This is a genomic window from Bacillus sp. AP8 (assembly GCF_000321185.1).
GTDB lineage: Bacteria > Bacillota > Bacilli > Bacillales > DSM-1321 > Bacillus_AD > Bacillus_AD massilioanorexius.
The window spans coordinates 1-49,109 of the sequence record NZ_CAPG01000047.1; the positions used below are offsets into that span (position 1 = coordinate 1).

Genomic DNA, 49,109 nt, shown 5'->3' on the forward strand with positions numbered 1-49,109 from the left:
ATAATGCCTTTTATCTCATTAAAAGGCATTATGCTTTTTTGTACTTTATTATCTAATTTTATCGTTTTTGATTAGCTTTTCAACTTTAGAAGGCTTCCACCCTTCACCATCGACCCATTCAATATATACTCTAAAGGTTGCACTTTTATCCTTTGGTGATACTGTACCAATAGCTTTATTAGGCGCTCCTCCATTTCCAATCCACCATACAGATAAATTGTTTTCATCTATTCCTGCACCGTACGCTAACGCCCTCTCCATTTCTTTCCAATCTGTTGAATTTGAATTATAGTTAGTAGTGTGTTCTCCTGTTTGCTCAGTTCCCACAGGCTTCCAATCCTGATTAGTATAAGTTTGTTCAACATTTGAGTCGCCACTATTTTCAATAACAGTTGGTTCCCCTAAAGACTCATCCTTATCATCTTCTCCATCTTCATTTGGAGTCTCTTCTTCCTCATCCTCAACATCCGTATTATCATTGTGCTCTTCTTGTTTTGATTCATGATTCACAGATTCTTCTTTATTTCCTTTTTCTTTATTTTGCTCGGATGTTTTTGGTTCTGAAGATGCAGAATTATCATCATCTTTACCAAGGAAAATCGATGCGCCCACGATAAGAATGGCCACAATTACAACCGTTAACAAAATGTTATATATGGTATTTGCTTTTCTTTTCTTCCCAATTTTCTCAGAACGTGTCGAAATTCTTGAGGGTTTTTCTTCACTCATATATATCACCCCATTTTTTTAATTCAGCTTCTATTGTAACATGCTCTCATTCTTATTTAATAGCAAATATATCTTTTCCATTAATCCATATCCATCGTTACTACTTTTAACGATATGCATCTAGATATCTTTTCACCCTACTAAAGTACCATTGTTTTAATGCACTGAATTTATTAAAAAACAACAATCTTTCAGAAAACATCCAATACCAATCATTCATTTTCTTTATTTTCCATTTCGTAGACCGTTTCAACTATTTTTTTCATAACAGTTGTTGCACTTTTTTCACTAGTATCAGCATCTAAACGAACAACTGCTACCGCATATTTTGGTTTTTCTGCTGGGAAGTATCCAGCAAACCACATATTCCATTTACCTTCTTCTTTATTCGTTTGGGCAGTTCCAGTTTTTCCAGCAACATGAACAGGGAGTTGCTGAAGCATAGCAGCTGTTCCTTTTGTTTCTTGTACTACACCATTTAGTAATCGTTTCAATTCTTTAGCTGTTGCAGGAGTATGATTGTATCACCCTTAATATCCTGATTTTTAAAAACGGCTGCCGTAGTTCCATTTGCATATTCAATCGATGATACAGCTTTAACCAACTTTTTTTCTCCATTTCTTGCAATAGTAGCCATCATATTCGCTACTGCTAATGGTGTGGCCTGTACATTTTGTTGACCAATAGCTGTTTGTGCGATAAGTCTAGCATCTTTTTTATCCTCACTATCTTTTAACCATATTTGACCGTTTTCTTCTCCAAATAATTGCGTAACTGACGAATGAAAAATGTCGCCACTCCAACCTGATTTACCAACTAACTGCAGTTTTTTTGCATAGGCTTCTAGTAAATCAGGATCTTTATTAGAAAGATTAATGGCCAAATCACTGAACGTTTTATTACAACTTTGAGAAAAGCTATCATAGAAATTCAAATACCCTAATGGTCTATTTGTATTAAGTGTCCCATCAAACTGCCTATTACAGTTATATGACGTATTCGGATTCACCATTTGTTCCTCAATAGCGGCTGCTGATACAATCGTTTTAAAAACAGATCCTAGTGTAGCTTGTGTTAACATTAAGTTTTTAGCTCCCACTCCTTTATTCGGATCTTTTTGATCAATGCTCGGACGTGAAACGGATGCGCGAATTTCACTTGACTCTATATCTATAATTATGAATCCACCTTTTTTAATTCCATACTCTGATGAGTCTACAATGTCTTCAGCTGCCTGCTGTAGTTTTTTGTCAAGCGTAGTGATAACTCGTACAGGATATAGTTCGTTTCCCGGTGATAAATATTTTACATTAATCCCAAATAACGGTCCTCCAATCCCATCCACATGATAGACCAATCTCGATTCGCCCTCAGATAATAAATATGCGTCAAGCTGCTCCTGAAGACCTTTATCCCCTACCATTGTCATTGCCGGCAATTGGCGATCACCATATCGTTTCTTTTTGATATCAGCTGATCTTGTTAAGCCACCAATTAATTGCTCTGCTAAATGTTTTTTTAAGGGTAAAATTCGGTTTGTTGCAAACACACCAGGTATTTTTAATTCGTTAATGTCTTCCATCTGTCGTTCACTCAGAACAATCGCTTTATTATTCCTTTCAAATACAAAAGGTTCCTTTGCGTTAGCAAGAGTAGTTTTAATCTCAGATGAAGATACACCAATAATATCAGCAAGTTTCTCTATGGGCCACTTCATATTATCTAAAAATGGAAATAGGATAAGGGTAGCCACTTGTTCATGATCAATAGGTTCACCAGATTGATCATAAAACTTACCACGCCCATCATCTAGAGCAATACTTTGAACTCGTTGATTTACACTTTCTTCAATTAAATTAATTTGATGATTTGAATAGGATTCTGTGCTCACTAGCTGAATTTGTACTAACCTAGCTAATAGCAAACAAAATATCAATAAAAAACCACTAGCTACGACAATTGCTCGATTTTTTTTCAGCATAAAAAAACACCTCATCTTTCATTCTCGACGAGGTGTTTGCATTTAAAACCTATATTTATTTAACCGAAACGATTTTAACGTTCATTTCACCAGCAGGAGTTTGTACAGTCACTTCTTCTCCAACTACTTTACCCAATAAACTACGCGCAATAGGTGAATCGTTTGAAATTTTTCCTTCAAAAGGATCTGCTTCAGCGCTACCAACAATCGTATAAGTTTCTTCGTCTCCATTTGGAAGTTCTACAAATGTAACCGATTTCCCAAGTGATACTTCGTCAGAATTAACTTCGCTTTCCTCTATGATTTTTGCATTGCGAATCATATTTTCAATTGTAGTAATACGTCCTTCTACGAAAGCTTGTTCTTCTTTTGCTGAATCATATTCAGAGTTCTCTGATAAATCACCAAAACTGCGTGCAATTTTAATACGTTCTACAACTTCTTTACGTTTTACTGATTTTAAATTTTCAAGTTCTTTTTCTAACTTGAGTTTTCCTTCTTTTGTCATTGGATAGACTTTTTCAATTGCCAAGACCCTTCACTCCTTCTACGGATTCCTTTGAGCTATTTGCTCTTTTTCTGTAAATTATGTAAAAATACATAATTGCGCGTCCTTTTGAAAAGGGCGCGCATTTTACTCATGATAAAAATGATAGTAAATACTTTTTAGCAATCACCATTACCAAAATAATCCATTAGTTAATATATACATTATACAAGTCATGTTATTACAAAATTGTCTTTTGTTCAAGGATTGTTTTTATTTTCGTTACCATTAAATCGATTGCGACATAATTATGACCACCTTCAGGTATGATTATGTCAGCGTATCTTTTTGTCGGTTCAATAAATTGATTATGCATCGGACGTACAACAGAAACATATTGATCAATCACTGATTCAATCGTACGACCTCTTTCTTGAATATCTCTTTGTAATCGACGTAAAATGCGAATATCCGCATCCGTATCTACAAACAATTTCATATCCATCAAATCACGGAGTCTTTCATCTTCAAGAATAAGAATACCTTCTAAGATAATAACGTCTTTTGGCTCAACTTCGATCACATCATTAGAACGAGTGTGTAGAGCATAATCATACACAGGTTTTTCAATACTTTCGTAATTCAACAGTTTGTTAATATGCTCAATCAATAAATCATTATCAAACGCTAACGGATGATCATAATTTGTTTTAAGTCTTTCTTCGAAAGGAAGATGACTTTGATCCTTATAATAATAATCTTGCTCTAGCATTAAGATTGAACGTCCTTCAAAGCTTTTGATAATAGATTTAGTTACACTCGTTTTCCCTGAGCCCGAACCTCCTGCAACTCCTATAACGATGGGTTTTTTACTCATTTACTATTTAGAGCTCCTTTCGCATCATATTGAACGGATAAACTGGTTTTGTCATCTTAAATTTCACAATTTGAAGTGGATGACGAGCAGCATCTAGTTCAATTCCTTTTTCATCCCAGATTTTATCAATTATATAAGTGAAGTTCTCAATTTCCGGTCCGAAAAACTCTACCTCATCGCCAGGTTTGAAATAATTTCTTTGTTGAAGAGTAACCATTTCAGTTTCTTTGTCGTAATCTAAAACCATGCCAACAAAGTCAAAAGTTGTCTTTTTGCTATGGTTCCCAAACATTTGCTCCTTATACCCTGGTACGCCTTCAAAGAAAGCTGGAGCAGTATCCCTGTTTGCGCATTTATCTAATTCATCAAGCCATTCTTGTTTTACAACAAAATTCTCTGGATCCGCGCAATATGCATCAATTACTTTACGATACACACTTACTACTGTAGCAACGTAATGAATCGATTTCATTCGTCCTTCGACTTTTAAGCTATCGATACCTAATTCAATCATTTGTGGAATAGACTCAATTAGCTTTAAATCTTTTGGACTCATTGCAAATGGTTCATCTTCTTCAGAAAATAGAGCTTTTTCCCCTTCAGCATTATTTTCATATAAACCATAATCCCAACGGCAAGACTGACAGCAACCTCCACGATTAGAATCGCGAGCTGTCATATGATTTGAAAGAGTACATCTCCCTGAATAGGCGATACACATTGCACCATGCACAAAAGTTTCAATTTCAATATCCACTTTTTCTTTCATTTCTCGAATATCCTCAGCACTAGCCTCACGAGCTAAAACAACTCGATGCATACCTGCTTCTTTCCAGAACTCTACTGCTTTCCAGTTCGAAAGTGATTGCTGTGTGCTTAAATGAACTTCTACATTTGGTGCAACACGTCTACATGTTTCGATGATAAACGGATCAGCAACAATGATTCCCGCTACACCTGCTTCTTGTAATCCTGCAAGATACTCTTCTAATCCATCCATATTTTCATTGTGGGCATAAATATTAGTTGTTACATAGATTTTCGCACCATACTGATTTGCAAATTCTACGCCTTCTTTCATTTCTTCAAAAGTGAAATTCCCAGCGTTGGAACGAAGACCGTATTCTTGTCCACCAATATAAACCGCATCTGCTCCATAACGAACAGCAATCTTTAATTTTTCTAAATTACCTGCTGGAGCTAGTAATTCAGGTTTCTTCACAATTACTCGTTTTCCATCAATAATCTCTGAGATTTTGTTGTTAGTAATAGCTTTCAAGGCTATTCCTCCAATTCATTTATTCTTTAATAAACCGTTTCTTTAAAGAAAAATCCTGTATCTAAAGAACGATTAGCTGGTTGTATTGCTTCTATTTCATTTAATAATTGTTCTTTAACTTCATCATATCGATCGACATCTTCAACACAAAGATCGATTGCCTTACGGTATAACTTTGTAACAGCAACTAAATATTCTTGGCTCTTCAAGATACCATCGATTTTAAAACTATCAACGCCTGTTTCAATCATTTCCTGAAGTTCATCTATGATACATATATCATTCGGGCTCATGATATGAGTGCCGTTAAAGTCTTCAAATATCGGGTATTTATTATTTCTTTCTTCATCATGTAAAAACATATTTCGCTTTTTCTCACTATTTTCGACTTTCAGTGATTTACCTTGATACTCGAAATAATTTCCTATTAATGTACGACGAGATTGAAACATACAAGTCATGCCATGAACTTGTACTTCTAGTTCTACCTTAGCATGCTCTGTCATTTCCACAATTGCATCCATATTAATTTCACGAGCTAAAACAGCTCGCTTAGCACCTTTTGTTCCCCAATAATTACATGTAAACCAATTTGTAGCAGTTGTTTCGGTATTCCAATGTAATTTCATTTCTGGAGCCACTTCTCTAGCGACCATTAATACAGCTGGATCACCAAAAATAATAGCGTCTGCATTCACTTCTTTAAGAAAACGTACATAATCAGGCAATTCATCCACTAAATTATTATGAAAAATAGCATTCATCGCTACATATACCTTTTTACCATGCTGATGAGCAATCTCAATTGCGTTCTTTACCTCATCACGAGAAAATTCCCCTGCAAGACGAAGACCATAACGCTGTTCTCCTACAACGAATGCGTCTGCACCGGCTTCAATCAACGGTAAAATATCTTGAACACTTGTTGGAGTAACGAGTAGTTCTGGTGTTTTCATTTCCTTCACCTCATTTATTTTTCTTTTTAGAAATAGCCATACCATCCCCAATAGGTAAGATTACTGTATGATAATCTGGATGTTCCATTACCCAGCTATTAAAATGTTTAATTTTTCGCACCAGAGCTCTTGCTCTTCTATGACCAATCGATTCTTCCGGTGCTATTACTTTCTCTTTGAATAGCACATTATCTGAAATAATGATACCTTCAGGCGAAAGAAATGGTTCAAACAGCTCGAAAAATTTTATATACTGGCCTTTTGCTGCGTCAATGAAAATGGCATCAAAAGGAGCAAATTTCTTTACTTCATCCGCTAATTCCAAAGCATCTCCTTCTAAAAGAGTTATATGACTCTCTTTTCCTGCCTCTTTTATAAAGGACCTAGCAGCTTTAATTCTTTCTGGGTGGCGTTCTAAAGTAACAATTCTAGCTTCAGGCAAAGCATCAGACATTCTTAAAGATGAATATCCAATTGCACTCCCCACTTCTAATATGGAAGTAGGACGATGAAGTCTTAAAAATTGTAAAAGAGCTTCCATCCCAATAATCTCCATTATCGGAACGTGATTTTCATGAGCATATTCTTCCATCTTGCTGAAAAATTCATTTCTAGAAGGTGTTAAATCGACAAGATACTCATTGATTTTTTGATTCATTCTTACAACTCCTTATAAGAAAAGCGCAAGCGCCTTGTTCAATCCCAAACATCAAAAGGCAAATCCTTTCTAGCAGCCCACTCTTTTGACCTAAGAAGGATGAACTTTTGACCTTGAAGAGGGCTTTCAGGCGCTAGAACTAGACGATAAACCAAGCGCAAAGCTGTTAATGCACAGCCTCTTCACAAGTTGGAAACAACAACACTTAGCTGTCTTATCTCTTTGAAAAACCTCGGCATTATGCCGAGGAAAAAAGTAGTTTTGCCTTATTTTCATACAAACTTTTACTATTGTAACATAATCACACAGTCAAAGTGAAATAGTCTTAACCATTCATTATTTGTTAGTAATATGTTCAGCTACCAATTTATTATGCTCTTCTAATGTTTTAGAGAAGAACGTTTCGCCTTCTTTGTTTGCTACAAAAAATAAATAATCTGTTTCGTCAGGTGATAAAGCGGCTTCTATAGAAGTAATACCTGCATTTGAAATCGGCCCAGGTGTTAAACCTGTATTCATATACGTATTATATGGATCATCAATCTTTAGATCTTTATAGTAGGTCCTTTTTATATGTTCGCCCTTGGCATAAGCAATAGTTGGATCTGTTTGCAATGGCATATTAATTTTCAAGCGATTATAAAATACTGAAGCAATTTGACCACGATCTGTTTTTCCCGTTGCTTCTTCTTCAATTAATGAAGCCATTGTTAACAATTTATGAACCGTGAATTTCTTCTCTTCCATTTGCTCTTTATATGGTTCGAGAACTTTTGATGTTTTGTCTAGCATGTCCTCCACGATTGACTCTAATGTTGGATTTTCTTCATAAAACTCATAAGTAGCAGGATATAAATAACCTTCCAAAGGATATTTAATGTTAGCACCATTAATTTCTGATGTTAATAATTCAGGGTATTTTTCTTGCATACTTGCCACAAATTCTTTACTATTTAACTTTTCAAAAATGACTTTTTCATCTTGAGATGTCTTATCAGCTATAATTTTAGCTATTTCTTTTAATTGCATACCTTCAGGAATAGTCATCTTAAATACTGCTTCCTGCATAAGCTTACCAGTCTGAATGGTCTTAATAATCTCATCTAAAGTCATAGACTGTGACAATTCATATTTACCGGCTTGAAAATTCGACTCATTCCGAAACTTAATATAATATTTAAATACTTTTGCATTTTTTATAATATTATTTTCAGCGAGAATATTTGAAATAGATGTTGTAGAAGAGCCAATAGGAATTTCTACTGTTCGTAGCTCTTTATTATCAGGATCAACAGGTTTTAGAGCAGATTGAACATAGAAGTAAGCTCCAACTCCTGTTAATAAAAATACAACTAAGATTGATATAGCTATAATAAAAACAATTTTCCTTACTGTTTTGGCTTCATTTTGCCTTTCAGCAAGGTTTTTGATCATTTCTTCTTTTTTTGAAGATTTATTTTCCGTCATTAACGTCCCCCCGAATTCTACAAAGACCGCATTTCTAGTTATACGTTATTCTTTTATACTTTTTTGAAAAACGGATTATCCTTCTTTTTACACACTACAAACAACATTATACTAAAAATGACACAAAATTACACAGCATTCCTCATTTTTTTCAAGTAAGATAAACTGTTATCGCTCTTGTCAGGTTATACTAAACCCATCTCTATCTATAAACGAATTCCTTCTATCTATCTCATGTATTAAGATTTTGTCCAAAAGAAAGCATTCGACATTTTCCGTAAAAACATCTGCTATACCGCTGTAGCGATCAGCTATTAATTGAAAAGAATGTTGCCTATGAACAAATAAATAATATAAGCTCAATTACATTCCGCTTCAGGATGCTCGCGCTCGAAATCATCCTTTTTTATCTAATGAACTTTATAAAAAATAACAAACATTTAAAAAATCGCATAAAAAAAGCTTCGCTATCTTTAGCGAAGCTTTTTTCAACATTCTATTCTTCGTCTTCTTGCTCAGAAACGAAAGTATTATACATTTCCTCAATTAAATCCCATTCTTCTTCAGTTTCAATTGGCATTAACTCGCCTTCACTATCATCATCAGCAGGTACATAAGCATATGCGTGTACTAAAACTTCTCCGTTTTCATCTTCTTCCCCTACTGGATAACATAATACATAGTCTTTATTGAATTCATCAGAGTGAAAATTAAACATAATCTCACAAAGCTGTTCATTTCCATTTTCATCTACGATTGTAATATGTTCATTCATCATTCCGGACACCTCATAATTTTTAGTTTTGACTATCTAAATAGCCTTGTAATATCATCACTGCAGCCATCTTATCGATTACTTTCTTACGTTTACCACGGCTTACATCTGCTTCCAGTAATACTCTTTCCGCAGCCATCGTTGTTAAACGCTCGTCCCATAGAACAACAGGTATTTTAAACTTTCTCTCGAAGTTTTTTGCGAATTCTTGGCAAATTTCTCCTCGAGGTCCAATGGTACCATTCATATTCTTAGGTAAACCCACAACTGCCTTTGTAACCTCATATTCATTAATAAGCTCTTTCAATCTTTTATATCCAAAATCTTGAATTTGTTCATTAATCTTAATTGTTTCAATGCCTTGAGCCGTCCAACCCATTGCATCACTAATTGCTACTCCAATTGTTTTGGACCCAACGTCCAAACCTATACAACGCATTTACTTGTCACCACGATTATGTTTTAAATAAGATTTAACTAGTTCTTCAATAATCTCATCTCGTTCAAGCTTTCGGATTATGTTTCTAGCGTCTTGATGTCTAGGAATATAAGCAGGATCACCAGATAATAAGTATCCTACAATTTGATTTATAGGATTATAACCTTTTTCTTGTAATGCATTATAAACAGTCATCAAAACTTCTTGAACATCTCTTTCAAATGGTTCTTCTTGAAAATTAAATTGCATCGTTTTATCGAAGGAACTCATTTGGACACCTCGCTTCTTGAATTCTCCCTTGAAGAACTCATAAGATTATTACATTTATTGTACAACAATAACATACTTATTTAAATTGATTTTACCCATTCATCAACAAAATTAAGCGAAGTATCTACTTCATTTGGATTTTTACCACCAGCTTGAGCCATATCAGGACGGCCTCCGCCGCCTCCACCACAACGTGTAGCTACTTCTTTAATTAATTTACCTGCATGGTATCCTTTTGGAATTAAATCATTTGTTACCGCAGCGATAATATTTACTTTTTCACCTTGAACAGCTGCAAGAACAATTACACCTGATTCCATTTTTTGTTTCAGCTCATCAGCCATTGTACGTAAATTATTCATATCAGAAGCTTGTACTTTAGCAGCTAAAACTTTCACGCCGTTCACTTCTTTAACAGAAGAAATTAAGTTACCTGCTTCAATATTACCTAATTTTGCTTTTAAAGAATCATTTTCACGCTGTAACTCTTTTAATTCGCCTAGTAATGTTTCTACGCGAGCTGGTACATCTTTAAGATTTGTTTTTAATTCTGTAGCTGTTTCTTTTAGTAGATTTAATTGATCGTTTAATTGTTTGTATGCTGCTGCACCCGTTACAGCTTCAATACGTCTTGTTCCTGCGCCAATTCCACTTTCAGAAACGATTTTAAATAGTCCAATTGTAGCTGTATTATCAACATGACATCCACCACACAACTCAATTGAATAATCACCAACAGAAACAACGCGAACTACTTTACCATACTTTTCACCGAATAACGCCATAGCACCCATCGCTTTAGCTTCTTCAATGTTTTTACTATGAATATTAACCGGTATACTAGCCCAGATTTTTTCATTAACAATTTGCTCGATTTGTTCAAGCTCTTCTGGTTTAATTTGACCAAAATGAGAGAAGTCAAAGCGAAGTCGATCTTTTTGAACAAGAGATCCCGCTTGGTTTACATGCTCTCCTAAAGTATCTTTTAATGCACGGTGAAGCAAATGTGTTGCAGTATGATTTTTGGTAATCGCACCACGATTGTTTTTATCTACTACCGCTACAATTTCAGCACCATCTTCTAAAATACCACTTTCAATTTTCACACGGTGAAGATTTTGGCCATTCGGTGCTTTTTGAACATCTAAAACTATAGCTTTCACATTTTCATTAGAAATAATACCTTGGTCAGCGATTTGTCCACCACTTTCAGCATAGAAAGGTGTTTCTGATAAAATGACCTGCACTTCTTCTCCCTCAGACGCTGAGTCGAATTTCTCACCATTTTTTACAATTGCCAATACTTTTCCATTAGCTTCTAATTGAGTATAACCAACAAATGTACTTTCGTCTTTAATTTCCCCTAATACGCCACCTTGAACTTGCATCGAATCAACATCTTGACGAGCAGCACGAGCTCTTTCTCTTTGTTCTTCCATTTCCTTTTCAAAACCGTCATGGTCAACAGTCATGCCTTTTTCTTCTGCATATTCCTCTGTTAATTCCACTGGGAATCCGTATGTGTCATATAATCGGAATACATCTTTACCAGAAATAACTTTACTTCCTTCTGCTAATTCCTTTTTCATGACATCGCCAAGAATTTGAAGACCATCATGTAACGTTTCATGGAATCGTTCTTCTTCATTTTTAACCACTTTAGCGATAAAATCTTTTTTCTCTAAAACTTCTGGATAGAAGTCCTTCATAATTTCCCCAACAACAGGAACAAGCTCATACATAAATGGCTTATGAATACCAATATGTTTAGCATAACGAACTGCACGACGTAAAAGTCTTCTTAGTACATAACCACGACCCTCGTTTGAAGGAAGTGCACCATCACCAACAGCAAATGTTACAGTTCGGATATGGTCAGCGATTACTTTAAAAGCAGTATCCGCTTCTGCATTTTCACGATATTTCGTTCCTGAGATTTCTTCAGTAGCATGAATAATTGGCATAAACAAATCTGTGTCAAAGTTTGTTGGAACATTTTGTACAACCGATGCCATACGCTCAAGCCCCATACCAGTATCAATGTTTTTCTTAGGCAGTGGCGTATATGTACCATCCGGATTATGGTTAAATTGTGAGAATACCAAATTCCATACTTCTAAATGGCGTTCATTTTCTCCACCAGGATATAATTCTGGATCATTAGGGTCATCACCATATTCTGGTCCACGGTCATAGAAAATTTCTGTATTTGGACCACTTGGACCTTCTCCAATATCCCAGAAATTTTCCTCTAGACGAATAATGCGTTCTGATGGAATGCCGATTTTTTTATTCCAGATTTCAAAAGCTTCATCATCTTCAGGGTGAATAGTTACTGCTAATTTTTCTGGATCAAATCCAATCCATTTTTTATCAGTAAGGAATTCCCAAGCCCATGTGATAGCTTCTTCTTTGAAATAGTCACCAATTGAAAAGTTACCAAGCATTTCAAAGAAAGTATGATGTCTAGCTGTTTTTCCTACATTTTCAATGTCATTTGTACGAATAGATTTTTGAGCATTTGTAATACGAGGATTTGCAGGGATAACGCGTCCATCGAAGTACTTTTTCAGTGTAGCTACACCTGAATTAACCCAAAGAAGTGTTGGATCTTCATGTGGAACTAGAGAAGCACTAGGCTCTACATTATGTCCTTTTTCCTTAAAAAAATCTAAATACATTTGGCGAATTTGAGCACCTGTTAAATATTTCATATATAAACCTCCTTAAAATTACGCACAAAAAAACTCTCATCCCTAAAAGGGACGAGAGAAACTCGCGGTACCACCCTAATTATGAACCAAGTACGATTTATATTGGTCTTAATTCATCACTTTAGATGCCTTAACGCGGCAAACGGTAGGGATTAGCTACACTCCAGACTAGCTTTCTGTTATCCTTCACCTAGAATTTCTTTCAGCCTACGGAAATTCCTCTCTTATATCCTTACTTATGGATTCAGATGGTCTATAACATACTCGATCCTTCAACGTTTTAAATTCATACTTCTATAAATGGATTATATGGAGAAGTTATTCATTTGTCAAATATAGAAAAAACTTCACTGGTCCTTTTTGGTCGATTCGTTATGTTTCTATAAATAGCATCATTCAAACGATTTGTCACCAATCAAAAAGAGTCATGCGAGAGCCCATAAGTTTGACAGCTTTAAATAGATTGAGTTTTAGCTATACGCTAACTCACTCTTGCACTCGCTGCTGTTCCTTCTTAAAATGAACTTTCGCATGCATAATAGCAACTTTTAAAATAGCTAATACCGGTACTGCAACAAGCATTCCAAGAATACCACCTATTTCTCCTCCCACAAACAACCCTAATATGATTATAAGAGGATGCATATGCAAGCTCTTTCCAACAATGAGAGGTGAAAGAATGTTTCCCTCTAAAAACTGTAATCCGAATATGATTACAGCAACCCAGATAACTTGCTTAGGGCTCGTTGCCATTGCAATAACAAGAGCTGGAATGGCACCGATAATAGGTCCAAAATACGGAATAACGTTTGTAATACCAATAATTAAACCCAACAATAATGAATACTTCACTTTCAAGAGCCACAATAATAGAGCCGATAAAGCACCGATAATAACGCACACAATAAGTTGCCCTCTTATATAACTACCTAGTGATTTTTCAACATCTCCTAAGAAGACTGTACTTTGATGACGCGCACTTAAAGGTGTAAGATTTTTGGCCGTTTCTTTTATTCGCTCCCAATCCTTCAACAAATAAAAAGCGATAACAGGAATTATCATGAACAATATGGCAAAATCAAATAACTTTATTAAATATCCTGTTATTTTCATTAACAAATCTTCTATTTTTCTTTCAAAAAAAAGAATAGCATCCTGAACTTTATCTTTATACTCAACAGGCCATTTCGATGTTTTACGATCAATTGAATCTAATATTCCTTGATATTTAGCAGTAAAAGTTGGGATTTGCTCCATTAAATCCTCTAATTCATTGATTACGATAGGGATGCCCTTATATAAGGCAAACCCAACACCTCCGAAAAACAGCAAATAAATGAATAATATACTGACACTTCTATATAAACCTTTCTTATAGAGAGTTTCTACGACAGGATGCAATAAATAGCTAATAAATGCAGCAATGACAAACGGTAATAAAGTTGTAAAAATAATATGTATGATAGGAAGCCAAATAGGTTTCATTTTAAAAAAGATAAAAACCACGAAAAAAATTAATAAGAGAAAACCAAGACGATAAAACCATTTCATATTCATTAGTACAAAACTCCACCTCCTTACATTATGTTTTGTAAGAACGTCATTTTCATACAATAAAGTGAAGCTCTTAGTTAATCCTTTTGTTTCTTCTACGTATATAAATTCATGATGTTCAAAATTATTATTTTGATATAATATTAAATATCTAAGTTTAGGAATATGAAAAATATAAAAAGCCAACAACTTTTGTTTTAGAATCATTTTTATAACACAAAATATCATGATGGGTTATTTCCGGTTTCAAAAATTCCTAGCTTTTGTCATGTTCAATCTGACAACCAAAGTTCAACATTGTCAATTCGAACCCAATTTAGTTCATCGAATAATTTGTAGGATTATCCTATCCCTCTATTCAAGATGCACTATATCTACTTTAAAAACATCAAATCTCGAAAGGGGTAATTATTATAATTAACGAAACAATTTCCAACAGACTAAAAAAATGGGTTGAAGAAAACCGTTCTCATATTGCACTAGGTGAGCCTGCACAATATATTCCTGCTCTTGCTGAACAAGACCCTAATCAATTAGGCATTTGTATTATGGACTATAATGGGGAATCCTATTTTGCTGGTGATATCGATTGCCACTTTACCTTACAAAGTATTTCAAAAATATTGAGCTTTATCGCAGTTTGTCATTATCATGGACTAAATCATGTCCTAAGTGTAGTAGATGTAGAGCCTACAGGAGAATCCTTCAACTCCATTATTCCATTTGAAATTCATCGTCCAGGTAAACCCTTCAATCCACTTATTAATGCCGGAGCAATCAAAGTATCATCCATATTGCCAGGAGATACAGTAGATGATAAATACGAGTATCTTATTTCCTTTTTAGCCCAATTTATCGACAAACGTTTAGAAATGGATGAAGTTATCTACCAGTCGGAATGGGAAACGGCCCACCGTAATCGTGCATTAGCTTATTATTTAAAGGAATCAAATCAACTAGATATTGATGTAGAGGAAGCATTAGGGATTTATATTCGCCAATGCTCTATCCAAATCAACTTAGAGGATCTCGCTAAAATTGGTTTAATTATTGCTTATGATGGATATGACCCAATTAAACAAAAACAAATTTTCTCAAAGGAAATAGCTCAAATAGCCAAAGTGTTAATGGTGACATGCGGAATGTATAATTCTTCTGGCAAGTTTGCTGCATTTGTTGGAGTACCAGCAAAAAGTGGTGTATCAGGCGGAATATTAGCAGCTGTACCTCCAAAATGGCATTCGGAGGAGGAAGTATTTAAAAAAGGCTGTGGAATTGCTGTTTTTTCTCCGGCTATAGATATTAGCGGAAATAGTGCAGCTGGAACGATGCTTCTCAAGCAAATATCCAAAGAATTAGATTTCAGCATATTTTAAAGTTTAAAATCATAATAAAAGAAGCTTCCTAATCGTTTTGTTAGGAAGCTTCTTTTTGTAAAGGCTATGTTAAACTCCATTATTGATAACGACTCCAGTCAACCATAAAGAATAACAGAGCCTAGTCAGAAATTAGAAAATGGTTTAGAAAAAAGAATTCATTTTTCTTTTCATTTTCTTCATAGTCTTTTTAGAAAATTTTTTTGAGCCCATTAAACTTGCAGTCATCATTCCTGCACCAAAGCTCATTAAGGAAGAAACTGACATCCTTCTCATCTTGTACACCTCTTCCATCTACCCGTTTTCAGGAAACTTAAAGGGGCAATTTATATTGCCAATACATCTGATTACTCACGTAAACAAATGTAATCGTTCCTTTTAAATCGTATAGCGGCGATCGTCTTCAGAAAACAAGTCATCTAATGAACTTAGACTTCCATCTTCTTCGACTTGATGAGTATGAATAACCCCTTTGCCAATAGACAATTCAATTAAGCAATTCCAACAGTAATATTGATTGACACCAATTTTGCCAATATCTTTACTTCCGCAATTTGGACACTTCATTAGTATTGACACCTCACTGAAAAAGTGTGAAATTTCAGCGGTATCTTTTCCTAATGATAGAGGTTTCAGCTTATTTTTTTCTACTCAATCTAAAGGGGAGAAGAAAACCTCGAAAATTTCATCTGGTATGAGTGTGCCCAAATCAAAGCAGAAATATACTTCATTATTCTGAATCCTTCTCCTTGAACATTGATCTTTATTGGTAATTGCTCGCTGATTTTGAAGAGAATATACCTAAATCATGATTCAAATAAGAATTAGAATAACAAGAATCGCTTAAAAGATGTCTAGACAAAGGGGCTAGCTTCTTGATTGTGTAAAGCAAGAAGCATTAATAAAGTTGGCTATAAGTTGATAGGAAACAATACTAAAAGTATCGAATCATTATCATCTATAACCACTTTAAAACTTGTTCGAAAGGACACCCAACCTATTCGAACATTAATAGTATGGTTTTAAATTCGTTTATCATTAGCTGTAAGATTTTCATAATGAATAAATATTTCCCATTTTATGAATAACTCTCTTCCTATCCAAACACAAATAAATACTTATTTACATTAAATTCACTTTTTATACATTTTTTGTATATAAAATCAACGAAAACAAGTTAATATAGAGGTGTACGATTATACGTTTTATAGGGGGAATTTATTTGAATAAAAAGGTCATCTTTTTTGAAGTACAAGGTGGAAATGACAAGGAAGCTGATGGCTATAGAAAAGATACGATGCCGATGGTAACAGCATTACATAATAGAGGCTGGCAGGCTGAAGTAGTATTTTTCAGTATTGAAAACAGAGAACAAATTTATAAATATGTAAAAGAACACGCAATTGCTTATGTCTCTAGAATTAATCCTGGAAACTTAAAGGAAGAATCAGAGTACTTCGACATGCTTCGTCAACTTTGTAAAGATGGCATTATCGGAATGCCTCATCCTGATGCTATGAAAACCTACGGTGCAAAAGATGCTCTCACTAAATTATCGGGCCTTCCTATAGTTCCGGCAGATACCTATGCTTATTACTCCATAGAGCACTTTAAAGAAAACTTTCCTAAAGCGCTAGTTCATAGCGAAAGAGTGCTCAAACAAAATAGAGGATCTGCAGGGGAAGGAATTTGGCGTGTAGAACTTTTGGATGTACTTTCAGCAAATGTGACCAGTGTCCCAGAAACAGCAAAAATAAAATGTACAGAGGCAAAAGATAATCATGTTGAAATATGGGAATTAGCTGCCTTTATGGATTTCTGTAATCAATATATTATTGGAGAGAACGGAATGCTCATTGATATGCCTTTTTTACCACGAATAAAAGAAGGGGAAATTCGATTATTCATGCTTCGAAATAAACCGATAAATGTAGTTCATAAAAAGCCAAAAGAGGAGAAAGATGCATTTAGTGCTACATTATTCTCAGGTGCACAATATAGATATGATTCCCCTAACGAATGGAAAGAATTGATCGAACAATTTTCAGATCAATTACCAGATATTATTTCTAAACTAGGGAATTTCGATTTACCTTTAATTTGGACAGCTGATTTTATTTTAGATTATGATGAACAAATGAATAACAAATATATTTTAGGTGAGATGAATTGTTCATGTGTTGGTTTTACTTCTCATTTGGAACTTGCTGAAAATATTGCAGATGAAATCATCGACATTATTGACTCGAAATCCTTCGCAAAATAAAAAGATATCCTTTACAGTAAGGATGGATAATTCTTTCGTTATACATCCTTACCCTATATAAAAAAGAGTACATCCCTGTACTCTTTTTAGCATTCTTCATTAGTTGGTTTTTTCATTCATGAAATCATAAGGAGTAATCCCTTCCATGCCAATCATTGGATCCGTACGTTCTAGCTCTAATAGATAAGAGACTACTGGATTGTCATGATTTTCATTATCCGAATCCTCCGTAACACTTACGTCTAAAGAAAAAACTTCTTTCAATTTTTTTACTAGTGTTGTGTTTCTTTCATGATCCTGCGTTCTTTCCACACCTATTCTAAGAGCTTCTTCTTCTCCACATAAAATTAAAAATTGCTTACTTCGAGTTATACCTGTATAAATAAGCTTTCTTCTTAGCATACGATAATAACTTTTAACTACTGGCATAATAACAATGGGAAATTCACTTCCCTGTGATTTATGAATAGAACAACAATAGGCATGTGTAATTTGTGTTAAGTCTTGCTTTGTATATTGAACCTCTATTCCATCAAAAGAAATATAAACAATATCTTGTTTTTCTGTATTTTCTTTAGCGAATGATATAGAAATAATTTCTCCCATATCTCCATTAAACACATTGCTTTCAGGCTGATTTACAAGCTGTAATACCTTATCACCAACCCGATAAATACTATCACCAAATGTAATTTCTCTTCTATTTCCATCGCTGTTCGGATTAAATATCTCTTGCATTAATTTGTTTAAGGCATCAATTCCTGCAGGACCTCGGTACATCGGAGCTAACACTTGAATATCTTTCGCTGTATACCCTTTTTTCTTTGCATTCGTCACTACTTGATCAACCACTTGCATAATTTGAGAAGTTGTACATGGAAAAAATGAACGGTCTTTTTGCTGAGCTGTAATATTAGCGGGTAAGCGCCCTTTTTTTATTTCATGTGCTAATTCAATAATAGAGGAACCATCCGCTTGTCGATATATACTTTCCAGTCTTATCGTTGGTACACATTGAGAATCTAATAAGTCCTTCAATACTTGCCCTGGACCAACAGATGGTAACTGATCTTCATCGCCAACTAATATAACCTGTACATGATCAGGCAACGCCTTTAATAATTGATGACCTAGCCATGTATCAACCATTGACATTTCATCGATAATGACGATTCGCCCTTCAATCGGATTTTCTTCATCATGGCTGAATCCTTCACTTCCATTCCATCCTAACAGCCTATGAATCGTTACAGCAGGTAGGCCAGTAGATTCAGTCATTCTTTTGGCTGCTCGACCTGTTGGAGCCGCCAAGACAAATGGAAATGGGTCCTGATCCTTGTATGCATGAACATCCATTGAGACGCCATGGAGCTCGCTATAAAGTTCCACTATTCCTTTTATCACCGTTGTCTTCCCTGTTCCTGGGCCACCGGTTAATATCATCATAGGGGACATTAACGCCGTCTGAATTCCTTCTTTTTGCGCAGGTGCATATTCAACTTGTAGTCTTTCCTCTAGTTCACCTAACGCTAGTAAAAATTCTGATTCTGGGAATGCATTACTATACTCTGTTTGTGCAAGAATACGTTGAATATTCGTTGCTATTCCTTTTTCAGAATAATACAAGGAAGGAGGATAAACCCTCTGATCTTCAATCACAACTTTACCTTCTTCAGCAAGTTGCAATAGTTGCGTAGAAATAGAAGTAAATTCGATTATATCTCGTTTATTACCTTCAAGAAGTTCTTGAACACTTTTTAACAACTGCTCTGCTTCTATGTATACATGACCTTCTTGTAAGCATTCCGTATCCAATGTAAATAAACAGCCCGCCTTAATACGATCAGCATGACTCCCACTAATACCTAATTGAAATCCTAGTTCATCAGCTCTTGCAAAACCAATTCCTTCGATATCTTCAACCAATTTATACGGATTGCTCTGTATAATACTAAGCGTATCTTGCTTATACACTTGATATATTTTCATTGAAAGCTGTGGCCCAAAACCATATTGATTTAACGCAATCATAACTTGTTCCAATCCTTGATGCTCAACAAGAGTATCATACAGACTCTTTGCTTTTTCTCCTGATAACTTAGGAACAGAGTCAAGTAATGAAGGATTCGCTAGAATCTTTGAAATTGCGTTATCCCCAATTGATTCAACAATACTTTCAGCCGTCTTTTTCCCAATGCCTTGGAATAATGTGCTTGATAAGTAACTGACGATACCATCCTTAGTTTGAGGAAGATCCTTTTGAAAGTGATCCACTGCAAATTGCTGACCGAATTTAGGATGTTCCTTTAATTTCCCATAGAAAATATATGTTTCATGTTCGTGTATAGGAGGAAAATAGCCAACAATAACCGCTTCTTTTTCATCATAAACAGCGTTTGTTTCATCGACTCGAATACGAACAACAGAATATAAATTTTGCTCATTATGAAATATTGTGACAATATGTCTCCCTTTCATATACGTCTTTTTCGTTTCTTCAAACAAGTTTAATTCATCCTGTTGCACGACACTTTCCTCCTTTCTCTATTATTGGTTAAGTAATTGTTCCATTAATTTCTTACCGTTAGCAGCTAAAAAGTGATCCGCTTGTACTTCAATCGCTTTATTAAAGCATTCTAGCGCCTTTTCTGCATCTTCCAAATGGGCTGCATAGGCTACCCCAAGGTTATACCAGGCATCTGCATGTTTAGCATCATGCTCTATTACTGTTTGTAATTCTTTAATTGCTTCCTCATACATTTCTTCATTTGCTAAACATAATGCATATTGAAATCTTGCATCATCATCTTCAGCATTTAACTCTACGCTTCTTTGTAAATATGGCATAGCTAATTTTGGTTGGTCCAGTTGCAATAGTGTCATTCCTAACATGAAATAACAATCACTATTTTGTAGACCTGTTTTTAGTGCCTTTTCAAGTAAATCCTTTGCATCTATATATTGTTCACTTTCATAATATAAATTACCTAAAGCATAAAAAGCAGCCCCTGCATTTTCATCAATCGTAAGTGCTTTTTTAAAGAAATTTACAGCCTTTTCTCTTTCACCTACAGCTGTCAGTACATTACCAAAGTTTATGTAAGCTACAGCATCATTTGGATTTTCTTCGATTGCTGCCGAGAAGGCTTTGGCCGCCTCTTCCCAATTACCTTCTTGCATATACTTGATACCTAATTCATTATGATTCATTGTATTCACACTCCAAATTTTCTATAAAGAGTATATCATATTTCCAAATATTATTAACAAAAAGCGTAAGTGCCTTTCGAAAGAAAAACAAAGACAAAAAAATGTCACTTTCTACGACAATGCCTTTGTAACTTGCATACTCCCTGACCAGCATAAGAAAAGCTGACTAGATAGGTATTCTTTAATCTTCTAGTCAACTTAGTCTATTGTTGATTCTTCAATATTCTTAGCTACGTTCTTGAAAAAACTGCTTTATTTTATCTGGATTATTAACAATTCCTTCTTCTATTTCTTTTTTCCATAGACTCGGTTTGTCTGCAAATTCTGTTACATCTTTACCAACAAATTTTTCTATTTCTGTACGTGTAACACTAAAGCTTTGTGGCTTTGTTGTTTCAACATTAAAAGTAATAACGTCTACGTTTTTCACTAAAATAAAATAGGCAATTGCGTTATTTACAAAAGCTTTACGAGCATCCTTCTCATTCCACAATTTATCTAGTTCTTCTTTTGTAAGATCTGAGCCTTCTTTAAGTCCATAATCTATGGTAATACTATATGGTTTCTTTTCAGTTTGCAAAGACACACGCTGAACATTCTCCCCCCCTGGAAGAATATAACTAATATTCACAACGGCGCTACTATCACCAACATACGAGTCTTTATATGTAATTAAAGCATCTATAGGATCTTTTCTCTTCTTTTCTTGGACCGATTCACACCCTACTAGTACGCTTAACATCAAAACTATCGTACTAATCATCCATAATGATTTCTTCAATTATAAGCACTCTCCTTCTGTCTACAACAAATTGAAAACCTCAGTTTATACATAAACTGAGGTTTTCATTATAATATAGTAGGATTTATAAAACTAGTACTACATGGATTCAAGAATTTTCCTTATCCTACATAAGTTAATTGCTTACCGTTATTATATACCTTATCAATTGTACCTCCACCAAGACATTCTTCACCATCATAAAATACAACAGCTTGTCCTGGTGTTATCGCTCTAGTTGGCTCCTTAAAAATCACATCTACGGTTTGATCATCAATTACTTTAACTGTTACTTCATTATCGGTTTGACGATAGCGAAATTTAGCTGTACATGTAAACTCTTGTGGCTTAGGCTTATCAGATACCCAGCTAACCTGAACAGCTTGTAGAGACGTAGAATATAATTTTTCATGATGGAATCCTTGGCCAACATATAATACATTACGCTTCAAGTCTTTTCCGATTGCAAACCAAGGCTCACCACTTCCACCAATTCCAAGTCCGTGTCTTTGACCAATTGTATAATACATTAAGCCATCATGCTTACCTACTACCTTACCATCGAAAGTTTCCATATTACCAGGTTGAGCAGGTAAATAACCACTTAAAAACGTTTTAAAGTTTCTTTCTCCTATAAAGCAAATACCAGTAGAATCTTTTTTAGTAGCTGTCGCTAGACCAGCTTCAGTTGCAATTTCCCGAACCTTTGGCTTTGGTATATGCCCTAACGGGAACATAACCTTTTCTAATTGACTTTGAGTTAATTGATTTAAGAAGTACGTTTGATCTTTATTATCGTCTACTCCACGTAGCATCTTATACTCGCCATCGCGATATTCAACTTGAGCATAATGACCAGTTGCTAAATAATCTGCTCCAAGACTAATCGCATGTTCTAAAAAGGCTTTAAATTTAATCTCTTTATTACACATAACATCAGGATTCGGGGTTCTTCCTGCACGATATTCATCTAAGAAATACGTGAATACCTTATCCCAATACTGTTTTTCAAAATTTACCGCATAATAAGGAATTCCTATTTGGTCGCACACTTTCATTACATCTTCATAATCTTCTGTTGCTGTACAGACGCCATTTTCGTCTGTATCATCCCAGTTTTTCATAAAAATTCCGACCACATCATAGCCCTGCTGTTTAAGAAGCAAAGCTGCTACAGAGGAATCAACTCCTCCAGACATTCCAACTACAACGCGGGTATCTTTTGGTGCTTTTTTCATTGATATTAACCCCACTTTATTTATTGATTCGTCAGTCGCTGAACGATTTTTACCATTTCACTCGCAGCTCTTTCTATTTGTTCCATCGTATTATTTAGCCCAAAACTAAAACGAATGGAGTTTGTTGTTTTATCATGATACTTACCAAACATGGCTACTAAAACATGTGAGGGATCAATTGATCCTGCTGTACACGCTGAACCACTTGAAGCTGCTATACCAGCTAAATCTAGATTTACTAACATTGCTTCAACATTAGTTCCCGGGAAACTAACATTCAAAATATGAGGAAGACTATTTTCAACACTACCATTCACTTCATATGCAATCTGGTTTGTTGTAAAAATATCAATCATCTTTTCTTTAAACTGTTGATACTGTTCTTGTTTTTCTTGCATGGTCTTCTGAGCAATAACAGAAGCTTTAGCGAAACCAATAATAGAAGGAATATTTTCCGTTCCAGCTCTTCTCTTTCTTTCTTGTTCACCACCATGAAGAATTGGAGCCAGAGATATAGTTTCACGGCAATACAAAAACCCAATCCCTTTTGGACCGTTTATTTTGTGAGATGATACAGAAAGTAAATCAATTCCTAATTTATTTACGTCAATTGGTACTATTCCATATGCTTGAACAGCATCACTATGGAGAAACGCTTGGTGATTTTTCAACACATCACCAATTGCCTGCATGTCTTGTATAGTTCCTACTTCATTATTACCAAACATGATAGAAACAAGAATTGTATCTTCTCTTAATGTCTTTGTTAGTGTGTCCAAAGATATTCTTCCTTGTTCATCGACAGGTAAATATGTTACCTCAAATCCTTGTTTTTGTAAATTTTGAAATGTATGGAGAACAGCATGATGTTCAATACTTGTTGTTATAATATGTTTCCCTTTATGTGCATAAGCATTGGCAATTCCAGTTATAGCATGATTGTCTGCTTCCGTTCCACCACTCGTAAAAATAATCTCGTTTTCCTTTGCTCCTATCGAATTAGCAAGCTGTATACGAGCATGATTTAATAATTTTCTTGCTTCCCTACCAAAAGCATGAATGCTTGATGGATTACCATAATTCTCTTGCATAGCGGACATTACTTCTTGCACTACTTCCTGATGCACAGGAGTTGTAGCGGCATGATCGAGATAGATTCTTTCCACTACCTCTCCTCCTATCTATAATTGTTTTTCATTTATCTAGTTCAAAACCGCTTCTACGGCTCATTCTCGAAAACACAGGGAATACTAAGTATTTTTAACGGTCGAATGATACTATTGTTTATCTATTCGTTTGAAAAATAGAAACAGAAATTCCACGCATTGCTGTTTGACTATAGGCTCAATTGAATTTCACTCTAGGACGCTCGCTTCCACGGGCGGTGAGATTTCACCTATCCAGCTTTAAACGCAGAAGTCTCGTACCTGACTCGCAATTGATCTTTTGCGCTAATTTGTTCGCCGAACTTATTTAAAACAACCTAAATTAAATATAGAACATATATGAATCTGGAGCATTTTCTTCTTTATAATTAGCCAAGTCTTCTAATGTCGTTGTATCTAATACATCCTTTACTGCATCACGAATTCGAATCCAAAGAGATCTTTTTGCTGGTTCTTCATCTTCAATTCCTTCTACAGGCGTTATAGGTCCTTCTAAAACACGAATTATATCTCCTGATGTGATTTCGCGAGGCTCTCTAGCTAAAACATACCCTCCATACGCTCCACGTATACTTTTTACCAAGCCAGCATTTCTTAACGGTGCAATTAACTGCTCTAAATAGTGTTCAGATAAATCATGAGTTTGGGCAATTAATTTTAACGAAGTTGGACCTTCCCCATGCTTCTTCGCTAATTCAATCATAATTGTTAAACCATATCGTCCTTTTGTAGAAATTTTCATATCAAAACACCTCTATTAGTTTTATTGCAACTTTTTATATACATATATTTTTTAGCAGTAGATAATCTATTTAATCTAGTATTACATTTCAATTTAACTTTTGAAATTATAGCATACAACATGTTGCAATGCATATTTTCTTACTATTATACATCATTCTAATCTCATACAGACACTTTAAACTCAAAGTATTCTTATATGAAAGAAAAGTATATAGGTAGAATGCAAAGCTCCTATGTATCAAAATTCCTTACAATTGCCTATCCCACTATTCAAAATAAACTTATGAAGTTATTATCCTTCTAAACGAACTGATTTCTGACCTTATGTAGCTAGGCGTTACAGATTATTGTAAATAATCATCTTCCAAATGGAATATCCTTACCATTTCTTATATAAACAAAAAAGTCTTTACAAAAACGATTGATTTTTGTAAAGACTTCACACTCCATTACTTGTGATCAAGCGCTCTTACAACAACAGCCGCAAATTGCGCACGAGTTACTTTTCCGTATAGATCAAACTTGCCATTCGTTCCACCTAGCATAATCTTATTAGTCGCCACAGCTTGTACATATGGATACCCCCAATATGAAGCTGGTGCATCTTTAAACACAACAGGATTATCAACAGCTTCTAAATTATACGAAGCTGCCACTACTTTAGCTAGTTGGACTCTTTGAAGAGAATTGTTAGGGTTAAATTTAGTATCTTTTGTAAAAATTTCTTTCTCCGTTAAAACAGCGATGGCTTTATAAGAAGGATGTGTTTTTGGTATATCCTTAAATCCAGGATTTATAGGATCAAACGATGTTTCTCCTAAAGTTTGATATAAAATACTCGCCACTTCTGATCTTGTAATTTCTTTGTTTGGATTAACTTTACCATTCTTATCTACAGATAACATTTTATGGTTTACTAAATATTGAAGCTCTTTTTTAGCCCAATGTTTTTCAATATCTGTTACTTTAATAGACTCTACAGGTAACTGCTTAACAATTTCGGCAAGAAGCGCGTCTGCCATCGTTTTGTATCCCTTTTCATTTGGGTGAATGTTTAATGGATTTGGAACAAATTCTTTAGGTTCATCGCCAAATTTGCTATAAACCTCAACAAAATTCACGTCATTTGTAACTGCAACACCAGAAATCGTTGAATTCAAGCCTTTTGCTAATTTAATAATTTCAGGCTTTTGCGAATCATTTAAAAAAGGATAAGGGAAATAATAACCCATTACGTATATTTTCGCATCTTTATTTAACTCTTTTATCGTATTTAATATAGCTGTATAATTTGTTACGATTTCACTAAGCTTTGGTAAGATTTTGGTTTGATCTATTTCTAACATTTTTGTTTCACTATTAAATTTTGCTAAAGATAAAAAGTCATTAGCTCCAGCTGAAATAGAAATAACATCGGCTTTTTTTATAGCTTCCTGTAAATTCTCTTTAGATTTTAGATCCGCTAAAACTTGGGTAGTCATATAACCCGATTTAGCAAACTCTTTTGAATAGCTACCCAATACTTTTTTCTCTTTTAAAACTTCGGCTGTATAATCAGAGAAGCCTTTTTTTCCAGCCACTACCCCATTTTGATCCATACCTTCTGCTAATGAATCTCCTAATGATAAATAGTTTACTAGATTTGTTTCCTTTGCTGAAGCAGGGGCACTATATAAGCCCACTAATAAAGCAAGAACTAGAGCCAAGCTCCAAAACTGTCTAAAAACACGCTTCATTTCTTCTCTCTCCTTTTCTACTAATCTCTAAGTTATTCTAGGAAAAACCCTACGCATTAACATATTTTAACAAAAATTTTACAATTATTATATAGAATTTTCAGAAAAATACTCTTATTCATATAACTACATTTTACGAATAATATGGTAATGAACTATATAAAAATGGTTTTGGGGTGATGTAATATGGATAGAGTAGATAAGAATTCATTTGTTTCAGGCTTTGTACCAAATCATAATCACGGATCAATCGACTATACATCTTTAAGTGCCGGACATGTCCATCAATGTTTAGACGTTACTTCTCCACCAATTAAAACCTCGGATGATAACCATATCCATTACACAGAAGGTTACGTTTTATTTGAAGATGGGCATAACCATCATTATCAAGCCTATTCTGGACCTGCTATTCCCGTCGGAAACGGCATGCACGTGCATTATTATGATTTTTATACGTCAGAAGATAATGGTCATCGCCATCGTATTATTGGTGTTGACCAACCCGCCCCTGGAAACAAATAAATGAGGTTGATTCAAAGAACGTTCCATAACAATTCTTTGAATCAACCTCATTCTCTTATTGTTTTCTCAAATTTTCTAATCTCTCATGAATTTTTGTTAAGAGCTTTTCATGTCCACTATCTTTTGGCTGATAATACTTCCTATCCTTTAGTTCATCAGGTAAATATTGTTGCTGTACCCATGAACTTGGATAATCATGTGGATACTTATAACCAATTCCATGTCCCAATTCTTTTGCTCCTTGATAGTGAGCATCTTTTAGATGATCAGGAATATCACCTGTTCTTCCTTTACGAACATCTGCTATTGCTTCATCAAGTGCTTTATATGCCGAATTGGATTTTGCTGACAGGCATAACTCAATGACGACATTAGCTAATGGTATACGAGCTTCTGGTAATCCTAGACGTTCAACAGTTTGGACGGCTGGCAATATTCGCGCACTAAGTTCTGGATTTGCTAATCCGATATCTTCATATCCAATTACTAATAGCCTTCTACATATTGCAACCAAGTCTCCCCCCTCAATAAGGCGAGCTAAATAGTGCAAGGCTGCATCAACATCGCTCCCACGTATACTTTTTTGGAAACTAGAAAGGAGAGAATAATAGATATCTCCTTTTTTATCATGAGAAAATCCCTTATTCTCTATACTTTCAACAACCGTTTCCTTATGTACAACAACTTTACCATCCTGCCCTCGATCAGAAGCCATGACAATATCCTCAATTAAATTTAAAGCTGTTCGCCCATCACTTGTTGTTTGCGCAATCATATCAAGTAGTTCTTCTTCTATCTCAATTTCAAGCTTTCCAAGCCCTTTATCCCGATCTGTGATTGCCCTTTTTAGAAGTACTTTAATGTCTTCGGGCAACAATGGTTTAAGCTGCTTGATTTGCCCACAGCGTGAACGAATAGCTCCATTTACACTGTGAAATGGATTTTCCGTAGTTGCCCCAATTAATACAAAAATTCCTTCTTCTAGGGCTTTTAAAAGTGAATCTTGTTGACTTTTATTAAATCGATGAATCTCATCTAAAAAAAGAATTGCATTTCTCGTGAGTCTTGCTTCTTCAATTACTTGCTCTACATCTTTTTTTCCAGCCGTCGTAGCATTTAAAGCATAAAAGTCCTTTTTTGTACTACCTGCAATGGCAAAAGCTAAGGATGTTTTGCCCGTACCTGGTTCTCCATATAAAAGCATCGAGGGTACGTGACCATTTTGGATCATCTTATATAAAGCTGAATTTGGGCCAATAACATGCTGTTGACCCACGACTTCTTCAATAACAGTAGGACGCAATCGATGTGATAAAGGTTCTTGATACATTTGAACAAAACTCCTTTTTGCCGTATTTTCACCTTACATAGAACCTGCTGGTCTCTTTGGTGTAGCTGTATGGTATATATACTTTTTTATGCTCTATTTCCTTTTTACTCATCGAGCAAATCTACGAGATAAAGAGTAAAATCCACCTTTATTTTGACTGATTGAAGACATACTATCTAGAATCTTCATGCTTCTAAAAAGTATGTCTTTCATAATTGTATAAAACAACAGCTCTTTATCTCTTACAAGTACTTAAAGATAAGAAAACCTATTTAACAACGATAGGATTTTAGCAATCATCACTCATCCTAGAAATCTTAATGTCTTTAACGATTTCCCTTACAACCCAACTAGCAGCAATTAGGCCTGCAACTGATGGTACAAATGCATTTGATGAAGGTGGCATTTTAGCTTTTCGTATTTCAGCCTCATCATTTCCAACTACTTTACGCACATCTTCACGAATAACGATAGGACTTTCATCTGAAAAAACAACCGTTATTCCTTTTTTGATTCCCTCTTTTCGCAGTCTTGTTCGAATAACCTTTGCAAGTGGATCTGTGTGTGTTTTGGAAATATCAGCAATTTGGAATCTCGTCGGATCCATTTTATTAGCTGCCCCCATACTCGAAATGATAGGGATATTTCGATTTAAACATTCTTTCATTAGATGAATCTTATATGAAATCGTATCAGAAGCATCAATTACATAATCTGGTTGATAACTAAAAAACGTTTCATAAGTCTCCTCAGTATAAAACATTTTAAGCGATATCACTTCACAATCTGGATTGATATCAGCAATTCTTTCTTTCATTAAATCTGCTTTAAACTTTCCAACTGTCGATAAAAGTGCATGAAGCTGACGATTCACATTGGTAATATCAACATCATCCTTATCCACTAATATTAATCGTCCAACTCCTGAACGTGCTAATGCTTCTGCTGCGAAAGAACCTACCCCGCCAATTCCTAAAACAGCAACGGTTGTATTTTTTAATAATTGTAATCCTTCTTGTCCAATTGCTAATTCATTTCTCGAAAATTGATGTAGCATTTTTTCAACTCCATTTATTTACTATCTATGTTATACACGAAAAAGAGAACGTTTATCAACTTTAACAAAACAAGCGTTCTTCTTATTGATTATAAGATATTCTTTAAATTAGTACAAACCTATCTGATAACTATGTTTTAAAGCTATCTCATTTGAGACAGCCTTAAGCTTCATACCGTATGATTTTTATATCACTCGTTATGTACGAGTGTATTTTTATCTTCTCATAAAAACTGATGTTACGCTCTTTTATATAAGAAACGGTATTTAAAAAAGAAATTTTCCAGAAAAATATCCCAGCCCTTCTTATTTTAGAAAATCTATAAATACAAAAAGGAGCATCCCGTAAATGAGATACTCCGTTATTTATACGTATTATGATTGATAAGATTAAGACGTAAAAGTCCCAATCGTGCCGTTTTTCGCCTTGGTTTTGAACCCGCTCTCCGCAGGTGGGTACTCTGTTCATAAATTTGTAAGTCCACTATGAATGAGGCATATACGCATTTATGAAACGTAAGTTCCCGTAACTATAAGTGTTCGGTCAAAACTTATAGGTTTAGACTACGTACACATCAGGACTCTTACTTGTTACATGTATCTTATCATATTAAATCATTCTTTTTCAAGCGAGGATATATAGGTAATTAATCCTTTTTTGTACCAGTTAAAGCTAAGCGTAATTCAACAAGTTGGTCAACACTTACCCTACCAGGAGCATCTGTTAATAGACAGCTTGCACTAGCTGTTTTAGGGAAAGCAATTGTATCACGAAGATTTGTTTTACCCGCTAACAGCATAACAAGTCGGTCTAATCCAAGAGCAATTCCGCCATGTGGAGGAGTTCCGTATTCAAATGCATCTAATAAGAAACCAAACTGTGCTTGAGCTTCTTCTGGAGTAAAGCCTAGAACTTCAAACATTTTTTCTTGAATATCTCTTTCGAAAATACGTAAAGATCCACCACCAAGCTCATAACCATTTAACACAATATCATACGCTTGTGCACGTACATTTTGAGGCTCAGTATCTAACTTATCAAGATCCTCTCTAAATGGCATTGTGAATGGATGATGCGCTGAGAAGTAACGTCCAGCTTCTGGATCATACTCAAGTAGAGGCCAATCTGTTACCCATAAGAAATTGAACTGATCTTGATCAATTAAATCTAAGTCTTTACCTAATTTAACACGAATAGCTCCAAGTGTATCAGCAACAACTGTTTTATTATCCGCTACAAAAAGAAGTAAATCTCCTGCTTGTGCTTGTAATGCTGTTGTTAAAGCATTGCCTTCTTCACCTTCAAAGAATTTAGCGATAGGTCCTTTAAGTCCCTCTTCGTCTACCTTTAACCAAGCTAAGCCTTTTGCACCATATACAGCTGCATATTTACCCAATGCGTCTAACTCTTTACGAGAGAATTTTTCAGCAGCACCTGTTACATTGATTGCCTTAACTTGTCCACCACTAGATACAGCACTAGCAAACACTTTAAAGCTAGAATCTTTCACAATTTCCGATACATCGACTAACTCAAGCCCAAAGCGAGTATCTGGTTTATCAGAACCATAGCGGCTCATTGCTTCATCATAAGTCATACGAGGTAAAGGCAGAGTAATATCAATTCCTTTTACATCTTTCATTACTTTTTGCATCATTCTTTCCATCATGCTCATAATGTCTTCTTGACTCATAAAGCTAGTTTCGATATCAATTTGTGTAAATTCCGGCTGACGGTCAGCACGTAAATCTTCATCACGGAAACAACGCGCAATTTGATAATAACGTTCAAAACCTGACACCATTAATAGCTGTTTAAATAATTGTGGACTTTGAGGAAGAGCGTAAAATTCTCCTTCATGTACACGACTAGGTACTAAATAATCACGAGCGCCTTCAGGTGTGCTTTTTGTTAGAATAGGTGTTTCAACATCCAAAAAGCCTTCAGAATCTAAGTAGTTTCTTACTGTTTTTGTAATGTCATGGCGCATTTTAAACGTATCATACATCGATTGACGACGTAGATCTAAATAACGATATTTTAACCGAAGCTCTTCCGATACTTCCTCTTTACCATCAATGACGAAAGGAGTTGTTTTTGCTTCATTAATAATTGTTACTGCTTCAGCTAAAACTTCGATTTTACCTGTTTTTAAGTTTTTATTAATCGTACCTTCTTGACGAGCAACTACAGTACCTTCTACACTTAATACAAATTCATTACGAATTTTTTCTGCTGTTGCTAGTGCTTCTTTAGAAACATCAGGATTGAATACAACCTGTACGATACCTGTACGGTCACGAAGATCGATGAAAATTAATCCACCCAGGTCACGTCTTTTTTGAACCCAACCTTTTAATTTTACTTTTTCTTCAATTACCTTTTCCGAAACTTCTCCACAAAAATACGTTCTGCCAAACATCCCTAACTTCCTCCCTTATTGCTGTTGCTTTTTAAATTCTTCAACAAATCCTTGTAAATTAAGCTCTTGCTGCTCACCTGATTCCATATTTTTTAAAGTAATCTTATTATTACTTAACTCATCATCACCGAGGACAGCAACATATCTAGCTTTCGCACGATCAGCCGCTTTAAATTGAGCTTTCACTTTACGATTGCTATAATCTTTATCTGCTGAAAAGCCATTAAGGCGTAATTCATTCACTAATTTAACACTGTAATCTTTTGCAGCATCACCTAGTGCCACAACATAAATATCTGTGCTTTGTTCAATTGGAAGCGTAATTCCTTCCGCAGACAAAGCTGCAATTAAACGTTCAATGCTCATCGCAAATCCAATTCCAGGTGTTTCTGGACCACCAAATTCTTCTACTAATCCGTTATAACGACCTCCACCACAAAGTGTTGTAATGGCACCAAAGCCTTTAGCATCACTCATGATTTCAAATGCCGTGTGATTATAATAATCTAATCCACGTACTAGCGTTGCATCTACCGTATAAGGAATGTCCATAGCTGTTAAATGTTGAAGTACTTTATCAAAATAAGCTTTAGATTCTTCGTTTAAATACTCCAAAATCGAAGGCGCAGACGCCATCAAATGATGGTCACGATCTTTTTTGCAATCCAATATTCGAAGTGGGTTTTTCTCTAAGCGATTTTGACAATCGCTACAAAATTCACCAATATGCGGTTTAAAATGAGAAATCAAAGCCTCTCGGTGCTTCGTTCTACTTTCTTTGTCCCCCAACGAATTGATAACAAGCTTAAGTTCCTTAAGTCCAAGCGTTTTGTACACATTCATGGCTAAGCTAATTACTTCTGCATCAATAGCTGGATCAGCACTTCCTAATGCTTCTGCACCAAATTGGACAAACTGACGGAATCGCCCAGCCTGTGGTCGTTCGTAACGGAACATAGGTCCGTAATAAAATAATTTAACCGGTTGATTCGCCCAACCGAACATTTTATTTTCTACAAATGAACGGACAACAGCCGCAGTCCCCTCTGGTCGAAGCGTGATACTACGATCACCTCGATCAGTAAACGTGTACATTTCCTTTTGAACAATATCAGTAGTCTCACCCACACCTCTTGAAAAAACTTCTGTATGTTCAAAAATAGGAGTGCGAAGCTCGTTATATTGGTATCTCTGACATAAATCTCTCGATACATTTTCGATATACTGCCAAATTGCAGTCTGCTCTGGAAGAATATCTTGTGTTCCTCTAGGAATTTGTAAATTCATTACAACGTCCTCCTTATAAATTTTTATATATCCAAATAGCAAATTGAAGACTCTTCTCTCCATTTGATTACGATTTGAAAATTTCTAGTCATAATGGCTCCGATGGATTCTTAGTACTATACAAAAAAGCTCTCGTCCCTTGTAAATATATTTACAAGGGACGAGAGCTTATATTCCCGTGGTACCACCCTAATTTAAAATGCACAATGCATTTCCTTCAAACAGTTAACGCCTGCTTACGTTCATCTCCTACTAAAAAGTATTTTTCAGAGAGAAACCTACGGAGTGTTCGTTCATTAAGCTTCGATGTAGGAAAGCTTGCAGCCTATGACTTTCCCTCTCTTTACCCGACATTCTCAACTACTTTTCTCCCTCTTCGGTTTTCTTATTTGGTTATGTATTATTATTTAACTAATAATAATTGTCTGCACGAAGAATGTCAAGGTGTAGAGATTATTTCATATATTGTATACTATTCTAAGAGCGTCCCAACCGTTTTTTTAACATTTTCACATCACGAACGTGTAACCCAAATTCACTAGCTAACTCAACCATATTACTATTTTGCTCTTTTTGAATAAAATCGTGAAAGTCAACTCCAAATAATTGATTAGCACCAGATTGACTCATTCCGTTTTTTTCATTAAATTTCACAGCTATTCCTCCCAGGTTGTTTTGATCGACACTATTTATCATTTCCTTTTTTCATGATTTATTTCAAAAGGAAAAAGGAATTTACAAAATATCAAAGAATAACAAAGTACCTACCTTAAAAAACACTGTTATACTTTGTTATAGATTGACTGTTTTTAAAAGATTATAAAAATATAGTCAAAGTACATAGCAAAACATCAATAAGAAAAGAAGCAGGTCAAGTATGATCTATCCAAAAATAGTTAAGCGAGAAAGCTTACAAGCTACATGTGGATAGCAAGCGTTTTTCGCCATCTTCAACTAGTAAAAAAGAATTGACGGTGCTTATTCCAGACTATCATTACGTGAATAGTTAGAAAGTTTAACACCAAGTCGTATCAAAGGTGGTCATTTCCGTTGAAATACAAGATATTATTCATTACATTATTCGTGCTTTGTCTTACCTCTATAAAAATTGGTTATGCAAAGGAAGAAATTATCGTTCAAGATGAATATTTAAATGCCCGAAGCGGTCCAGGTACAAACTATGAAATTGTTAAACGACTTAAACAAGGTGAATCCTATTCAGTCATAAAAAAACAAGATGATTGGATTAAAATTCGTTTAAACAATGATAAAAAAGCGTGGGTAGCAAGTTGGCTTGTATCAGAAATTAATAGTACTGAAAATGAAGGTAGAGTTACGAGTGAAAAATTACGTGTAAGAAGCGGTCCAAGTACATCTGATGAAGTGTTAGGTAGCCTAAAAAAAGGCGAACAAGTAAAAATAGTGAAACAAGACGGAGAATGGTTACAAATTTCTTTTAAGGAACAAAAAGGTTGGGTTCATCATTCCTATATTTCATTTGAAGCCAATAAAAGCGAGAATCAAGAGATTTCTCCTCCTTATGCAACCATAACCGCTTCTCAATTAGTCGCTAGAGCTGAACCCTCTTTCAATGGAAAGCACGTGATGACACTTTCAAAAGAAAATAGTTATACACTTTTAAAGGAAAAAAATAATTGGGTACAACTTCAACTCACCAAAAATAAAAAAGGCTGGGTTCCTAAATGGTATACAGATATAACACCTAAAGAAAAGCAATCTACCCCATCCAATAGTAAAGTTGAAGTTCTATATGACAATGTTCCCTTACGTGAGACAAGCTCTGCTAAGAGCGATATTATAAAATACGTATCTAAAGGTGATAAATTGTCTGTTACAAGTATTAAAGATCACTATTATGAAGTAAAATTACGATGGGGTAAAAAAGCCTATGTTGCTGGTTGGCTAGTGAAAGCAGATAGCCATACTCCACAAATCAAAAAGCCGAATGACGCTTATACATTTCATAACAAAACGATTATCATTGATCCTGGTCATGGAGGAAATGATAGCGGTACAGTTGGAGCTTTAGGCACTTTAGAAAAAGATTTAACGTTAGAAACAGCATTACTTTTACAAAAAAAACTCGTAGCTTCAGGAGCCGATGTCATCATAACGAGAGCAAATGATGACTATCAATCGTTATCAGCACGAGTTCGTATGTCAAACTTTCGTCAAGCTGACGCATTTATTAGTATTCACTATGATAGTGCTGAGCAAAATGATGTTCGAGGGATTACGCCTTACTATTATCATAGCTATCAACAACCTTTAGCAAATAGCATTTATGAAAGTTTAGAGAAGGAAGAAAATCTTAAAATTCGCCCCGCAAGATTTGGCGACTATCATGTATTAAGAAACAATAGTCAGGAAGCTGTTCTTTTAGAATTAGGATATTTAAGTAACCCTAACGAAGAAGAGATTGTTATATCATATGATTATCAAAAAACAATTGTACAGGCTATTTATAATGGATTAGGTACCTTTTTTCAAATAGTCAATAATGCAAAAAAGGCGTCTCAAATGTATTCTAGTTGAGACGCCTCTTTTTTATTTACATCATCTATTTTTCTATGGGTAATGAAAAGGTAAAGGTACTGCCTACACCCATTTCACTTTCTACCGAAATAGACCCGCCATGTAATTCAACTATCCATTTCACCATAGATAGTCCGAGTCCAATATTACCGCTTTCTTTTGAAGTACGGGAAGAATCGACACGATAAAATCGATTCCAGATTTTAGATTGATGTTTCTCTTCAATGCCAATACCATTATCAACGATTTTACCAACAACTTGGTTCCCATCTTTATATAATTGAACAAAAACCCATCCATTTTCTTTTCCATATGATATGCCATTTGTAATTAAATTAATAAGAAGTCTAGTCATTAAAGTTTGATCGGCATAAATGATAATATCAGGCTCTATTTCTGTCTTCATTTCAATTTGTGCTTCATTAGCCATTAATGTTAACTCTTCAACAATAATTTCTGTTAGCTCACTAATATTTACTTTTTCCATAACAATATGATCTTTCTTACGATTCCCTCTTGCAAACATTAGTAGCTGAGAAATTAAAGATGACATTTTTTGAGCTTGTTTAAGAATTATCTCAAATGATTTTCGTGTTTCCGCTGATTGTTCACCATGCGATAAAGCATATTCACATTGTGAAATAATAACAGAAGTTGGTGTTCTTAATTCATGTGAGGCATCCGAAGTAAATTGTTTCTCGCTTTCAAAAGATTTTTGCAATCGGTCGAACATATTATCAAATGTATGAGCTAAATAATAGATTTCATCATGCGCTCCCTTCATATTAATTCTTTGAGACAAATCATTTCCATCACCTATTTTATTTGCTGATTGAATCATTTTTTGAATGGGATTAAACGCTCTTTTGGTAATGAGATATCCACCTAACGCGGCTATTAACACAAAAAAAGGAAACGCAATTAGTGTTATGATAATAATTGATTTTAATGCTGACGAAAGAGGATTTAAAGAGGTTATCCCACGAATCCAAAGCTCTTCATTCCATCTAATATCGTAAACAAGCCACTTTTGATCACCACTATTAACCGTTTGAATACTTTCCGATAAAAATTTCGTATTCTCTTTAAATCCTGACGGAGGAAAACCTTTTACTAGTTCCCCACTTTTATCGTAAATCAGTAAGCTTACTCCATCATCAAATAGCTCCAAATCATCATCTATTTCTACTACTCCATGCTTATATTCGATATCTTCAGCAGCATCCTTTACCACATCCTCTAAAGCGTCCTCTGTATTAAATAATAAAACTTTATCTGCAGATGCCATGACAAACACTAATACAATCGTTAAAATAAGTACGATTAGACCAGTATACCAAAGCGTAACCTTCCATTTAATTGACAGATGTTTCATTTTTCCACCCTCAATACATAGCCGGTTCCACGCACAGTATGAATTAATTTTGTTTCATGTTGACTATCAATTTTTTTCCGTAAATATCGGATATAGACATCGATGATATTCGATCCACCTTCATAATCATAATTCCAAACATGCCGTTCAATCGTATCTCTAGTAAGAACTACCTCTTTATTACGAATCATATATTCTAAAATAGCAAATTCTTTACTAGAAAGATCAATTTTCTGATTCCCTCTCGTAACAATATGCGTATTACAATCTACAATTAAGTCTGCTATTTCAAAAATGTTCGATACATTTCCTGTTTGTTTACGTGTTAAAACTCTTAGTCTCGCTAATAATTCATCAAACGCAAATGGCTTTATTAAATAATCGTCTGCTCCTGTATCTAACCCTAGAACTCGATCCTCAATACTATCCTTTGCTGTTAAGAGAAGTACAGGAGTAGTATCGTGTTCTGTACGCATCTTTTTTAACACTTCTAATCCATTCATACCTGGAATCATTATATCCAGAATAATCACATCATAAGATGTCATATTTATAAAATCAATAGCATCATTCCCATTTTCACAGGCATCAACACTATAATGTTCAGCTGTTAATCTTTTTACAAAAATATCTTGTAAATCCATTTCATCCTCAACAATTAAAATTCTCATACTACTTCCTCCTTACTTGTTGATGTTGCTTCTATCATAGTACAAAAACATTAAAGTATAATGAAAAAATAAGAAAATAAAATGGATTTTCACCTACTTATTTTTGTACTCTACTATACTCCCTTTAGAAACTATGTAGAAATACTTAGTTATTTTCTCAGTTAAAATAAACTATCCTAAAAAATATTCGCTCATTAATCTCACTTTAATGTTTCTACAGTAATATTGCCTTGAGGTTAGAAAACAAAACATAGGGGGTAAATACAATGATGAAGAAATGGATATTTCTTAGTGCATTAACCTTTTTTGGTCTAATTGGATGTTCAAATCAATCTACAGATGAAGCTACCATTCAAAAGCTCGAGAATCAAAATAATGAACTTAAACGAGAAATCAATTCGCTAAAAGATAATCAAGCTGAAAACAAAACAAACTCTACTAATCAAACTCAGCAATCTAATATACCTATTATCAATGAACAAGAAATGCAAGCTATCCAAACAAAAGTTGCAAATATAGTAAAAGATACAAATAGCTTGAAACCAACAGGTACAAAAGAAGAGCAATTAAACCAATTCTTTTCAGCAAAAAAAGAATTAGATTTTGTAGATAACCAAATTGATTCTTATGATGATAATCTTGAGAGTAGCTATCATAACGGACAAATTACCCTAGAAAAATATAAAGCAATTGAAATTGAATTGGACAAACTTGAAGATCAACTCGACATAGCCGAAGATTCGCTCGAATTACTGTTCGGCATAGATGATTAATTAAACTGAAAGAAGGGAATTACAATGAAAGAAAAATTAAAAAATCACAAGAAAAAAATCATCATTTCACTTGTTGCCGTTATCGTACTTTGCCTTGCAGGCATTGGTACTTATTATGGATTATCCTATAATTACGCATTAAAGAACGAGAATTATAATGAAAAAGAGATTAAAGAAATCGCCTTAGCTCAAGTTAATGGAGAGATTATTAGAGTTCAAAAAGAGTTTGAAATTGAGGACGATCAAATATCACTTTCAGAATTTGAATATGAAGTTGAAATTAAGACTCCACAAAATACACTTTCTCATGTAAAAGTAAGTTCTAGAACAGGAACAATTGAACTAGATGATAATTCAAATCACGATTAACAAATCATCACAAAAAGGGTCCTCAGAAAAGTGTTTTACATCACTTTTTCAGAGGACCCTACGCTTTATATTATCTCCATTTTTATAGATATATTTTTTGTATAAGTATAGAAGCTGTCGTATACGTTGTTGTCTATTAACAAGAAATGAATATAGGCTGAGTTGAATTCGTTTCAGGAGTCTCGCACCTTCCGCTCCAATCAACCTTTTAGACTCATTTTATTCACAAAACTTATGATATGCTTTGTCATATACTATATTTATTTTACTCTTTGGTTGCTAAAGGGAGTTAATTACAAATAACAAAAATATAAGAGAGTGTCCACCATATTTAATATTTTGGACACTCTCTTTATGGTTTTGCACCTTACTTATTTCTCTAATATGAGGGTTACTGGACCATCATTGATTAATTGTACGTCCATCATTGCACCAAATATACCTGTTTCTACCTTTACTCCTTTACTAGAAAGAGCCTCGTTAAAAACATTATAAATCTCATTTGCAAATTCTGGCTTTGCTGCTTCCATAAAATTAGGTCTTCTACCTTTTTGACAATCTCCATATAAGGTAAATTGAGAAATAGATAAAATGTCCCCGCCGACATCTAATAGAGAAAGATTCATCTTACCTTCTCCATCCTCAAAAATACGTAGGTTCACTACTTTATCAGCTAAAAATTTGGCTGCATCTACTGTATCTTCATGTGTAACACCAACTAGTAGTACTAAACCATTATCAATTTTCCCTACTACTTTTCCATCGACAGTAACACTAGCTTGTTTTGAACGCTGTAACACAATTTTCATGTTCTACCTCTTAATTCATAATTCTTCGAACAGAATATACATCTGGGATTTGCTTAATTTTTTCTACCACTTTATGCAAATGACTAATATTATGAATAGAAATTGACATATTAATAAGAGCCATATTATTTCGGTCTTTTTTACCCGTAACAGCCGAAATATTTGTTTTTGCTTCATTTACTACTTGAAGCACTTCATTAAGTAGTCCTTGGCGATCATACCCGTTAATTTCTATATCCACATTGTATTCCTTGCTCTCACATTCTCCTGATTCCCATTCAACTGGAATCAATCGATTTTCTACATCTTCACCAACGATATTTGGACAATCTCTTCTATGAACGGAAACTCCGCGACCTTTCGTAATAAATCCGACAATGTCGTCACCAGGAACTGGATTACAACATCTTGACATACGTATTAATAAATTATCTACACCTTTAACACGAACACCAGAATCACGTTTTTTAGAAATTCTTAAGGACGATTTAATATCGGAAGTTGCTTCGGTAATTTTTGTCAGCTGCTCTTCTTGCTCTTTAATTTTACGCCATTTTTCCGTTAATCGATTGGCAATTTGGGCTGCTGTTATACCGTTGTAGCCAACAGCTGCATACATATCATCAGCATTCGTAAAATTGAATTTATCCGCAACGCGCTTAATATTTTCACTTGTTAAAACTTCTTTTAAATCAAACTCCATATTTTTGATTTCTTTTTCAACAAGCTCTCGCCCTTTTTCAACATTTTCTTCACGGCTTTGTTTCTTAAAGAATTGACGAATTTTATTCTTCGCCTGAGAAGTTTGAGTGATTTTCAACCAATCTTTACTAGGACCATAGGAATGCTTAGAAGTTAGGATTTCAATAATATCACCAGTTTTTAATTTATAATCTAGCGGTACCATCTTTCCATTCACTTTTGCACCAATTGTTTTATTACCAATTTCCGAGTGTATTCTATAAGCAAAGTCAATCGGAATGGATCCTGATGGAAGTTCGATGACATCACCTTTTGGCGTGAAAATAAATACCATATCAGAGAATAAATCAATTTTTAATGATTCCATAAATTCTTGTGCATTAGATGTATCATCTTGGAATTGCAAAATCTCTCTAAACCAGCTCAATTTCTTTTCTAAAGGTAATTCGGTTGTAGTTTCCTTGCCCTCTTTATACGCCCAATGAGCAGCAATACCTAGTTCAGCGATTCGATGCATCTCAAATGTACGTATTTGCACTTCAAGTGGATCACCTTTCGGGCCAATCACTGTAGTATGAAGAGATTGATACATATTAGGCTTTGGCATTGCAATATAATCTTTAAAACGACCAGGCATTGGCTTCCAACAGGTGTGAATAATTCCTAGAACAGCATAACAATCTTTTATACTATTTACTTGGATTCTAACAGCCAATAAATCGTAAATTTCACTAAATTGTTTATTCTGTAGTGTCATTTTACGATAAATACTATAAATATGTTTAGGACGCCCAGAGATTTCAGCTTTAATTTGTACTTCTTCTAATTGCTCACGTACTTCAAAAATAACCTCTTCTAAATACTCTTCCCGTTCATTTCGCTTCTTCTTCATTAAATTAACAATACGATAGTATTGCTGTGGATTTAAGTAGCGAAGAGCGATATCTTCTAACTCCCACTTAATTGTGGAAATACCTAAGCGGTGAGCCAAAGGTGCAAAAATTTCTAACGTTTCGTTGGAAATTCTTCGCTGTTTCTCCGCAGGTAAATGTTTTAGAGTTCTCATATTATGCAGACGGTCTGCTAACTTAATTAAAATCACTCGTATGTCTTGCGCCATAGCGACAAACATTTTTCGATGATTTTCAGCCTGTTGTTCTTCATGAGATTTATACTTAATTTTCCCCAGCTTCGTTACACCGTCAACAAGCATAGCAATTTCTGGATTAAAATTCTCTTCTAAATCTTTTAACGTTACATCCGTATCTTCAACAACATCATGAAGAAAACCAGAAGCAACCGTTGATGCATCTAGTTCAAGATCAGCTAAAATTCCAGCTACTTGAATTGGATGAATAATATAGGGCTCTCCGGACTTACGATATTGATCTTTATGAGCATTTTCAGCATAGTGAAATGCTTTTTCGACAATTGCAACATCTTGTGGTTGCAAATAAGACTTTGTTCGTTCTATCACTTGTTTTGAAGTTACTATATGTTCGTTCGCCATGAAACCACCTTAAATATATAATAGACAAGCACGGTCAATCTCCGTTTCTTGTTAACCCCACTAATTTCCGTAGTAAAAATTCACCTATCAATCAATCGACAATACGACAGTGTATTGTTACTATTATCAAAAAAAAATGAAAGAAAGTAAAGTGGTTAATCCTTCATTTTTCCTGAAATTTATCCATCATTCGCTAAAAAGTAATCTTAACTATTAATTATATATCATTTTATCAAATTTTATAAGAAAAACCTTGTCATTAAGACAAGGTTACTAATTAAAATTCCATTAAAGTTAAAACATCATATCCGTCTAATTTTGAACGGCCATCTAGCTCAGTTAGTTCTATTAGGAATGCAATACCTGCTACAATTCCACCTAGCTCTTCAACTAGCTTAATCGTTGCATCAATTGTTCCACCAGTTGCCAATAAATCGTCAGTAATTAAAACTCGTTGTCCTGGTTTGATTGCATCTTTATGGATTGTTAACACATCTGCTCCATATTCTAAACCATAATTTACTTTTATTGTTTCTCGTGGCAATTTACCTTCCTTACGAACTGGAGCAAAGCCTACTCCTAAAGAATAAGCTACTGGACAACCAATGATAAATCCTCTAGCTTCTGGTCCTACTACTAGGTCAATTTTTTGTTTTTTTGCATATTCAACAATTTGATCTGTAGCATAACGATATGCATCTCCGTTATCCATTAATGTTGTAATATCTTTAAAAACAATACCAGGCTTTGGCCAATCAGGTACTATAGTAATATATGGTCTTAAATCCATGACGTTATTTCCTCCTTGAGTTCTTTACCATCTAAATAGCTTTGCATTTTGTCATATAATTGTTGATATGACGAGTAAAGAAGCTCATTTTCCAATTTAATTTGTTGTTGTTTCTTTATATATGATGGAGCTTCACTCACATCTCTTTTTTGTGGTTGCTTAATGATTGAAATAAATCCATTGTCCATTGTAACAAAATTTAATTCAAAAAACACCTGACAGATAAACCCTACAGTATCAAGTGACCAGCCTTTATGCTTAGCAATATCCTCTCTATAACGATTAACATCAAATGAGCCTTTCTTTAACAATAAGGCATAAAACCATTTAAAATCGTCTCGGGTTGGAATCGTACTAAAAAAATGCTGTTGATTTTGATAAAAATGAGTATATACACGACTTGGTTTTTTTCCACTTAGCAATTTATAAAGATACTCTTCATTAGAAGGCATGTCAACTAATAAAACATTTTGACTAGTTAAGTCTTCAGCTAATGCCTTATCTTCATTATCAATAATAACAACTTGACGCTTTTCACCAGCTGGTAAATATTGCACGAATTGTTCATTAAAAAATATAATCTTTGTTTGTTTTTCAGGTATATGAGCTAATAGCTGTGAGAGCTTTTTGTTTCCTCTAATATCAAACAACTGCCAGTGATTCACTGAAAGATCTTGCAGAAAAATTTGCGGTTTACGGATATTATTCCATTCATTAATGGCCAATTCTCCAATGACTGAAATAACGGCATTTGGCGTTACTTCATCACTTACATCACCCATTCCAAATCCCACCGCATCCAAAGTATAATCTTGATCTTTCAAAAGTGCTTTTAAATGGTTACCCTCAGCTCCTATTCGTTTCATTGTTGCTAAATGAATATCAGACAATAACACTCGAGGCTTCGGATTAGACATACCGAACGGTGAAAGTTTACCCATTTCTTCAATTGTTTCCAAATTCACATCTTCTAATCGAATAGAAGCGTCAATATTTGTAATAGGAATGAAATCTTCCTCCGATAATACTTCAGTTGCTAATTTATTTAGACGATTTCTTAAATCACTAACGTCCTCAATTTTTAATGTCATTCCTGCAGCCATTGGATGTCCACCGAAATGAGGTAAAATATCACGACATTTTGACAAATTATGATAAAGATCAAAGCCAGCAATACTTCTAGCAGAGCCTTTTGCCAAACCTTTCTCATTGTCATAGCTTAAGACAATTGTTGGACGATAGTATTTTTCTACTAGCTTAGAAGCCACAATCCCAATAACTCCAGCATTCCAGCCTTCAGCCCCTACAATTAGTACATTGTTTTCATCGATAGGAAATTCTTCCTCAACTTGCTTTATTGCTTCTTTTGTAATTTCAGCCACAATCGTTTGTCGCTCTTTATTCATTGAATCAATTTCTTCAGCAATACTTTGTGCATATACCGAATCATTCGTAAGAAGTAAATCAACTGCAGGATCAGCATCTGCCAATCTCCCGGCTGCATTAATACGAGGTGCTATGCCAAAACCAATACTATCTTCGTTTAAGCTTTCAAGTTCAATTCCTGCTTTATTAAAAAGTGCCAGTAATCCTGGGCGACTTGTTTGCTTCATTTTTTGGATGCCCTTTGCGGCAATTAAACGATTTTCATCTTTAAGAGGTACTAAATCTGCAATTGTTCCTATCGCAACGATTTCTAACAAATTTTCAGGAATTTCTCCAAGCAATGCATGAGCTAACTTAAATGCTACCCCAACACCTGCTAAATCTTTACACGGATACGTACTATCCTTTAATTTCGGATGAATAATGGCAAATGCTTCTGGAAGCTCTGGACCTGGTTCGTGATGATCTGTAATAATGTAGTCCATCCCTAGTTCTTTGGCAACATTCGCTTCATGTAATGCAGAAATTCCTGTATCAACCGTAATAATTAAATCGGTACCATGGTCTTTCGCTAATTGAAAAGCTCCTTCATTTGGACCATATCCTTCAGTAAAACGATTAGGAATATAAAAATCCACATTAGCTCCTAATGAAGATAATGTTTCCATCAAAACAGTTGTACTACTTACTCCATCAGCATCATAATCACCGAAAATAAGAATGTTCTCACGATTGTCTATTGCTTCATGAATCCGTTTTACCGCCTTATCCATGTCTTTTAATAGATAAGGATCGTGAAATTCTAGTTGTTCTATAAATAAAAATGACCGGGCAGAGTCCACTGTCTCCATTCCACGGTTTACTAGTAGTTGTGCAACTAACGGTGTTATATGTAATTCATTTGTCAACATTTCCACAGCTTGCTGATTTGACTTTTCTACGTTCCAGCGTGATTTTGACTGTAACATAACTTCACCCCTCAACCTTCCTTATTATACAGAAGTGCTGAAAGGGTTTCAATTCATTTCCACACATCTATTCCTCTTCTCCTAACGGATTAATATGTACGAATACATCTTTTATATTTGATTGCTGTAATAATCGCTTTTTTACCCGTTTACCTATTGCATGCCCTTGCTCTACCGTAATATATGGTTCAACTGAGATTTTCAAATCAATAATGACATAATGCCCATGCTCTCTGGCATAAAGGGAATTAATACATTTTACTTCCTGATCCTGTAATATGATTTTCTTAAAAGGCTCTATCTCTTCCTCATGTAATACATGATCTAAGGTTGTATGAATGGCTTCTTTAGACAAATTAAAAGCCATTTTCAATACAAGGATTGACACGAACAATCCAGCTAAAGGATCACCATATGTTAACCATTCAACTCCTATTTTTCGGCTTATTACTGAGGCTCCTACCCCAATAAGAGCCGCAATTGATGAATACACATCCGAACGGTGCTCATAGGCATTAATAATCAAGGCTTGTGAATTTAATTTTTTTCCTAAATTGTATTTATAACGAAACATCGATTCTTTAACAATAATCGAAAAAATAATGACATAAAGTGCTATTGTTTTCGGAGGTTCGACAATTGAAAAAAAGGCTTTAAACGAAGATATACCTATTTCAATTCCAACTAGAAATAACAATACTCCTACAATAATGGCTGCAATTGATTCAGCCTTACCATGTCCATACGGATGATCTTTATCCGGGGGACGTTTCGAAGCTTTTAATCCAATATAAACGGCAAGAGACCCAATTACATCAGAAGCTGAATGCACAGCATCTGCAATTAATGCTTTACTATTAGCTATTACTCCAAAAATCCCCTTTATTATAGCTAATACGATATTTCCGACAATACCAACCATTGCAGCAAACTCTGCTTGTTTAAATCGATCTTTTCCAGTCATTTATTTATCCTCCAGATTTTATTACATTGCCGATTCATATAGTTCTACAACATATGTCATCTTGAATCAAAAACATATAAGTTTCATCTTATTATTTCCTAAAAAAGAGGAATTAAGAGTATTTTAAGTAGTTATTATCCCATTAACACATAAAGAAAAATGTCATAACAAATCGAAAAATTTACCTTATTTTTACAAATTACTACAAAATATGAGATATAAACATGTTACGATACTGTTGAATATAGTCTCATTAATAAATAGGAGGAATGATCTTGTTAAATAGTAAGCAAAAATCGAAAAAGATTCTCGGTATGACGTTATCTCTAGGTCTAATGGTACCATTAATGATTCCAGTTCTACCTGTGAATGCTGCCGACCAAGATGTCATTAAACTACGAATTATGGAAACGACAGATACTCATACGAACTTACTTAGTTACGACTATTACAAAGGTGTTACATCTGACAAGGTTGGATTAATCAAGACAGCAGAATTAGTTAAACAGGCTAGAAAAGAAAGTCAAAATACTGTATTGGTTGACAACGGGGACACTATACAAGGAACTCCTCTTGGTACATATACGGCTAAAGTGAACCCTTTAAAGAAAGGACAAGTACATCCTGTCATTAAAATTATGAACGAAATGGGTTATGATATGGCAACTCTAGGTAATCATGAATTCAACTATGGCTTAGATTATTTAGATGAACTATATAATGATGCTAACTTTAGCTATGTCAGTGCCAACGTCTATATTGATGACAAGGATCAAAATCCTAATAACGACAAAAATAAGTTCACTCCATATAAAATATTAGAAAAGAAAGTTAGAGATGAAAGTGGAAAAGAACAAACTATAAAAATTGGATACCTTGGTCTCGTTACTCCTCAAATTATGGATTGGGACAAAGCCAATCTAGAAGGAGAAGTAATTACAAAGGATATCGTGGCAACAGCAGAAAAATTCGTACCAGAAATGAGAGAAAAAGGAGCAGATTTAGTTATTGTTATGGCTCATTCTGGATTTAATAGTTCTGCTGAAGCGAATAAAGGTGCAGAGGATGCCATTTATCCTTTAACAAAAGTAAAAGGTATTGACGCTCTTACATTCTCACATACTCATAAAGTATTTCCTGCTGCGGATATCAAATCATTGGACGCGTTATTCAAAGATAAAGACGGCAAACTTTTATCAGGAGTGGATAATGAAAAAGGAACGATAAACGGGGTTCCTGCAGTCCAAGCAGGATATGGAGGTGAAAAACTAGGATTAATTGATTTAGACATTCAGAAGGTCGACGGGAAATGGAAGGTAGTGCAATCTCAATCATCCACCAAACAAATTTATGATGCTACAACGCAAAAACCAACAGTTGAAGCTGATTCTAAATTAGTCAATCTAATTAAACAAGATCATGAAGCAACTATTAACTACACTATGGGGAAACTAGGCACAACAACTGCCCCAATTCATAGCTATTTCGCCCTTGTTCAAGACGATCCATCAGTTCAAGTAGTAACGGCCGCACAAAAATGGTATGCCGAGAAATACATTAAATTAAATGCTCCACAATATAAAAATGTTCCTATATTATCAGTAGGAGCACCATTCAAAGCTGGTCGAAATGGAGTCGATGAATTTACAGAAATAAAAAAAGGTGATTTAACCATTCGCAGTGCCGGAGACTTATATTTATATGATAATACATTGAAAGCCATTTTAGCAAAAGGCTCCGTAGTTAAAGAATGGCTAGAAATGTCTGCAGGTAAATTCAATAAAATTGATCCGAACAAAACAGAAGCACAAGCACTTCTAGACCCTAGTTTTCAAGTATTTAACTTTGACGTCATTGACGGGGTAACGTATCAGGTTGATGTAACAAAAACGGCAAAATATAAAGCAGATGGCACCGTTAACGATGCTAACTCGAGTCGAATTTTCAATCTGAAGTATAACGGTAAAGCTCTAGATTTAAAACAAGATTTTATCGTTGTAACAAACAATTATCGAGCTGGTGGCGGAGGAAACTTCCCAGGAATTAAGGGCAGTAAATATATCATTGATTCTGCTGATGAAAACAGACAAATACTAATGGATTACATCTCAGAAGTCGAGGAAATAAATCCGTCAATTGATAACAATTGGTCCATATCACCTATTAACGATAAAGTAAAAGTAACCTTTACTTCTAATCCTAAAGCTGAAGAATATGCGAAAGACACCAAAAATATCACATATACAGGGAAAAAAGATGATAAAGGTTTCGGAATTTTCACTATTGATTTGAGTGCTAATCAAGGAGAAAATCCAGAACCACCTGAAGAAACCATTCACTTTACAGATGTACCGACAAATCATTGGGCTAAAGCTTATATCGATTACTTAGTTAACAAAAAAATAATAAGTGGTAAAAGTAATACTATATTCGCACCGGAAGAACAAATTACACGAGGACAATTTGTCGCCATGCTGGTTCGTTCACTAGGACTTAGCACAGAAAATGCAACTGTTAGAAAAGATATCGAAACTGCTTATAAAAATGGGCTAACAACGATGCCTCCAGCAAAATTTGGAGCCAATAAAGTAATAACCCGAGAGCAAATGGCCTATATGATTGTTCGCGCCTATGAAAAGAAAATAGGTGAGCCATATAAAGCGAAAAAAGACGCAGCATTTAATGACCGGAATAAAATTTCCAAAAATTTCATTCCTTCAATAAATGCTGCAAATGAATTAGGATTTATTAGGGGCTATAAAAACGGTACTTTCGATCCTAAAGGAGCAACAACTCGTGCTCAGGCCGCTAAAGTCGTTTCTGAATTTGTAAAGAAATAAAAAGACTGTAACTCAGTGACAAAATTAAATGGCAGCATGACGTATCATCTTGTGCTCAACTAATATAAAAA

The 49,109-nt window shown here is 34.7% G+C and carries 42 protein-coding genes, 1 other RNA gene and 1 other annotated feature; of the genes, 7 read left to right on the plus strand and 36 right to left on the minus strand.

Features of this window, described 5'->3' with window-relative positions; all coding sequences use genetic code 11:
- Positions 1 to 48: 48 nt before the first annotated feature.
- From BN349_RS12625 to BN349_RS12690, 14 genes are all read right to left on the minus strand, one after another.
- Positions 49 to 729, minus strand: coding sequence for a YrrS family protein (locus BN349_RS12625; protein ID WP_019242685.1), 681 nt, complete (start codon positions 727 to 729; stop codon positions 49 to 51).
- Between the two features lie 212 nt (positions 730 to 941).
- Complete coding sequence (locus tag BN349_RS24910) at positions 942 to 1,223, minus strand: penicillin-binding transpeptidase domain-containing protein (RefSeq protein ID WP_019242686.1); 282 nt, start codon at positions 1,221 to 1,223, stop codon at positions 942 to 944.
- Positions 1,220 to 2,710, minus strand: a complete 1,491-nt coding sequence (locus BN349_RS23910; protein WP_019242687.1) for a penicillin-binding transpeptidase domain-containing protein — start codon at positions 2,708 to 2,710, stop codon at positions 1,220 to 1,222. The genes BN349_RS24910 and BN349_RS23910 overlap by 4 nt, the downstream gene beginning before the upstream one ends.
- Positions 2,711 to 2,765: 55 nt before the next feature.
- Positions 2,766 to 3,242, minus strand: a complete 477-nt coding sequence (gene greA, locus BN349_RS12635) for a transcription elongation factor GreA (protein WP_019242688.1) — start codon at positions 3,240 to 3,242, stop codon at positions 2,766 to 2,768.
- Between the two features lie 196 nt (positions 3,243 to 3,438).
- Complete coding sequence (gene udk, locus BN349_RS12640) at positions 3,439 to 4,074, minus strand: uridine kinase (protein WP_019242689.1); 636 nt, start codon at positions 4,072 to 4,074, stop codon at positions 3,439 to 3,441.
- A gap of 7 nt (positions 4,075 to 4,081) precedes the next feature.
- On the minus strand, positions 4,082 to 5,344 hold the full coding sequence (locus BN349_RS12645; protein ID WP_187370308.1) for a peptidase U32 family protein: 1,263 nt from the start codon (positions 5,342 to 5,344) through the stop codon (positions 4,082 to 4,084).
- A gap of 35 nt (positions 5,345 to 5,379) precedes the next feature.
- Complete coding sequence (locus tag BN349_RS12650) at positions 5,380 to 6,309, minus strand: peptidase U32 family protein (protein WP_019242691.1); 930 nt, start codon at positions 6,307 to 6,309, stop codon at positions 5,380 to 5,382.
- Between the two features lie 10 nt (positions 6,310 to 6,319).
- Entirely contained in the window at positions 6,320 to 6,967 is a 648-nt protein-coding gene (locus tag BN349_RS12655) for an O-methyltransferase (protein ID WP_019242692.1), read from the minus strand.
- Between the two features lie 336 nt (positions 6,968 to 7,303).
- Positions 7,304 to 8,434 carry an endolytic transglycosylase MltG gene (mltG, locus tag BN349_RS12665; protein WP_019242694.1) on the minus strand — a complete coding sequence of 377 codons (1,131 nt, stop codon included), beginning with the start codon at positions 8,432 to 8,434 and terminating at the stop codon, positions 7,304 to 7,306.
- Between the two features lie 496 nt (positions 8,435 to 8,930).
- Positions 8,931 to 9,212, minus strand: a complete 282-nt coding sequence (locus BN349_RS12670) for a DUF1292 domain-containing protein (RefSeq protein WP_019242695.1) — start codon at positions 9,210 to 9,212, stop codon at positions 8,931 to 8,933.
- Between the two features lie 19 nt (positions 9,213 to 9,231).
- Positions 9,232 to 9,648, minus strand: a complete 417-nt coding sequence (gene ruvX, locus BN349_RS12675; protein ID WP_019242696.1) for a Holliday junction resolvase RuvX — start codon at positions 9,646 to 9,648, stop codon at positions 9,232 to 9,234.
- Complete coding sequence (locus BN349_RS12680; protein WP_019242697.1) at positions 9,649 to 9,918, minus strand: IreB family regulatory phosphoprotein; 270 nt, start codon at positions 9,916 to 9,918, stop codon at positions 9,649 to 9,651.
- Between the two features lie 80 nt (positions 9,919 to 9,998).
- Complete coding sequence (alaS, locus tag BN349_RS12685; RefSeq protein ID WP_019242698.1) at positions 9,999 to 12,632, minus strand: alanine--tRNA ligase; 2,634 nt, start codon at positions 12,630 to 12,632, stop codon at positions 9,999 to 10,001.
- A gap of 486 nt (positions 12,633 to 13,118) precedes the next feature.
- Positions 13,119 to 14,189, minus strand: coding sequence for an AI-2E family transporter (locus tag BN349_RS12690; RefSeq protein ID WP_019242699.1), 1,071 nt, complete (start codon positions 14,187 to 14,189; stop codon positions 13,119 to 13,121).
- A gap of 389 nt (positions 14,190 to 14,578) precedes the next feature.
- On the opposite strand from BN349_RS12690, the gene BN349_RS12695 reads away from it, so the two are divergent.
- On the plus strand, positions 14,579 to 15,562 hold the full coding sequence (locus tag BN349_RS12695; protein WP_051024247.1) for a glutaminase: 984 nt from the start codon (positions 14,579 to 14,581) through the stop codon (positions 15,560 to 15,562).
- Between the two features lie 144 nt (positions 15,563 to 15,706).
- Here the strand turns inward: BN349_RS12695 and BN349_RS26655 are convergent, their stop codons facing one another.
- Entirely contained in the window at positions 15,707 to 15,838 is a 132-nt protein-coding gene (locus BN349_RS26655; protein ID WP_019242701.1) for a hypothetical protein, read from the minus strand.
- A 102-nt stretch (positions 15,839 to 15,940) separates the two neighbouring features.
- Positions 15,941 to 16,129 carry a hypothetical protein gene (locus tag BN349_RS12705; protein ID WP_019242702.1) on the minus strand — a complete coding sequence of 63 codons (189 nt, stop codon included), beginning with the start codon at positions 16,127 to 16,129 and terminating at the stop codon, positions 15,941 to 15,943.
- Positions 16,130 to 16,784: 655 nt separating this feature from the next.
- Between BN349_RS12705 and BN349_RS12710 the strand changes: the two genes are divergently transcribed.
- Entirely contained in the window at positions 16,785 to 17,828 is a 1,044-nt protein-coding gene (locus tag BN349_RS12710) for a Cj0069 family protein (protein WP_019242703.1), read from the plus strand.
- 99 nt (positions 17,829 to 17,927) lie between these two features.
- Here the strand turns inward: BN349_RS12710 and recD2 are convergent, their stop codons facing one another.
- From recD2 to BN349_RS12745, 7 genes are all read right to left on the minus strand, one after another.
- Complete coding sequence (recD2, locus tag BN349_RS12715) at positions 17,928 to 20,306, minus strand: SF1B family DNA helicase RecD2 (RefSeq protein WP_051024249.1); 2,379 nt, start codon at positions 20,304 to 20,306, stop codon at positions 17,928 to 17,930.
- 69 nt (positions 20,307 to 20,375) lie between these two features.
- A complete protein-coding gene (locus BN349_RS12720) occupies positions 20,376 to 21,038 on the minus strand; it encodes a tetratricopeptide repeat protein (protein ID WP_019242705.1) in 663 nt (220 codons plus the stop codon).
- Between the two features lie 226 nt (positions 21,039 to 21,264).
- Complete coding sequence (locus BN349_RS24915) at positions 21,265 to 21,819, minus strand: DUF4825 domain-containing protein (RefSeq protein WP_019242706.1); 555 nt, start codon at positions 21,817 to 21,819, stop codon at positions 21,265 to 21,267.
- A 122-nt stretch (positions 21,820 to 21,941) separates the two neighbouring features.
- Positions 21,942 to 23,057, minus strand: a complete 1,116-nt coding sequence (gene mnmA, locus BN349_RS12730) for a tRNA 2-thiouridine(34) synthase MnmA (protein ID WP_019242707.1) — start codon at positions 23,055 to 23,057, stop codon at positions 21,942 to 21,944.
- Between the two features lie 20 nt (positions 23,058 to 23,077).
- Entirely contained in the window at positions 23,078 to 24,223 is a 1,146-nt protein-coding gene (locus tag BN349_RS12735) for a cysteine desulfurase family protein (protein ID WP_019242708.1), read from the minus strand.
- A gap of 322 nt (positions 24,224 to 24,545) precedes the next feature.
- Complete coding sequence (gene cymR / locus BN349_RS12740; RefSeq protein WP_019242709.1) at positions 24,546 to 24,965, minus strand: cysteine metabolism transcriptional regulator CymR; 420 nt, start codon at positions 24,963 to 24,965, stop codon at positions 24,546 to 24,548.
- A 451-nt stretch (positions 24,966 to 25,416) separates the two neighbouring features.
- Complete coding sequence (locus BN349_RS12745) at positions 25,417 to 26,703, minus strand: S-layer homology domain-containing protein (protein WP_019242710.1); 1,287 nt, start codon at positions 26,701 to 26,703, stop codon at positions 25,417 to 25,419.
- A 186-nt stretch (positions 26,704 to 26,889) separates the two neighbouring features.
- Between BN349_RS12745 and BN349_RS12750 the strand changes: the two genes are divergently transcribed.
- Entirely contained in the window at positions 26,890 to 27,228 is a 339-nt protein-coding gene (locus BN349_RS12750; RefSeq protein ID WP_019242711.1) for a YmaF family protein, read from the plus strand.
- 55 nt (positions 27,229 to 27,283) lie between these two features.
- Here BN349_RS12750 and BN349_RS12755 read toward each other — a convergent pair whose 3' ends face one another.
- The 6 genes from BN349_RS12755 to BN349_RS25900 all read right to left on the minus strand — a co-directional run bounded on the left by BN349_RS12755 (position 27,284) and on the right by BN349_RS25900 (position 33,979).
- On the minus strand, positions 27,284 to 28,558 hold the full coding sequence (locus BN349_RS12755) for a replication-associated recombination protein A (protein ID WP_019242712.1): 1,275 nt from the start codon (positions 28,556 to 28,558) through the stop codon (positions 27,284 to 27,286).
- A 289-nt stretch (positions 28,559 to 28,847) separates the two neighbouring features.
- Positions 28,848 to 29,615 carry a tRNA threonylcarbamoyladenosine dehydratase gene (locus BN349_RS12760; protein ID WP_019242713.1) on the minus strand — a complete coding sequence of 256 codons (768 nt, stop codon included), beginning with the start codon at positions 29,613 to 29,615 and terminating at the stop codon, positions 28,848 to 28,850.
- A gap of 399 nt (positions 29,616 to 30,014) precedes the next feature.
- A non-coding RNA gene (gene ssrS / locus BN349_RS25395) (6S RNA) lies at positions 30,015 to 30,200 on the minus strand.
- A 62-nt stretch (positions 30,201 to 30,262) separates the two neighbouring features.
- Complete coding sequence (gene aspS, locus BN349_RS12765; RefSeq protein ID WP_019242714.1) at positions 30,263 to 32,038, minus strand: aspartate--tRNA ligase; 1,776 nt, start codon at positions 32,036 to 32,038, stop codon at positions 30,263 to 30,265.
- A 15-nt stretch (positions 32,039 to 32,053) separates the two neighbouring features.
- Positions 32,054 to 33,325: a histidine--tRNA ligase gene (hisS, locus tag BN349_RS12770; protein ID WP_019242715.1), complete on the minus strand. Its 1,272-nt coding sequence runs from the start codon at positions 33,323 to 33,325 to the stop codon at positions 32,054 to 32,056.
- 153 nt (positions 33,326 to 33,478) lie between these two features.
- Positions 33,479 to 33,711, minus strand: a binding site (T-box leader).
- A 91-nt stretch (positions 33,712 to 33,802) separates the two neighbouring features.
- Positions 33,803 to 33,979 (minus strand): hypothetical protein, encoded by a 177-nt coding sequence (locus tag BN349_RS25900; RefSeq protein WP_019242716.1) that lies wholly within the window; start codon positions 33,977 to 33,979, stop codon positions 33,803 to 33,805.
- A 396-nt stretch (positions 33,980 to 34,375) separates the two neighbouring features.
- Between BN349_RS25900 and BN349_RS23920 the strand changes: the two genes are divergently transcribed.
- Positions 34,376 to 35,881 (plus strand): N-acetylmuramoyl-L-alanine amidase, encoded by a 1,506-nt coding sequence (locus tag BN349_RS23920; protein WP_019242717.1) that lies wholly within the window; start codon positions 34,376 to 34,378, stop codon positions 35,879 to 35,881.
- Positions 35,882 to 35,906: 25 nt separating this feature from the next.
- Here BN349_RS23920 and BN349_RS12785 read toward each other — a convergent pair whose 3' ends face one another.
- Together BN349_RS12785 and BN349_RS12790 are read right to left on the minus strand one after the other, a co-directional pair.
- On the minus strand, positions 35,907 to 37,256 hold the full coding sequence (locus BN349_RS12785) for a sensor histidine kinase (RefSeq protein ID WP_019242718.1): 1,350 nt from the start codon (positions 37,254 to 37,256) through the stop codon (positions 35,907 to 35,909).
- Positions 37,253 to 37,927: a response regulator transcription factor gene (locus BN349_RS12790; protein WP_019242719.1), complete on the minus strand. Its 675-nt coding sequence runs from the start codon at positions 37,925 to 37,927 to the stop codon at positions 37,253 to 37,255. Before BN349_RS12790 ends, BN349_RS12785 begins: the two co-directional genes overlap by 4 nt.
- Positions 37,928 to 38,193: 266 nt before the next feature.
- Here BN349_RS12790 and BN349_RS12795 point away from each other — a divergent pair, with 266 nt between their 5' ends.
- Positions 38,194 to 38,700 carry a hypothetical protein gene (locus tag BN349_RS12795; RefSeq protein ID WP_019242720.1) on the plus strand — a complete coding sequence of 169 codons (507 nt, stop codon included), beginning with the start codon at positions 38,194 to 38,196 and terminating at the stop codon, positions 38,698 to 38,700.
- Between the two features lie 24 nt (positions 38,701 to 38,724).
- Complete coding sequence (locus tag BN349_RS12800; RefSeq protein WP_019242721.1) at positions 38,725 to 39,069, plus strand: PepSY domain-containing protein; 345 nt, start codon at positions 38,725 to 38,727, stop codon at positions 39,067 to 39,069.
- A 371-nt stretch (positions 39,070 to 39,440) separates the two neighbouring features.
- Here BN349_RS12800 and dtd read toward each other — a convergent pair whose 3' ends face one another.
- The 5 genes from dtd to BN349_RS12825 all read right to left on the minus strand — a co-directional run bounded on the left by dtd (position 39,441) and on the right by BN349_RS12825 (position 46,198).
- Entirely contained in the window at positions 39,441 to 39,878 is a 438-nt protein-coding gene (gene dtd, locus BN349_RS12805) for a D-aminoacyl-tRNA deacylase (protein ID WP_019242722.1), read from the minus strand.
- A 10-nt stretch (positions 39,879 to 39,888) separates the two neighbouring features.
- Complete coding sequence (locus BN349_RS12810; protein ID WP_019242723.1) at positions 39,889 to 42,090, minus strand: RelA/SpoT family protein; 2,202 nt, start codon at positions 42,088 to 42,090, stop codon at positions 39,889 to 39,891.
- Positions 42,091 to 42,367: 277 nt separating this feature from the next.
- Complete coding sequence (locus tag BN349_RS12815; protein WP_019242724.1) at positions 42,368 to 42,880, minus strand: adenine phosphoribosyltransferase; 513 nt, start codon at positions 42,878 to 42,880, stop codon at positions 42,368 to 42,370.
- Positions 42,871 to 45,234 (minus strand): single-stranded-DNA-specific exonuclease RecJ, encoded by a 2,364-nt coding sequence (gene recJ, locus BN349_RS12820; RefSeq protein WP_019242725.1) that lies wholly within the window; start codon positions 45,232 to 45,234, stop codon positions 42,871 to 42,873. The genes BN349_RS12815 and recJ overlap by 10 nt, the downstream gene beginning before the upstream one ends.
- Before the next feature lie 67 nt (positions 45,235 to 45,301).
- Positions 45,302 to 46,198, minus strand: coding sequence for a cation diffusion facilitator family transporter (locus tag BN349_RS12825; protein WP_019242726.1), 897 nt, complete (start codon positions 46,196 to 46,198; stop codon positions 45,302 to 45,304).
- A gap of 269 nt (positions 46,199 to 46,467) precedes the next feature.
- Between BN349_RS12825 and BN349_RS12830 the strand changes: the two genes are divergently transcribed.
- The gene (locus tag BN349_RS12830) at positions 46,468 to 49,038 is read left to right on the plus strand and encodes a bifunctional 2',3'-cyclic-nucleotide 2'-phosphodiesterase/3'-nucleotidase (protein WP_034294275.1); all 2,571 of its coding nucleotides are present in this window, start codon (positions 46,468 to 46,470) and stop codon (positions 49,036 to 49,038) included.
- The last annotated feature ends 71 nt before the right edge of the window (positions 49,039 to 49,109 follow it).

Bases quoted from the DNA above. Each gene is read 5' to 3' on its own strand.
- BN349_RS12655 (WP_019242692.1), bottom strand. From the start codon at position 6,967: ATGAATCAAAAAATCAATGAGTATCTTGTCGATTTAACACCTTCTAGA.
- BN349_RS12760 (WP_019242713.1), bottom strand. From the start codon at position 29,615: ATGCTACATCAATTTTCGAGAAATGAATTAGCAATTGGACAAGAAGGA.
- hisS (WP_019242715.1), bottom strand. From the start codon at position 33,325: ATGAATTTACAAATTCCTAGAGGAACACAAGATATTCTTCCAGAGCAG.
- BN349_RS26655 (WP_019242701.1), bottom strand. From the start codon at position 15,838: ATGAGAAGGATGTCAGTTTCTTCCTTAATGAGCTTTGGTGCAGGAATG.
- aspS (WP_019242714.1), bottom strand. From the start codon at position 32,038: ATGTTTGGCAGAACGTATTTTTGTGGAGAAGTTTCGGAAAAGGTAATT.
- alaS (WP_019242698.1), bottom strand. From the start codon at position 12,632: ATGAAATATTTAACAGGTGCTCAAATTCGCCAAATGTATTTAGATTTT.
- recJ (WP_019242725.1), bottom strand. From the start codon at position 45,234: ATGTTACAGTCAAAATCACGCTGGAACGTAGAAAAGTCAAATCAGCAA.
- mnmA (WP_019242707.1), bottom strand. From the start codon at position 23,057: ATGAAAAAAGCACCAAAAGATACCCGCGTTGTAGTTGGAATGTCTGGA.
- BN349_RS12750 (WP_019242711.1), top strand. From the start codon at position 26,890: ATGGATAGAGTAGATAAGAATTCATTTGTTTCAGGCTTTGTACCAAAT.
- BN349_RS12830 (WP_034294275.1), top strand. From the start codon at position 46,468: ATGATCTTGTTAAATAGTAAGCAAAAATCGAAAAAGATTCTCGGTATG.
- BN349_RS12785 (WP_019242718.1), bottom strand. From the start codon at position 37,256: ATGAAACATCTGTCAATTAAATGGAAGGTTACGCTTTGGTATACTGGT.
- cymR (WP_019242709.1), bottom strand. From the start codon at position 24,965: ATGAAAATTTCTACAAAAGGACGATATGGTTTAACAATTATGATTGAA.
- BN349_RS12800 (WP_019242721.1), top strand. From the start codon at position 38,725: ATGAAAGAAAAATTAAAAAATCACAAGAAAAAAATCATCATTTCACTT.
- recD2 (WP_051024249.1), bottom strand. From the start codon at position 20,306: ATGAAAGGGAGACATATTGTCACAATATTTCATAATGAGCAAAATTTA.
- ruvX (WP_019242696.1), bottom strand. From the start codon at position 9,648: ATGCGTTGTATAGGTTTGGACGTTGGGTCCAAAACAATTGGAGTAGCA.
- BN349_RS12755 (WP_019242712.1), bottom strand. From the start codon at position 28,558: ATGTATCAAGAACCTTTATCACATCGATTGCGTCCTACTGTTATTGAA.
- BN349_RS12625 (WP_019242685.1), bottom strand. From the start codon at position 729: ATGAGTGAAGAAAAACCCTCAAGAATTTCGACACGTTCTGAGAAAATT.
- BN349_RS12745 (WP_019242710.1), bottom strand. From the start codon at position 26,703: ATGAAGCGTGTTTTTAGACAGTTTTGGAGCTTGGCTCTAGTTCTTGCT.
- BN349_RS12690 (WP_019242699.1), bottom strand. From the start codon at position 14,189: ATGAATATGAAATGGTTTTATCGTCTTGGTTTTCTCTTATTAATTTTT.
- BN349_RS12720 (WP_019242705.1), bottom strand. From the start codon at position 21,038: ATGAATCATAATGAATTAGGTATCAAGTATATGCAAGAAGGTAATTGG.
- BN349_RS12810 (WP_019242723.1), bottom strand. From the start codon at position 42,090: ATGGCGAACGAACATATAGTAACTTCAAAACAAGTGATAGAACGAACA.
- dtd (WP_019242722.1), bottom strand. From the start codon at position 39,878: ATGAAAATTGTGTTACAGCGTTCAAAACAAGCTAGTGTTACTGTCGAT.
- BN349_RS12650 (WP_019242691.1), bottom strand. From the start codon at position 6,309: ATGAAAACACCAGAACTACTCGTTACTCCAACAAGTGTTCAAGATATT.
- BN349_RS23910 (WP_019242687.1), bottom strand. From the start codon at position 2,710: ATGCTGAAAAAAAATCGAGCAATTGTCGTAGCTAGTGGTTTTTTATTG.
- BN349_RS12670 (WP_019242695.1), bottom strand. From the start codon at position 9,212: ATGATGAATGAACATATTACAATCGTAGATGAAAATGGAAATGAACAG.
- BN349_RS12825 (WP_019242726.1), bottom strand. From the start codon at position 46,198: ATGACTGGAAAAGATCGATTTAAACAAGCAGAGTTTGCTGCAATGGTT.
- BN349_RS12790 (WP_019242719.1), bottom strand. From the start codon at position 37,927: ATGAGAATTTTAATTGTTGAGGATGAAATGGATTTACAAGATATTTTT.
- BN349_RS12705 (WP_019242702.1), bottom strand. From the start codon at position 16,129: ATGAAGTGTCCAAATTGCGGAAGTAAAGATATTGGCAAAATTGGTGTC.
- BN349_RS12795 (WP_019242720.1), top strand. From the start codon at position 38,194: ATGATGAAGAAATGGATATTTCTTAGTGCATTAACCTTTTTTGGTCTA.
- udk (WP_019242689.1), bottom strand. From the start codon at position 4,074: ATGAGTAAAAAACCCATCGTTATAGGAGTTGCAGGAGGTTCGGGCTCA.
- BN349_RS12815 (WP_019242724.1), bottom strand. From the start codon at position 42,880: ATGGATTTAAGACCATATATTACTATAGTACCTGATTGGCCAAAGCCT.
- BN349_RS12680 (WP_019242697.1), bottom strand. From the start codon at position 9,918: ATGAGTTCCTTCGATAAAACGATGCAATTTAATTTTCAAGAAGAACCA.
- mltG (WP_019242694.1), bottom strand. From the start codon at position 8,434: ATGACGGAAAATAAATCTTCAAAAAAAGAAGAAATGATCAAAAACCTT.